Below are 57,671 nucleotides of genomic sequence, written 5' to 3' on the forward strand. Positions count from 1 at the left end.
CCGATGGATCGGCCGCGGCCCGTGGTCGCCTCGCACGACGGAGCGTCGGTCAGCGTCCCGCTGGATGCGACGGTCGGCGCGCGAGTGGAAGATCTTGCGCGTGAGCAGGGGGTGACCCCGTTCATGGTGGTGCACGCGGCGTTGGCGGTGCTGCTGTCCAGACTCTCTGCGAATGACGACGTCGCAGTGGCGACGCCCATTGCAGGTCGTGGACAGCAGGCGATCGAGCCGCTGGTCGGCATGTTCGTCAACACGCTCGTGCTGCGGACCGAAATCTCGCCCCGAATGACGTTCACGAACCTGCTCGATTCGGTTCGGGACACAGATCTGGAGGCGTTCGCCCACGCTGACGTGCCGTTCGAAGCGGTCGTTGAGCGGGTGCAACCGGTGCGTTCGCAGTCGTTCTCACCGCTGGCACAGGTGATCATCACGTTGGTTGACGAGTCTTCAGCCGACACCGAGATCCCGGTCGGTCCGCTTCGTGTCGTGCCGATCGAACCGCTCGTGCTGCCTGCGCAGTACGACCTTTCGCTGACTGTCGCGTCGGATCGGAACGGCGACTGGGCACTGCGCCTGATATACGCGACCGAACTGTTCGACGCCGGCACCGCGCAAGGCATCGTGGCGAGGTTCGCCCGACTGGTCGACGCACTGGTCCTGCGGCCATACGAACCGGTGAGTGAAGCTCCCCTGGTCGACGCCTTGGAACTGACTCAGCTACTCGAGTGGTCGCGCGGCAATAGCGAGGGAGCCGCAGCTTCGACTATCACGCAGCTCCTTGACGGTGGAGAACGAGGCAGTCGCCATGAATGAACCGACAAGAAGCGAGGCATTTCAGATCGTGCAGCACCACGGCGATTCGGCTACGACATCGGACAAGCCAGTAATCGTCTTCGAGAACCGCGCGGTCGGCCGTGACGAATTCACCTCAAGGGTCGCTCGCTTGAGCCGCGAGTTGATTGCTCTCGGAGTCGGCCCTGAAGTAGGTGTCGGTATCGAGATGGATCGTTCGGTCGAGCTCGTTGTCGCTGTGCACGCGGTGATCAACGCGGGCGGGCATTTCGTACCGTTGGACCCGGCTCTTCCGGTCGATCGCTCCCGGTACATGGTGGAGACCGCGGGCACACGGCTGGTTCTGGTCGGTGGCGACCCAACTGCCGCAGAGTCAAAGTATTCGCCTAGCGCGAAGGTCGTGTCGGTGGAGTGCTCCGATGATCTTGGGGACCACCCCGTGGTCACCGATGCGGAGCGTTTGTCACCGATTCGGTCCGAGCACGCTGCCTTCACTCTCTTCACCTCGGGCTCGACTGGTCGGCCGAAAGCAGTAGTCGTGACGCATGGCGGCGTCGCCAATCGCCTGGACACAGATCGCGGTCAATACGGAATCTCGAGCGACGACGTCCTTCTGTACAAGTCGCCGATCACCTTCGACGTGGCAGTTCGGGAGATCTTCCTGCCAATCTTGGTCGGCGCCACGATGGTGGTCGCGGCACCGGGTAGGCATGGCGACCCGACCCACATTGAGGAGCTCATCCGCCGGCATTCGGTGACGATGCTCCATTTCGTCCCCCCGATGTTGGCGGCGTTCAGCGAGATTCTGGGCGAGCGGCTCGCTGAGCTGACCTCGCTGCGCTTGGTGGTCACCGGCGGTGACGTGCTGACTCCTGCAGCTGCGCGGCCATTGCTCGACAAGTTGCCCTTCGTCCGACTCCTGAACCAATACGGTCCTGCCGAGGCGTCGATCGATGTCACCGTGCATCAAGCCGGTCCCGATCACGATGTCATTCCGATCGGGACGCCCACCCGAAGCGTCACGGCTTATGTCCTGGACCCGGCACTGAAGATTGTTCCCATCGGCGTTCCCGGAGAGTTGTATCTCGGTGGCGTCCACCTCGCGCGTGGTTACGCGTCCCGCAGCGATCTCACTGCCGAACGATTCGTCGCTGACCCGTTAGGCGATCCGGGAAACCGCCTCTACCGAACTGGCGATCTCGTGCGGTGGAACAAGGCAGGGGAGATCGAGTACCTGGGTCGTACAGACTTTCAGGTGAAGCTCCGCGGGCAGCGCATCGAACTCGGTGAAGTCGAAGCGGCGATCGCCGCTGTTCCCGGGGTAGTGCATTCTGCAGCAACCGTTGTGACCTCGCCGGGCGGCGACCAACTCGTCGGGTACGTTGCGCCGGACCGTATCGATACGCAAGTGCTCGCGGAGAGCGTCGCTCAGCGTCTCCCCGAATACATGCGTCCGACTACCTGGGTGCGGCTCGCCGAGATGCCTCTCGGTACTGCAGGGAAGGTCGACCGCCGGGCGTTGCCTGCCCCCGAGTTCGGGACCGTCGAATACGTCGCACCGGAGACCTCGGACGAGCATGCCGTCGCCAAGCTGTTCGTCGACCTCCTCGGTCTCGACCGCGCCAGTGTGACCGAGTCGTTCTTCGACCTCGGCGGCAACTCGTTGGCCGCGACCCGAATCGCTGCGCGAGTGTCCGATGAACTCGGCGTGGACGTCAAGGTGAGGGACGTCTTCGATGCCCCAAGCGTCCGTGAGCTCGTGGCGACAGTGTCGGGGCGCGCGCCAGCACTGCCCCCAGTGAGGCGAACGGAGAACCGGCCGACGATGATTCCGCTGTCGTTCGCGCAGCGGCGGATGTGGTTCATCAACCGATTCGATCCGTCGACCGGCATGTACAACATTCCCGTCGTCCTGCGAATCACCGGTGCCCTGGACGTGGTGGCACTTCGTTCGGCGGTCGGCGATGTAGTGGCCCGCCATGAGACGCTGCGGACCACCTTCCCCGACCTGGACGGTCAACCGTTCCAGATGATCAACCCCGTCGAGGCCATCGAACAACACCTCGACTGGCGGCATGTGGGTTCGGTGGACGCCATCGAAGACGCGGTGGCCCACGGGTTCGAACTGTCCCGGGAGTGGCCGATCCGAGTGCGGATCTGGGAAGCCGCGCCGGGCGAATACGTGCTCGCCGTCGTGATGCACCACATCGCCTCCGATGGGCAGTCGTTCGCTCCACTCGTCGGCGACCTGATCACCGCATACGTGGCACGCGCAGCAGGAGAAGCACCCCTCTTCGTTCCGCTCGAGGTGCAGTTCGCGGACTTCGCGATCTGGCAACACGAGGTGCTCGGCTCGCCGGATGACCTGGAATCGGTCGTGGGACAACAGCTCACGTACTGGCGAGGACAACTCGCCGGGCTTCCCGACGTGCTCGACCTCCCCTCGGACCGGCCGCGACCTCAGACCGCGACCGGTCGTGGAGCTCAGACCGGCTTCACTATTCCGGCCGATGTCGCCGATGGGATCACCCGGTTGGCGGCTCGCCACGGTGTGACTCCGTACATGGTGGTCCACGCAGCACTCGCTGTGGTTCTCGGCAGACTGTCCGGGAGTGATGATCTCGCTATCGGCGCGCCCTTCGCAGGGCGTGGTCAACGCGCGCTCGACCCGCTCGTGGGCATGTTCGTCAATACCGTTGTCTTGCGGTCGCAAGTGGATACGACTGATTCGTTCGCTGATCACCTTGCGGCGATTCGGAACACCGATCTCGCAGCGTTCGCGCATGCAGACGCGCCGTTCGAGGCGGTCGTCGACGCAGTCGATCCGGTGCGTAGCGAGGCCTTCGCGCCGCTGGCCCAGGTGTGGCTGTCCGTCGAGGACGGGGCTACCGGCGACACCGCCGTCGACCTGCAGGACCAACTGACCGTAGAGCCATTCGACAGCGGTCCGGTGATCGCCAAAGTGGACTTGTTGTTCGGTGTCAACACTGCTCAGGCGGGAGAGCCGTGGAGCGGTTCAGTGGTCTACGCAACCGATCTGTTCGACGAGACGACCGTCGACGCGACCGCTGCGCGACTCACTCGTGTCCTCGCCGCAGTCGTCCGCGACCCGGACGTTCTCGTCGGCGACATCGAGATGTTGAGCGAGTCCGAGCACGCTCAGATCGAGGAATGGGCGGGCATCCACACGTTCCGTATCCGTCCGGACGGAACTGGAACTCTGGCCGACCTGCTCGAACACTTCGAGTTCGGGTCTATGCACCGTACCGCGGTGATCGACGGCGATCGCACGATCGATTACCGAGAGCTCGCCGATCGGACCAACGTGTTGGCTCGACACCTCATCGAGCTCGGTGTGGGACCGGATGTCGCCGTGGCTGTATCGGTTCCGCGCTCGCTGGAGATGGTGATCATCGCGCACGCGGTGATCACCGCGGGCGGACATTACGTACCCGTCGCGATCGATGCACCAGCCGAACGTGCCCGCTACATCGTCGACACCGCCGGTGCGCAACTGGTCCTCGTGTCCGCGTACGCGCCTGACGTCGCCGACTGGGCGGATCCGGCGACACGAGTCCTCGAGATCGATGCATCCGCGCCGATCGTCGGCGACACGTCTGGAATCACCGATGCCGACCGGATCGCACCGCTGCACGTCGACGACGCGATGTACACGATCTTCACGTCCGGTTCCACCGGGCGCCCCAAGGGTGTGACTGTCTCGCACAGCGCTGCGATGGCGATGCTGCACGCCGATCACCACGACCACTCGTTCACTGCAGACGATGTGGTCCTCGCCGTCCTCGACTTCACCTTCGATCCGTCAGTTCTCGATCTGTTCCGCCCGGCGATCAGCGCCGGGACGCTCGTGATCGTCGGGCAAGGCGAGCAACGCGATCCGTGGGCGATGCGTGCCTACGTGGAGCGGCATCAGGTGACATCGATCATGGTGGTCCCGTCGATGCTGGCGCTGATGCTGACCGAGTTGTCGGATGACGAACTGGCGACCATGCGGTCGATTCGCACCGTGCAATTGGGCGGCGAAGCGCTCTCGCCGACAGTCGCCGACGCCATGCACCGTGCGTGGCCACAGTCGCAGCTACACAACCAGTACGGGCCCACCGAGACCATCGTCTATTCGACGATCGCCGAAATCGGTCCGGGTGCGCAGACCGTGCCGATCGGCCGCCCGACGCTGCACTCCACCGCCCAGATTCTCGATGCCCGGCTGCGGCCCGTCCCAGTCGGGGTTCCGGGCGAGTTGTACCTCGGTGGAAGTCAGATCGCGCGGGGATACACCGGACGGTCGGGACTGACCGCCGAACGCTTCGTAGCAGACCCCGCTGGCCTGCCCGGGTACCGGATGTACCGGACAGGTGACGTGGTTCGCTGGGCCGCCGACGGACAGATCGAGTACCTGGGTCGCATCGACTTCCAGGTGAAGCTGCGTGGACAGCGCATAGAGCTCGGCGAGATCGAATCGGTGATTGCAGCGGCTCCCGGCATCCGCGAGGTGGCTGCCGAAGTGGTGGATATGGCGCCCGGTGGCCAGAGTCTGGTCGCATACGTGACGGCACGACCCGACACCACCGAGGCCGACCTCCGCGACTTCGCATCCGAGCACCTGCTCCAGTTCATGCGCCCGGCGATCTGGATGCTGCTCGACGACATGCCGGTGAACGCGGCGGGCAAGGTAGACCGGAGGCGGTTGCCCGAACCCGTCGTCACCGAGTTCGAGTACGTCGGTCCCGCGAACCGCGACGAGGAACTCGTCGCCGCGGTGTTCGGCGACATCCTCGGGCTGGACCGGGTCAGCGTCACCGAATCGTTCTTCGATCTGGGTGGCACGTCGCTCAACGCCGCCCGGCTCGCCTCCCGAACGTCTGCGGCCCTCGGTGCGGAGATCCGCATCCGCGACGTGTTCGACGCGACGACCGTCCGTGAACTCGTGGCGGTGTCGGCGGGTCGTACTCCTGCGCTCCCCCCGGTCACGCCGGTCGTGCCGCGTCCGGATCACATCCCGCTCTCGTTCGCGCAGCAGCGCATGTGGTTCATCAATCGCTTCGAGCAGGAGAACAGCACCTACAACCTGCCGAACGTCCTGCGTCTGACCGGACCGCTGGATCTGGACGCCCTTCGGGCGGCGTTCACCGATCTGGTGACTCGTCACGAAGTCCTGCGCACCAGTTTCCCGGCCATCGACGGCGTGCCCGGTCAGGTCATCGGAGCTACGGACACGGTGGCCGAGCGTCTCGACTGGGGGCTCGCCGGATCGATGGCCGACATCGAAGCCGCAGTGACCACCGGGTTCGATCTGTCACGCGAGTGGCCGATCCGTGTTCGGATCTGGCCGGTCAGCGTCGACGAACACGTGCTCGCAATCGTCGTCCACCACATCGGAGCCGACGGCGAGTCGTTGCGACCGCTGATCGGTGATCTTGTGGCCGCGTACATCGCGCGACGCGGGGGACTGGCTCCGGAATTCGTTCCGCTCGAAGTCCAGTTCGCCGATTACGCCATCTGGCAGCATCAGGTCCTCGGGTCGCCCGACGACCCGGGCTCCGTGGCCGGCCGTCAGCTCGACTACTGGCGTGACGCACTCGCCGGCATTCCCGATCTTTTGGAACTGCCGTACGACCGTTCGCGCCCGAAGGTGGCGACCGGGCAGGGTGCGGCAACCGGATTCGACATTCCGGCAGACGTCGCACGGCGCATCGAAGCCGTGGCGGGACAGACCGGAGCGACACCGTTCATGGTGTTGAACGCCGCACTCGCGACGCTGCTCGCACGCATGTCGGCAACAGACGACGTCACTATCGCGACGCCGGTCGCCGGCCGGGGCGGTCAGGAACTGGACGCCGTCGTCGGCATGTTCGTGAACACGCTCGTGCTGCGGAGTCGGGTGGATCTCGGCGAGACGTTCGCTGAACTCGTCGTACGCACTCGGTCGAATGCGCTAGCCGCGTTTGAGAACGCCGACGTGCCGTTCGAGACTGTCGTCGACGCGGTGAATCCGGTGCGCAGCGAGGCGTTCGCGCCCCTCGCCCAGGTGATGCTGACGCTCGATCCGGGAGCCGCGGCGCAGTCTGTGGAGATTCCCGTCGGCGACCTCGTGTTCTCCGGTGTCGAGACGGACACCTCGCCGGCTCAGGTGGATCTGACGTTCATGGTGAACTCAGGTCAGACCGGTGAATGGCACGGCGCAGTGGTCTTCGCGACTGACCTGTTCGATGAGTCGACCGCACAGACCTTTGCCGAACGTTTCGTCGCGTTGCTCGACGGGCTGACTGCAGACGTCGATGTGGCCGTCGGGGACGTCCCGATGCTCGACGCAGGCGAGATCTCGGCGCTACGGGCAGTGGAGGCCGGCGAGGATCGGCACGTGCGTGCTGAAGACCTCGCTTCGGCTCTTGCCGACAGTGTGGCCGCGCACGCCGACAGCGACGCCCTTGTGTTCCGAGAGCGGACCGTGACGTACGGCGAGTTCGGTGCACGCGTGAATGTTCTTGCCCGAGAGCTGATCCGCGCAGGTGTGGGCCCCGACGTGGCAGTGGTGGTGTGCATTCCGCGTTCGGTGGAGTTGATGGTCGCCGTGCACGCGGTGGTGGCCGCAGGCGGTCAGTACGTCCCCGTCGACACCGCTGCTCCTGCCGACCGTGTCGAGTACATGATGTCGACTGCGGGCGCGAACGTCGCGCTCGTGCACGCAGGTGCGTCGGTGCCGGGCCCGATAGCTGGTCTGGGCGAGTCGATCACGGTGATGACGGTCGACGCGGGATCGCCCGTAGATCTCTCGGTCGGCCCGGTGACCGACGCTGAGCGGATCGGAGCATTGCGTCCCGCGCATGCCGCGTACACGATCTTCACGTCCGGTTCCACAGGTCGGCCGAAGGGCGTCACGCTGCCGCACGAGGCCGTGGTTAACCGGCTCCGGTGGGGGTTGGACGAGTTGCCGATCGACGGCGACGACCTGGTGGTCCTGAAGACCCCGTATACCTTCGACTGCTCGGTGGCCGAGTTGTTCGCACCACTCATGCAGGGTTCGCGGCTGTTGATCGCGGAGCCGGACGGGCATCTCGATCCGGTGTATATGGCGGACCTGATCGCCGACTCCGGTGCGACGATGGTGCACTTCGTGCCGTCGATGCTCTCGGTGTTCCTGGAGTTGGCCGGGCCGGAGCGATTGGCGCGCCTGGACCGGGTTCGGATCATCTCGACCACAGGTGAGGCTCTGCCTCCCGCGGTGGCGGCGGAGACACGTGCTGCTGTCCCGGGCGCGATGCTCTACAACCTGTACGGGCCGACCGAGGCGGCTGTCGAGATCACCTATCAACGGCTCGACGAGGTCGGCGACACCGTGCCGATCGGTATGCCGGTGTGGAATTCTACGGCGTACGTCCTCGATGGCCGACTCAATCCGGTGGCTGCAGGCGTCCCGGGAGAGTTGTATGTGGGTGGCGTGCAGCTGGCGCGCGGCTACGCGGACCGTCCGGACCTGACGTCCGATCGATTCCTCGCCGACCCGTTCGGCCCCGCGGGGACGCGGATGTACCGCACAGGCGACCTGGTGCGTCGCAATCAGGCCGGTGAACTGGAATACCTGGGTCGCACCGACTTCCAGGTGAAGCTGCGGGGGCAGCGCATCGAGCTCGGCGAGATCGAGGCCGCGATCGCACAGGCGCCCGGTGTGGTGCACACGTCGGTGACCGTCGCGCAGGCACCGGACGGCGGTGAGCACTTGGTCGCCTACGTCGCCGGGGCTCCGGGAGAGCTCCTCGATCTGGATACGATTCGGTCGGCCATCGCGACGCCGTTGCCGGAGTACATGCGTCCGACGGTGTGGATGCCCCTTGATGAGATTCCGCTCAACAGCGCGGGCAAGATCGATCGCAAGTCGTTGCCCGCGCCGGAGTTCTCAGCCGGGGAGTATGTGGCGCCGGAGACCGCGGACGAGGAGGCCGTCGCAGGCGCGTTCGCGGACGTTCTCGGTGTGGACCGAATCGGTGTCACGGACAGTTTCTTCGATCTGGGCGGCAACTCGTTGTCGGCGATGCGTCTGGCCGCGCGGGCCGGTGACGCGCTCGGCGTCCAGGTCTCGGTTCGGGACGTGTTCGAGGCGCCGAGCGTCCGCGAACTCGTCGCAGCGACGGCCGGTCGTATGAGTGGTCTACCGCCGGTGACCAGGGTGCAACCTCGGCCCGAGCTGATCCCGTTGTCGTTCGCCCAGCAGCGGATGTGGGTCATCAACCAACTCGACGCCGGATCCGGGATGTACAACATCCCCGCGGTTCTGCGGCTCACCGGCAGCCTGGACGTTCCGGCACTCCGCGCTGCGATCGGCGACCTGGTGGTGCGGCACGAGGTGCTGCGCACCACCTTCCCGCAGCGCGACGGGTCGCCCTATCAGCGCATCGCCCCCGAAGTCGATGCAGTGCAGCAGGTCGACTGGGCCGTCGTCGACGGTCAGTCCGGAATCGAACGCGCCGTCGGCACCGGGTTCGATCTGGAGAACGCGTACCCGTTGCGCGTCCGTCTGTGGGAGGTCGCCGACGGCGAGCACGTGCTTGCCGTGGTCGCCCATCACATCGCTGCGGACGGCGAATCGACAGCACCGCTCGTCGGAGACCTGATCGCCGCCTACTTCGCGCGGACCGCAGGCCATGAACCCGCGTTTGCTCCGCTCGAGGTCCAGATCGCCGACTTCGCGATCTGGCAGCGCACGGTGCTCGGTGACTCCGACGACGAAGACTCCGTCGTCAGCCGGCAGCTTGCGTACTGGAAGGAACGACTGGCGGGACTCCCTTCGGTCATCGATCTCCCGACAGACCGACCGCGACCGGCGATCGCGAGCGGGCGGGGATCGTCCGTCGAGTTCGAGATCCCGGGTGACGTGGTGGACGGTGTCACCGATCTCGCCAACAATGCGCGGACCACGTCGTTCATCGCCGTGCACAGCGCGCTCGCCGTGTTGCTGTCGAGGTTCAGCGGTCAGGACGAGGTCGCGATCGGATCGCCGATCGCGGGTAGAGGCGACCCGATCCTCGATCCTCTCGTGGGAATGTTCGTCAACATGTTGACGCTGCGGACCGACATCGATCCCGCAGCGCGATTCCGAGACGTCCTGGCTGCGACTCACGCCGGCGACGTTGAAGCGTTCGCGAACGCCGACATCCCGTTCGAGGAGATCGTCGACGCCCTCGACGTGGAGCGCTCACAGGCGTTCGCACCGTTGAGTCAGGTGTGGCTCACCGTCGCAGACGAAGGTGTGGACTCGGAGGCATCGATCACCGGGCCGCTTACGGTGGAGCCGGTCGGCACCGAGAACACGCCTGCGAAGGTCGACCTGCACGTGCATATCGCCACTTCGCCGACCGGTCGGTGGCGGGGAAGCATCCTGTATGCCACCGATCTGTATGACGCGACGACTGTGCGCGACCTCGCGGACCGGTTCGTAGAGATGCTCCGCACGGTGGCTGACGACCCGACGGTGGCCGTTCGCGACATCGATCTCGGTGGTACCGAGGGCCTCACTCCGGTATCGGTTGGCGATCCGACGCCGCCGGTGCTGTTGGGCGACCTGTTCCGGGCTGCCGCTCGGCGTGCTCCGGAACGGACAGCTGTCGTCGACGGCTTCGGCGCCGCGTTGTCGTATGCCGAACTGGATGCTCGTTCGAACCGTCTGGCGCGTTGGCTGATCGGCCACGGCGTCGGCCCGGAACGTCCGGTGGCGTTGGCCATCGTCCGATCCGTCGAATTGTTGACGGCGATCTGGGCCGTGGCGAAGACCGGTGGCTGCTATGTGCCGATCGATCCGGAGTATCCGGCCGATCGAGTCGCGGGGATGATCGAGGACTCCGGCGCCGTGATCGGTCTGACCACGGCTACGGCAGGAGACCTCCCGTCTGACGGATTCGACTGGATTCGACTCGACGACAGCGATCTCCGGTCAGCGGTGGACGCGGTGTCGGCGGCAGCTGTGACGCCGAGCGAACTCGTCGCGCCGACGCGGCCCGAGAATCTCGCTTACGTCATCTACACGTCGGGGTCGACGGGGCGGCCCAAGGGCGTCGCCGTCACGCATTCTGGTCTGGCGAACTTCGCGGAGCAGGAGTCGCAGCGACTGGACGCGGGCGACGGATCCGTCGTGCTGGGCTTCGCCTCCCCGAGTTTCGATGCGTCGGTTCTCGAATACCTGTTGGCGACGGTCAACGCGGGGACTCTCGTGTACCGGACCGCGGACGCTGTCGGCGGAGCCGAACTGGAGACCCTGATCGCGGACAACGGTGTGACTCACACCTTCCTGACTCCGTCCGTGCTCGCGACCCTCGACCCGCACCGCGTGCCCGGTCTGCGGTCGATCGCAGCGGGCGGCGAAGCGGTGCCGCAGAGCATCGTCGACCGGTGGGCGCCGGTGACGACGATCCGGAACCTCTACGGACCCACCGAGACGACGATCGGCATCACCATCAGCACCGCGCTGGCTGTCGATGTGCCCGTACGCCTGGGTGGCCCGATCGGCGGAGTCGGTCTTACCGTTCTCGACGGACAACTGCGCCCGACGCCTGTCGGCGTTCCCGGCGAGCTGTACGTCTCGGGCCCTGCGCTCTCCCGCGGGTATCTAGACCGTCCGGGCTTGACCGCCGATCGTTTCGTGGCCGACCCGTATGGTCAGCCGGGCGACCGGATGTACCGGACCGGCGACGTGGTGCGGTGGCAGCGGACCGCCGTCGGGTCGCTCACGCTTGAGTACACCGGACGGTCGGACGATCAGGTCAAGCTGCGCGGCCTGCGCATCGAACTCGGCGAGATCGAATCGGCGCTGACCGATCATCCGGCCGTGCGGTCGGCCGTCGTCGTCGGAGTCGGCGGCTCGGTCGCCACCGAGCTCGCCGCCTACGTGGTTCCGGCCGACGGCACTGAGGTCGATGTCGACGACCTGAAGGAGTTCGTCGGCACGAGCCTCCCCGCCCACATGGTGCCGTCGTCGGTCGCAGTACTCGACGCCTTCCCCCTGACCCCAGTGGGCAAGCTCGACAAGCGTGCGCTTCCCGAACCGGTGATCGAGCGGGTCGAGTTCGTGGCACCCGCGACGGAGACCGAGCGAGCGGTGGCACAGGTGTTCGCCGACGTCCTCGACGTATCTGTCGACGAGGTCTCCGCAGCCGCGGGGTTCTTCGATCTCGGCGGCAACTCTCTCGCCGCGGCGCGGGTGGTCTCCCGGCTTCGTGAGGCGGTGGGTGCGGACGTCCAACTCGCTTGGCTGTTCGACGATGCGACAGTGCGTGGTCTTGCTCGGCGGATCGTCGGGGGAGACGCCGGACTGAGCTCGGTCCTGATCGGACTGCGGACCGAGGGCGCGCAGGCTCCATTGTTCTGCGTGCACCCGGCAGGTGGCCTCGCCTGGTTCTTCGGCGGTCTCGTGCCGTATCTGACCGATCGTCCTGTGTACGGGCTGCAAGACCCGCATGTCGTCGCGGGCGAGGCGTCCGTCATCGACGTCCCGACGCTGGCGGCACGGTACGTCGACGAGATTCGCACAGTGCAGCCAGAGGGCCCCTACCACCTGCTCGGCTGGTCGATCGGCGGCACACTCGCCTACGAGATGGCCAGACAGCTACGCGAGGCCGGACAGCGGGTCGGCTACCTCGGCGTCATGGACGCGTCCCTGACCGTCGAAGCGTCGGCAGAACCGAGAGAGGAGATGGCGGCCTCGGATGCGGTCGGCGACCTCCTGGGTAGCTGGCGCGACCTGTTCGATCTCGGCGACGACGTACGCGCGTCCAGTCCGGAGGAGGTCGCGGCGGTGGTCCGTGACCAGATCGCCGGCATGGGCTTGCTCGGCGCAGATCAAGTGGAGCGGGTCATGACCAGCTTCGCGACGTCCGGCCAGATGTTGGAGGGTTTCCGGCCCGAGCGGTATCGCGGCGACGTCCACTACTTCACTGCGACTGCCGATAAGACGGACCCGGACGGGTTCCGCGGTGAATGGTCGACGTACGTCGACGGAAGGATCGAGAACGTCGACGTCCCGACCCACCACCTCGGTATGGCCGACGCCGAAGCGCTGGCGATCGTCGGGCCTGCCGTCGACCATGCCTTGCGGCGGCCAGTTGGTCCCGCACACGATTGACCTGAGATGATGTACTGATACCCGTCGACCTCACCCGTTCGGGGGAGTGCACGCAGATCGACGCGCGGTGTTTGCGCGTTGCTAGGAAGGACTGAGATGACCAACCCGTTCGACGACGAAGACGGCCGCTTCTACGTTCTGGTGAACGAGGAGAATCAGCACTCGCTGTGGCCGACGTTCGCCGAGATCCCGGCAGGCTGGACGAAGGTGTTCGGCGAGGATTCGCGCGCTGCCTGCCTGGAGTACGTGGAGAAGAACTGGACCGACCTGCGCCCTCAGAGCCTCATCGACGCGATGGAAGCGGACAAGTCGGAGTAGCTTCCTGAGAAGAACGGACCGTTTTGAGGTCACGATTCCGTAACGAATCTGCACATTTGAACGACGTGTATCGGAATAGTCGCAGGTCGTGGTATCTGAAAATTCCGAGAGTCAGTTGATCAAATGAACAACACTCTGAGAGTCCGTTGTATGTCCTAGCGGGGTTGCCTTCCCCTAAGTTACGCTGACGTAGGGTAAACAATCACGGCGTCATACCCAGTAACTGCGACGTTTGGGGACGTCGTGAGACGGGAGGATCGGGCGATGAGCACGACCACGCAAAGCATCCGCGAGCAGTGGATCTCAGACTTGTGCGCACATATTGCCGACCGGTCCGAGACCGGTAGCTGGATGGTTGCCGTCCGGTACGGGCGAGACGCCGTCACGTTCGGAGCTCTCACGTCCGCCGTCAACGACTACCGACGCATCGTCGGCGAGCAGGGCATGTCCCTGGAGAGCGCACTCACTGCTGCACTGCTGCACAGCGCGCCGAGCCTCGTCGAACTCGACTCCGTCGACCGCGGCCGCACCCTCAACCAGATGATCCATTGGCTCGGACGAGACGTTGTGGCGACGCCCATCAGCACGACTACGACTCTGCGTTCGGTCGGCTGACCTCCGCACCACGCCTATTTCGGTCCTTCGGTCTGATTCAGACCGGGGGACCGAGTCGTTTCTAGGACATAGTCTCTGCGGACCCCCGCTCATGCGATTATGAGATGTCCCAAACGAGGGGAGTGCGCCGACCGTGTTCACCGACCCGACTCGTGCTCCTCGGGCCTCGTCCTTTCCGCCAGGCCAGACGCCTGAGGCATCTGTCCGAGACCGGCTGATCACACTTCTGAACGGCGGTGAGGACGGCCGCTCGTCCCTGCGCACGTTCCAAGCAGTCGGCTCGGCGATCGTCGGTGGGTCCTACCTCGTCTACCTCGTGGCAGCCAGCGGTTCGTTCGCCAGATTCGGCGATCTCGCCGCACCGTGGTGGCTGCCGATGAGCATCGCCGTCGTGATCGCCAGCGGACTCGGCCTCGCGTGGGTGGGAGTCAGCGGCCGACTCGACTGGCTCCTGCCCGTCGCTGTCTCAGCCGCGATTGCGTACCTCGTCGTCATGACGCTGTGGTTCGTGGCGTGGGGTGGAGTCCCTACGGGGATCGACGAAGGTAGCCCCACGATCGTCGTCTGGTTCACGATGCTCCCCGAACTGGCGTGTGTGGCCCTCGTCCTTGCCGAGCGGCCGGTGCTGGCGTTCGCGAACTTGATCGTCGCGGGAGCGTTGAGCGAAGCCGTCGGATCGTTCGCATGGACCGGCGTGTACGGCTGGGACTCCATACTGCGCACGTTCTGGTCCACAGCGTGGGGAGCGGTTTTCCTGGCAGTGGGCATCGCGGCCGTCTCCTTTGCGTGGCGACTCGACCAGACCCGGTCGGCGACCATCGAGACGGCCCGGGACCTGGTTCGCGAAGACACCCTCGACGTCGATCGACGTCGCGCCGACGCGCTCGTCCACGACCGGATCATCGCGTTCCTACTCGCGCTGCATCCAGGCAGGCCCAGCGCGGCAACGCAGTCGGCCGCGAATGGAGTGCTCCACGAGCTCGACCACTGGTGGGACGCCCCAGACCAGACGGACGTGCGGCTCGACGCCCGCGAATTCGTCGGACGTCTGCGCGCCACCGTCATGCAATTCGGGGACGCGGTCGGTGTCCGCGCCGACATCGACGCCTCCGCGGCCGCCGACTACGACGGCGGCACGACTTCGGCGCTCCTGGACGCGACCGCCGAAGCGGTCCGCAACTTCTACCGGCACGCGGGACGCGACGCGTCATGCGTGGTGCTCGGGCAGATCGGCGACGACGCGATCACCGTGACCGTCGCTGACGATGGAGCGGGATTCGACCCCGAGGGGACTCCGCCGGGCAGAGTCGGTGTCTCCTTCGGTATCACGGGCCGGATGGCGGTGATCCCTGGAGGATCGAGCAGCGTGCTCAGCGCGCCAGGCCACGGCACCCGTGTCCGCGTGCGGTGGGAGCGCCCGTGATCGCCGCGGTCGAAACCCGGGTGGAACGGGCGAGTCTCACGCGAATTCTCATCGTCGGCGTCCTCGCCGTCTACTTCGGGGCACTGGGCGGCTACACGGTCTTCAGTGGAATCGGTGTCGGATTCGACGCCCTGTGCTGGATCGGCATGGGGATCGCCTACCTCCTCTTCGTCGCCGCGACGATCGTCATCAGTGTGTCCGCGGCGGACGATCTGACCGACCGGCGAGCGCGATTGACAGCCGTGTTGATCGTCGCGGCTGTGGCCGCGACGTGGGCGTCGGCAGCCCATGCCCACGCCTCGAGTCTCGGCGACTATCAACCGATGCTGTCGACTGCCACGGTCGTCGCCGTGATCTTGATGTTGCGAGGACGAGTGCTGCTCGTCTGGGCGGTGGTCGGAGCGGATGTGGCGATCGGCCTGATCCTAGGATCGTTCACCGGATCACCCGCGTGGTTCAACGCAGTCCTGCCGCGGGCCAGTCTCACGGTCCTGTTCCTCGCCACCTGCACAGCGGTCCTTCTCGGCCCGCAGATCGCCGAGATGCGCGCTCTCGCCGTGCGGCTGCGTGCGGACGACAAAGACGCACGACACCGCCGTGAGGGTGTCGCCGACCGGGACGATCGGATCCGAAGGATCGACACACGCGTCCGGCCACTCTTGAGCCGCGTGGCGGACGGGCACACGCTGACCGACGACGACATCACCGAGGCGCGACTGATCGAGGCCAAACTGCGTGACGGCATCCGCGGCCGTGCGCTCGACGTGCCTCGGGTGCGGACCGCGGTTTGGGAGGCGCGGCGCCGCGGCGTCTCGGTCTCGGTCCTCGACGACGGCGGTCTCGCAGACCTCGATCCGGACCAGTCGGCGACCGTCATCGACGCAGCGGCCGAAGTCCTCGAAACCGAATTGTCCGACCTGTCCAGCGGCGACGTCGTTGCCCGCATCGCGCCGGCCGGTCGGGAACCGGTCGCCACCATCGTTGTCGCCGCCGGGGCGCTTCGCCGTCGCATCGAACTAGGGGCCGACGGCTTCGTGATGCGCACAGTCGAATCGTGAACGAATACCGGATGCGGCGAGCCGCTGCCTTGACGGTCGCGGTCTGCACGATCGCAGTGTCGGGCGCATCGGTGATCCCGATGATCAAAGGCGCTCAGGTGACAGCGCCCTGGTGGACGCCGATGTCCGTAGTGGCCGTCGTCGGTGCGGCACTCGTGCTGCTCGGCATCGTCGCGTCCGGTGCAGGAGGCCGAGTGGACACCCTCAGGGCGGGAGTCCTCGGTCTCGCAGCCACCGACCTGGCGGTCCTCGCGCTCTGGTTCCCCGCCTGGTCCGGGACAGCGTCGGACGTCGGCGGAACGCCGCCGATCTGGATGGCCAACAACATCGCCCTGCCCGCCGTCGCGCTCGCCACGCTCTTCCCGGCGCGATGGTCGCTCGTATATGCCGTGATCGGTCTCGGACTCCTCGCCGCCGTCCAGCAACGTGTCGGGTTCGGCGGTCAGGGGTGGGAGGCCTACCTCAACCAGGTGATGACGGTGGGCCTGCTCGCCGTGTTTCTCACCATGCTCGGCACTGCGATGCGAATGGCGAGGAATGTGGACGATAGGAGGTCGATGGTGCTCGCCGCAGCCGTAGAGTCGGCGACCTCCGCAGCCCGGACCGCCGAGCGGGCACGTCTGGACGCGGTGGTCCGCGACCGCGTGATCGGAGTGCTCCGCGGCATCGCAATCGGGCGGCCGGATGGTCGCCACCGTGCTCAGGCGATGACCGCACTCGCCGAACTCGATGGGAGCGTCGCAGTGGCCCCGGCGACGGTCGGCCGGATCAGTGCGACAGAGGCCGTCATCCAACTCCGCGAGTCGGTTATCGCCTATGGCGACGATCTGCTCGTCGCCATCGACGCGGACGACGACGTGGCCGATCTGCCCGATGACGTCGTCGACACCCTCAGCGACGCCCTGAGCGAAGCCGTCGGCAACGCCGTCGCCCACGCAGGCCCGCACGCCAGCACGGTTGTCGTCGGACACATCGCAGGAGGCGGCGTGCGACTGCGCGTGGTCGACGACGGCTGCGGCTTCGACCTTGCCGCAGTGGCTCCGGATCGGTCCGGTATCGCCGTCGGCATCACCGGGCGCCTCGCCGCATTAGCGGGTGGACGGGCGGAGATCCGGACCGCGCCGGCCGATGGGACCATGATCTCTCTCGAATGGGTGCGACTGTGACGGTCGACGTCGGAATGCCGGTGATGCTCGGGCTGCGGACCCGGCGGCTCCAGGTGGCGGTCAGGTTCCTGCTCCTGGCCTACGTGGCAGTGCGGGCCACCGCGTTCATCGAGCCGCGAACGGCCACACAATGGATCTTGGAAGGTCTCGGGGCCCTCGGCCTCGGGATGGTGGCCAAGCGGATCCTGATCGGCGACGAGGACCCGCTACCGCATCGACCCACGATTGTCGTAATGGTCTTAGGAGTGGCAGCAGTGACCGCGGCGTGGTGGGCGATACCGTCGACCGCGGACGAGTGGGTGCAGGTCGGCGCACCGCTCGTCGTATTCGCCGTCGTGGCCGGGCTGCTGACGTTGCGCGGCAGATCGGTCGCGGCATGGGCCGCCTGCGCCGTGGTCCTCGCGTCGGCAGTGTGGTGGTCGGTGCGGCACGGCGGGACCGCCGTTGCGGGCGGCCAGCTCACGGTCCGCATGGTGATGGCGCTGCTCCCTGCAACTCTGATGGCGCTGTTAGTCCGTCCGATGGTTCGGCTGACCGGTGCGTTGGAGGTACGACGTGTCGCGGCCGCCCGGTCGGCGGCAGCAACAGAGGCGACGGCCGTCGAACGAACCGAGCGGCTCCGCCGCTTTGACGCGGGTGTGCGCCCCTATTTGCAGAGAGTGGCTGACGGAGTCGAGTTCGACCACGAAGACGTGACCCTGGCTCAACTGTTGGAGCACGACCTTCGGGACTCGATTCGCGGCGCAGGCTGGTGCTCGCCCGAGACGAGAGCGAGTCTGGCAGAGGCCCGCGCTCGGGGTATCGCGGTGCGGGTGCTCGATGACAGCAGTACGAAGCAGTCGACGGACGATGCCGCCGTCCTACACAACGAACTCGCCGCGACCTTGGCCGCGGCGAGTTCGGGGGTGGTGACCGCACGGATCCTGCCCGACGGTCGCGAGGACGTCGCCGTTGTGACGGTGGTGGCCGTCGACGGGGTGACCCGCCGGGTGGCCGCGCGTCGCGGCGACGTCCTCGCCTGGAGCACCGACAGGCCAGTCGACGGGTCGGCTCCAGTGGTTCCGTGATGCTGTCAGATCAGTGACCGTGACTGGTCATCTGTGACGCGAGATCCTCCACAGCCTTCGCGGACAACTTCCAGGTGCCGTCGACGTTGACGTAGGCGAAGTCCATGTCGACGGGTGCAGGTGCGTGCGGCGATTTGACTGCGACGGTGGCGGTGGCCTTCTCGCCGTCGACCTTCACCGACTTCACGGTGTAGATGTCCGGTGTGTAGCCGGCCTTCGACGAGCCCTTCGCGTAGCCGACGAGCGCGGCCTTCACGCCGGGGTTGGTGATCTCGACGATGCCGTCCAGATCGGCTTCGGGGGTCGCCGGATCGACAGCCTTGCGCAGGATGTCCTGTGCCTGAGCGTTGCTCAGCTCGGCCGACTCGCCTGCGGACTCGCCGGTCGACTGGTCGGCAGACGCCGAGGTCGCTTCGGCGGAGGTCGACGCCGAAGCGGTCGAGTCGGCGGAGGTGTCGTCGTCGGACGAGCAGCCGGTCAGGGCGATGGCCGCGCCTGCGGCCAGAGCGACGACACCGACGAGTGGGCGACGCCAAGCGGGGGAGACAGTCATGAGATTCCTTTCCTCGTGTGAGGGAAACCTAACACAACCGAGAATGCGGGGCGTTAGCGCTCCCACCTGCGAAGCATTGCGTACCAGGCCGTTAGTTACTGGCCGACGACGACCGCGTCCTCGAAGGTCATCGCCAGATCTGAGACGGAACTGGTCATGAGTGCGTGCCGGGACAGTTTGAGACGACGCAATTCGTCGGCGATCGGATGGTCGCCTAACCGGAGACTGGCCCCGCCGATCCGGGCGCGCGTGCCGCTCGTGGAGGTGAGCCGCCACGGCGTGCGACGGGTGACGCCGTCGAGCTGCGAATACGACTGCAGTACGGCATCGGAGGCGTTGTCGGGTACGCCGATCCCACGCCGTACCTCGAGGTCGGCGATGAGCTTGCCGTCCTGGCTCACCCGACCGGTCTTGGTCGCCGAATCGTGGTCGACGTCGAAGTCGGCGAGCACCTTGGGGAAACCCCAGATCCCGCGGCCCGCAGCCAGCGTGAACTCGCCGTCGACCGGCAAATGATGGATGAGTGCGTGCGCGTCGCCCTTGATCAACGAACCGAGGGCGGCGAGCGGCGACGGCGTCGCGCGCTCCGGATCCTGCACGAGAAAGCAGACGCCGAACTCGTTGTACGGCCCGAGGTCGCCGTCGACGTAGTCGACGAACACCAGCATGCACATGGTGCGGCCCGGCCGGATTCGGAGCGGGGCGAGTTCGACGTCGCCGCGCGCCGAGATCGCCGAACGGACCGCGGATTCGGCGGCGGAGAAGCCTGCGACGAAGCATCGGGCAGTGCGGATCTGGACGGGCATCGACACGCGAGTGCCGAGAACCTGATGGCTCGAATCGGGCATGACGTCGACGCTAGGCGAACGGGATGCGTCGTGGGGCGCAATGACGCGACTCGCTTCCGCACCGGGCAGAAAGTCCGGCCAAGACGCGACTGGTGCACGAATTGTCGTATGCATCCACTACGTTGAATGGAGGACTTCGACGACATCGTCGGAGTAGGGGAGAACTGTGTGGAGAAGGACGTCGTCATGACGGAGTCGCAAGTGGCAGTGCGCGTGGGGATGGTAGACGACCACCCGTCGCCGGTGTGGGGGATCGACCGAATCCTCGAGCCGCAGCCGGATCTCGAATTCGTCTGTGCCGCAGCGACTGTGTCCGAACTCCTTGCGACCCCCGGCGACCTCGACGTGGTCATTCTCGACCTCAGACTGAACGACGGCACCACTCCGCGGGAGAACGTCGAGCGACTCGCGGAACGAGGCATCGGCACCGTCGTCTACACCTCAGGCGAGCATCCGGACCTGCTGCGTTCGGCTGCGCGCGCAGGCACACTGGCCGTGGTTCTCAAGTCGGCGTCCGAGGAGGAGATTCTGCACGCGGTGCGTTCGGCGGCGGCAGGCGAAGGTGTCATCACCACCGAGTGGGCCGCTGCCGTCGACGGCGACCCCAACCTCGACGCGGTCGACCTCAGCCCGCAACTGCAGCGAGTCCTGACTCTCTATGCATCCGGCGGGACGTCGGCGAGCGTCGGCCGCGAACTCGGCGTCGCACCCGACACCGTCAACGAGTACCTCAAGCGGATCCGACAGAAGTATGCCGACGCCGGTCGGCCCACGCATACCAAACTCGACCTGTTCAAGCGTGCGGTCGAGGACGGGTGGCTGCCGATGCCGCACCGATCGCGCATGGAATGACTCGACTCCCGGTGATCTGACAATTTGGTGTCACTAGATCTGGGTCTACCGGACGGTGTCGTGTGTTCGTACGGTTGTATACGAGCCTGACGCGGTCTGCCCCAATCAGGCGTTTCGCACTTTTTGGTCGGGTTTTCATAGGAGGACTGACGCATGACCGTCGCAGACATCAGGCCGATGGCCGCATCGATTGATGCGTCCCTCGCCGTTGTGGGTCCCGCCACGAAGGCGCCGCTCGGCGCACCCGCGTACTTCGCCGTCGCCGACACCGCTACGGTGCGGCCCTCGCTGTCGCGCCGTGAAGTAGAGGTGCTGCTCGCGTGGCTCGTCGCCGACTCGAAAGAAGACGCGGCAGCCCGCCTGTTCATCTCGGCGTCGACGGTGAGCACGCACATCTCGCGGATCCGCGCCAAGTACGGGGCCATCGGGCGTCCCGCTCCGACCAAAGCGCACCTGCTGGCCCGCGCACTGCAGGACGGTTTCACCACGCTCGACGTCTGGTGACGCTCCTTCCGGTGGCGCCGCCGACGACGATCGCCTAAAGGCACTGCGTGGCGAATGTCTCTGCACTCCGACGACTGGCCTCGAAGTCTTCCCCGGAAGACTTCGAGGCCAGCGCTCGTCGTGTGCCCGCATCGGCCGAGCACGACCGGATCCTCGTGGTCATATCCACGATCAACGCGGTTGCCTACCTCGTTTACGCCTTCGTGACGCTGCCGGTCATGGTGACCGAGGCCGATGGCGTCGTCGCACGTTGGTATCCCGTCGTCGGAACGGTCCTTGCATTCGGACCCGGCCTCGCGTTGATCGGTGTCCGGTGGGCGTCCGATCCGCAACGTCGCGCGCTCCTGGCCGGCATCGCCTGCCCGCTGGGCGCCGTCGCGGGCGCCGCAGTATGGGCGACGGCCGGTGTGGCCGACGCTGCCGATCCCGCAGTGTGGATGCTCGACTTCGCGGGTCTACCGGCGGTGGCGGTCGCGGCCGTGCGACCGATGTGCGAGGCACTCGCGGTGCTCGTCGTGTGCAAGGGGTCGGCCGCCTATGTGGCGGTGGCCCACTGTCCCGGAGCCGACGTGGGAGCGATGGCTGGCGAGGCCGTGTTCGGGGTCCTCTTCACGTCGCTGTTCGTGTATGTGACGGCGATGGTGGTGCGGGCGGGCGCCTCGCTGGACGAGTCCCGCTCGGAGACCGCCGATCTGGTGGCTGCGAGCGTCCGCAACGCGGAGCTCGCCAGGTTCGACGGGCTGATTCACGATCACGTCATCTCCACCCTGGTGGCCGTGGCCGCCGACCCGCACGATCCGCGGATCGTCGACCTCGCGACCTCGGCGCTCACCCGCCTTGACGCACTGGCCGATGCAGGCGATGCAGCTGACGAACAGATCTCCGCCGTAGAACTGGTGGGCCGTGTCCGCGCCGCGATCGTCCCAGCCGTCGAGGCCGCCGTCCGGATGGATCCGGACAGCGCACGGGAGTTTCCGTCGTCGATGGTGCGCGCGGTGTCCGAGGCGGTCGCGGAGGCAGTGCGGAATGCGCGACTGCATGCGGGGACCGGCGCCGACATCGTCATCGCCATCGAGGTGAGCGACCACCGCGTGTCGGTGGTGGTCGCCGACGACGGCGTCGGATTCGATCCCGACGCCGTCGCCAACGATCGGCTCGGATTGCGGTTGAGCGTCCGACAACGGATGGTCTCGGTGGACGGCGGGCGATCGCGGATCCGCAGTGCACCGGGCGAGGGAACCACCGTGGAGGTCGAATGGACCCGGCCGTGATCGCCGCCGATGCCGAGGCGGCCCGCACGTGGTGGCGCGGCCAACCGCGGGAGGACACATCCGCGATCGTCGGGCTGCTGAGCCCTCGCGTACTGGTCGCGGCCGTCGTCGTCTGGACCGGATTCCTCGCTCTCGGCGTGAGCAGCGGCGACCTGGACCGGCCTGCCGTCTACATCGGTGCGTTCGTCGCGTTGGGGGCGGCGTGGGTCATTGCGCTGCGGGCACCGGGCAGCCCGATCGGCTGGACTTCCGCCGCGGGCGTCGTAATCCTCGAAGCCGCGGCCGCCGTCGGCGTGATCGCGGCCGTGGAACCCGTGATGCGAAGTGGGCTCCTGCCCTGCGCGGGTGCGAGTGCGATAGTCGGCGCGCTGCTGTGCCTGCGCGGCCGGGTGGCGGCCGCTTGGATCTCGTTCGTCGTACTGACCGTCGCGATCGGCGTGACCGGCACAGTCCGCGCAGACTCTTTCGAGTACGTCGAGATCATGGTGCCCGGAAACCTGGGGGTCCTTCTCGTGATGACGGCGTTCGCGGCTGTCGTCGGTCCGCGTGCCGAACAGATCTTCGCGTTGCGCAGGCAGTCGCGCAGGGAGAGCGCGTCGATCACCGCGCGTGCGGTCCGCGATCAGCAGTTGGCTCGTCTGGACGGCCGCGTGCGACCACTGCTGCAGCAGATTGCGGCGGGCGAGACCCTCGACGGCCAGAGCCTCGAGCACTGCAGGCTGATAGAAGCACAGTTGCGCGACCGGATCCGCGCGCCCGGTCTCGATGTGCCAGAGCTCGCGGACGCCGCCTGGGCTGCCCGCCGTCGCGGTGTTCGGGTCCTGTTCCTCGACGACTACACGGCGGCATCGGATCACGACCACGCACGCCGCGCCGACACCGTCCGATCCGCGGCTGTCGCCGCGCTCCGCCAGGCTCCACCGGACGCCGACGTCACGATCCGGCTCCTGCCGTCCGGCCGTGCCGTCGCGGCGACGATCTCCGTCGCCGTCGACGGCACGGTCGACCTGCAGGAATTCTCGTAAGGCCTACCGGTCGGTGATCGCGGCGAGCTTCGGAGTCACGTCGCCGACGGCAATCGCGATCGACTGCGGTGTTCCCGCTGCCAGGCCCTGGTTGATCGGGTCGTTCTCATCGAGGAGTAGCGCACGCTTATCGCGCACCACCGGCAGTGAGTTGATCAGTCGGTCGGATGTGAGGTCGGACAACGGCTTCGAGATCGTCGTGAGCACGGCGGCCTGACTGTCGAGCGCGGTGACCTTCTCGGCCGGAACGTTCACGAAGAAGCCGCTGGTCTTGAGATCCTCGACCGGCTTGTACGGAGCGAATCCCAGCTCGCTGAACACGTCGAAACGTGCGTCTCCCGGGATGTACGCGCCATAGGCGTCACCGAACTTGGCCCCGTAGACGAATGTCTTTCCTGCGAAGCTCGGGTTGGCGTTCTTGGCCTCGGTGATCTTGCTGTCGGTGTCTGCGACAGCGGTCTTCGCCTCTTCGGTCTTGCCGAGGGCTTTGCCGATCACCTCGGTCTGCTTACGCCAGTTGACGGCGAAGTCCGGAGTGCCCTCCGGTGCTGACGCCACCGGAGCGATCTGACTCAGCCTGTCGAAGACCTTGCTGTCGCCGGAGGCCCGGACGTTGAGAATGAGGTCGGGTTCGAGCAGTTCGATCTGCTCGTAATTGTAAGTGGTTCCGGCGTTCTTGATGACGGTCGGAGAGTCGTCGCCGAACTTGTCGGCAGCCCACGACCCGACGCCCTTGTTCTCCTCGCCGAAGCCCATCCAGTCGTAGATTGCGACAGGTTTGACACCGAGGGACAGCGCGATCTCGCCATCGGACCAACCGAGAGCGACGACCCGAAGACCGTCGCCGGATTCGCGAACCTCGGTGGTCGGCCCGCGGTCGACGGAGCCGACGACCTCACCGTCGGACTTCTCCGATGATGACGAGCACCCTGCGGCCACCATCACCACCGCTGCGAGTGCTGCGCACACCGCCAACAGCCTCGTTCGTGATCTCACCATGATTGTCGCCTTTCCTATGGGCCTTCAGACTTTGAATGTGACTCTGCTGCACGGTAGTTCGCGGTGTCGCCGGGGATCGAAGCTGATCTGACCGCCCCGGCGGCCAGCGGCACCACCATCGGTGTTCCCGTTTCGGGGTCGGCGATGATCCGGCTCGACACGCCGAACACGTTCTCCACGTTCTCCACGGTCACGACGTCTGCGGGCGGGCCCTCGGCCACGACCGAACCACTGCGCATCGCGATGAGATGCGTCGCGTACCGGGCCGCCTGATTCAGGTCGTGCAGGACGGCAATCAGCGTGACGCCTCTCTTATTGAGGTCCGAACACAGTTCGAGGATCTCGAGTTGATGCGCTAGGTCCAGGAAGGTGGTCGGCTCGTCGAGAAGCAGCAGCGGGGTGTCCTGGGCGAGTGCCATCGCGATCCACACGCGCTGACGTTGTCCGCCGGAGAGGGCGGCGACCGGACGCGTGGACAGTTCGGTCAGTCGTGTTGCCTCGAGCGCACGCCTGACCGCTTCCTCGTCCTTGTCCGTCCATTGCGCGAACATCGACTGATACGGGAAGCGCCCACGCGACACCAAGTCGACGATGGTGATTCCCTCCGGAGCGATCGACTGCTGGGGGAGTAGGCCGACTTCGCGGGCGAACGCTTTGCCGTTCCACTGTTGGACGCTCTTACCGTCGAGCAGTGCGTTGCCGTGCGATGGCTTGAGCAGGCGCGACAGTGCGCGCAGGAGCGTCGACTTTCCGCATGCGTTCGGTCCGACGATGACGGTGAACGATCCGTCGGGGATGCTCACGCTCAGACCGTCGATGATCGTCGCGTTGTCGTATCCGACGGTGATCGTGTCGGTGCCGAGCCGACCTGTGGTCTCCCGATCGCTTGCGGTCCTGGTCACGAGGCTGCCTTTCGGGATTGTGCGATGAGGAGTCCGACGAGGTACACGCCGCCCAACGCGGTCGTGACGACGCCGACCGGCAGCTGAGTCGGAGCGAGCAGGGTGCGCGCGATCGCGTCGCTCAGAACGAGGAGCGTGGCCCCGACTGCAGCCGAAGTGATGAGCGGGATGCCCGGGCCTCGCGTGATGCGTGCTGCCACCTGCGGAGCGATCAACGCGATGAACGCGATCGGACCGGCGACGGCGGTGACCACCGCGACCAGGCAGACCGCGATGCCGAGTAGCAAGAGCTGGGTCTTCTCGGTGTCGACCCCTTTGCTCTCCGCGGAGTCCGTGCCGAGTTCGAACATCCGCATGCTCGGTGCGAGCAGGGTCAGGGCGGGGACCAGGACGACCAGTGCAACGGCCACCGGAATGATGTCCGCCATGGTGAGCTGGTCGAAGATGCCCTGCCCCCAGGCGGCGGCGACCGCGGCGTTCTCGACGCTGGAGTTCACCAGCAGGAAGCTGTTGAAGGCGACGAGCATCGCGCTGATGCCGATACCGATGACGACGAGGCGATTGCCTTGCATCCCCTGGTTTCTGGTGAGCAGGTAGATCACCAGTCCGGTGCCGAGTCCGCCGATCACCGCCCCGATCGTCGCACCTGAATATCCGAGACCGAACGTCAGCATCGCCAACAGCGCACCCGTGTTCGCGCCGTTGGTGAAGCCGATGATGTCGGGGCTTCCCAGGGGGTTGCGGGTGAGGGTCTGGAACACCGCGCCGGACAACGCCAGCGCCATGCCCGCCACGATCGCGACGAGGACGCGTGGGAGACGTCCTTCCACGACGATCCGATTGATGGAGGCCGTCTCGTTTCCGAGGATCGCGCCTGCGACGCGGTCGAGCGGCAAGTCGGCGCCTTCGACCGAACCGAGGGTGAGCGACCACAGTGAGACGGCGATGATGGCGATCGCGAGCAAGGCCGTAACGGCCACCGCCCACAGGTCGACCTTGATCTTGTGCGTGCCGATCGAGACGAACTTGATGCGCCGAGGCCAGATCTGGGGTGCAGTGGCGGTCACAGCGCGACTCCCTTCCTACGCACCAGGATGATGAGCGCGGGCGCGCCGATGAACGCGGTGACCATTCCGACGGGGAGTTCGGTCGGGGTGACGACTCGTCCGACGACATCGGCGGCCACAAAGATGATCGGCGCACACAGCGCGCTGGCGGGGATGATCCACCTCTGGTCGGGGCCGACGAACATGCGCACCAGTTGAGGCACCATCAGCCCGAGGAACGTGACCGGGCCGATGGCAGCGGTGGCTGCGCCGCACAGCAGCGTCATGGACACGAATCCGAACGCGCGGACCGTGGTGACCGGGACGCCGAGGGAACGCGCGCGGTCGTCGCCTAAACCGATTGCGTTGAGGTAACCGGTGAGCGCGATCGCGATGATGATACCGACCGCGATATACGGCCAGACCGTCCCGAGGATCTCCGACGAGTGGTCCTTCTGGAGCGACCCGACCTGCCAGGCGCGGATGGAGTCGAACGCCTTCGGGTCGACCATCGTCATTCCGAAGGCGACGCCGGTGAAGACGCAGCCGACCGCGACGCCGGTGAGGACGAGTTTGGCCGGTGCCGCGCCGCCTCGCCCGCGTGACCCGACGAAGTACACGAGAATCGCTGCGAGGAAGGAGCCGATGAGGGCGAACAGGATGTTCTCCGACGTCGATGTGGCACCCAGGATGGAGAAGCCGACCACCATGAAGAAGTAGGCACCCGCATTGACGCCCAGAATCCCGGGGTCCGCGAGCGGGTTACGTGTCATGGCCTGGATGACTGCGCCTGCGACACCGAGTGCGGCACCCACGACAATGCCGAGGATCGTGCGCGGAACACGGTTTGCCCAGATGATCTCGCCGATGGTCGAACCGTCGTTTCCGTTCCACAGGGCGCTCCACGACTGCGCTGCAGTGATGTCGCCGCTGCCGAACAGAAGGCTGAGCACTGATACGGCGACGACGAGCACCGCCAGCCCGAGCAGGATGAGCGTTCGAGTGGAGAGTCTCCGTGTGACGGTTCGGGCCGCGCCAGCGTCGTCGTCCGGAGTCCCGTCCGATTCACGGCCCGGTGCCATCGTGGGTGGGGCCGAATCCATCGAACCTCAGCTTTCGACGCCAGATCTTCTGACTTTGCGTTTGGCTACCCTAACACCTGACGGTTCCGGCTGCGATATGTCCTGAAAGATATACGCACCACGTGCCGGGCGTGCCCCGCGAATTTGTACCTGACCGGCGGATTCGCCTACACTAGAGCGGTTGCCTGCGGTGCGAGCACCGCGAGCCGACTTGCGAACCCACTGGAGCCACGCCGTTCATGCGGTGAAACCCCAGGCAGGCGCATGATCCGGTGGCGACAGACCGTGTGCGTCGGGTCGGAAATCCGGCGGACATAGAAATCCAGGTCAAGGAGACAAGCAGTGATTCAGCAGGAATCCCGCGTGCGCGTCGCCGACAACACTGGTGCCAAGGAAGTCCTTTGCATCCGTGTGCTCGGTGGTTCGTCGCGTCGTTACGCCGGCGTGGGCGACGTCATCGTCGCAACCGTCAAGGACGCCATCCCCGGCGGAAACATCAAGAAGGGTGAGGTCGTCAAGGCCGTCATCGTTCGCACCACCAAGGAGCGTCGCCGCGCCGACGGCTCGTACATCAAGTTCGACGAGAACGCCGCTGTGCTTCTCAAGAACGAGAGCGACCCGCGCGGTACCCGCATCTTCGGCCCGGTCGGCCGTGAACTTCGCGACAAGCGCTTCATGAAGATCGTGTCGCTCGCACCGGAGGTGATCTGACCTTATGAAGATCCACAAGGGTGACACAGTCATCATCGTCTCAGGCAAGGACAAGGGCGCGAAGGGCAAGGTCATCGAGTCCTACCCGAAGCGTGAGCGGGTCCTCGTCGAAGGCGTCAACCGCATCAAGAAGCACGTCGCAGATTCGGCTAACGAGCGCGGTGCAAGCTCCGGCGGCATCGTGACCCAGGAAGCTCCGATCCACGTCTCGAACGTGATGATCGTCGACTCCGAGGGCAACCCGACCCGCGTCGGTTACCGCATCGATGACGAGACCGGCAAGAAGGTCCGCATCTCGCGCAAGACCGGGAAGGACATCTGATCATGACCGCAACCGAAAAAGTTCAGCCGCGGCTGAAGCAGCGTTACCGTGACGAGATCAGGGAATCGCTCAACACCGAGTTCAACTACGCCAACGTGATGCAGATCCCGGGCGTCGTGAAGGTCGTCGTGAACATGGGTGTCGGTGACGCTGCCCGTGACGCGAAGCTGATCAACGGCGCCGTGACCGATCTGGCTCTGATCACCGGCCAGCAGCCGGAGATCCGTCGCGCTCGCAAGTCCATCGCACAGTTCAAGCTCCGTGAGGGCATGCCGATCGGCGCCCGCACCACGCTGCGCGGCGACCGTATGTGGGAGTTCCTCGACCGTCTCGTGTCGATCGCCCTCCCGCGTATCCGCGACTTCCGTGGCCTGAGCGACCGTCAGTTCGATGGCAATGGCAACTACACGTTCGGTCTGACCGAGCAGTCGATGTTCCACGAGATCAACATCGACAACATCGACCGGCCGCGCGGCATGGACATCACAGTCGTCACCTCGGCCACCACGGACGAGGAAGGCCGTGCGCTTCTCCGCGCGCTGGGCTTCCCGTTCAAGGACAACAACGCTAAGGACAACTGACATGGCAAAGAAGGCTCTGGTCAACAAGGCCAACAAGAAGCCGAAGTTCGCCGTGCGTGCCTACACGCGCTGCAACAAGTGCGGACGTCCGCACTCGGTCTACCGCAAGTTCGGCCTGTGCCGCATCTGCCTGCGCGACATGGCTCACGCAGGCGAGCTGCCGGGCGTGCAGAAGTCGAGCTGGTGACTTCTTCTCGGATCCTCTCTCTGCGCTGATCCGAGAACAATTGCGATAACACCGTCGGCCCCGTCTCTCTTGTTAGGAGGCGGGGCCGATGCGTGTTTTGCGTATCGGTGGCCGTGTCAGCGACGCCGATCGGACAAGTAGTCGCCGATGGTGGTGACTGCGCGCCCGAGTACCTGTTCGTCGGGGAGGCACACGATCCGGAAATGGTCCGGTTCGTGCCAGTTGAATCCGGTGCCGTGCGTGACCAGGATGTGCTTGGTGCGGAGCAGGTCGAGGACGAATTCCTCGTCGTCGTTGATGCCGAACATGTCTTGGTCGATGCGCGGAAAGCAGTACAACGCTCCGCGCGGTGGGACGCAGCTGACGCCGGGGATCGCGTTGAGCGCTTCCGCTGTCCGCGCGAGTTGATTCTCCAGTCTGCCGTCGGGATCGATGATGTCGGCGGGCAGCGGCGAACCGGGTGTGCCCGCGCCGAGTGCGACCGGAATGGCGTATTGGCCGGGCACATTGGGACAGACACGCATGTTGGACAGCAGCGTGATGCCTTCGAGGAGATCGGTCGCGAGGTGGAGTGGCCCGGTCGCCACAACCCAGCCTGCGCGGTAGCCGCACACACGGTAGGCCTTCGACAAGCCACCGAACGTCAGGCACAAGACGTCGTCGCCCGCCGCGCGCGCGGCGAAGTGATGGCGAGCGTCGCCGAAGATCAGTTCGTCGTAGATCTCGTCACTGAGCAAGATCAGCCCGTGGCGGCGTGCGACGTCTGCCATCCCGCGGACGGTCTCTTCGCTGTACACGGCGCCCGTCGGATTGTTGGGGTTGATCATGACGAGCGCGGTGGTCCGCGAAGTCACCTTGGACTCGATGTCCTCGATGGACGGATTCCACCCGTTCGACTCGTCGGCCAGGTAGTGCACCGGCACCCCGCCGGTCAGGTTCACCGCGCCGGTCCATGTCGGATAGTCGGGTGCAGGCACCAGGATCTCGTCGCCGGGATTCACGAGAGCCTGGAGGGTGAGCGTGATGAGCTCGCTGACCCCGTTGCCCAGGAACACGTCGTCGGCGGACACCCCGTCGACGCCGCACCGCAGGTAGTGATCGGCGACGGCCTCCCGCGCGGGCCGAATCCCGCGAGAGTCCGAATATGCCTGCGCGGGAGCGAGGCTCGCGGCGACGGCGTCCACGATCTCGAGGCGTGCCTCGAGCCCGAACGGGTGCATGTTGCCGAGGTTGAGACGAAGGACGTCGTGGCCCTCGGCCTCCAGGCGCATGGCCTCGGTGAGGATCGGGCCACGGACGTCGTAGCGGACGTTGCGGAGACGGTCGGACTGTCGGAAGGCTGTCATACCGCCATCCCATCGTCTAAGTGGTGGTGACGGTAGATCCACTTCTGCCAATTTCGCAGGACCACTATGCTTGTGTCATGCCCCGCGGTCCTCGTCCTGGTTCCCTCGTCCTCGGCGACGTGGCGGGTGCTGCGGATTTGGTGAACGCGATCGTCGACCGGATCGCCGACGGTGCTCTCGCCGACGGCGACCGGATCCCGTCGAGTAGGGCGCTCGCCGAGCAGACCGGACTCTCCCGAGGCACTGTGGTCCGCGCGTTCGACGAACTCGTCGCCGCGGGGTTCGTCGTCTCGGAGCACGGCTCGGGCACATGCGTCAGCGCCGGAGCGGTGCAGGCCGCGCAAGCCGGCGCGCGCACTCGCGGGCGGGACGACGGCCGCCCCGGACCCGACGTCGAACGGCGACGAGGGCGATCTCGTCGAGACCTTCGTCCCGGAATCCCCGACGCGGCGCTGGTCGCCGGACGAGCCTGGCGCAGTGCCATGCGGGCTGCCGCGGCCGCGGGACTGTCCGGACTGAATCCGTGGGAGGAGCCGAGCCCCACGCTGCGCGCGGCACTGTCCGGGCATCTGCGGCGGCATCGCGGCATCGCCGAGGCGGACCCGATCCTGTTCGACAGTTCGCGGTCGGTGGTCGCCGCGCTGTGCGCTGCGTTCGCGGCTGAGCAGCCGGTCGTGTTTCATGTCGAGGACCCCGGATATCGCGGCGCCGTGCTCATGGCCCGTGAACAGGGACTCCAGGTTCGGTTCCACCCCGCCGATCCCGACGGACTCGACGTCGCCCGCCTTGGCGACGAGCCCGCCATCGTGTTCACCACGCCTGCACACCAGTATCCGCTCGGGTACCGGGCGAGCGTGGACCGTCGAGTGGCGCTGGTCGAATGGGCGCGGCGGACCGGATCTCTGGTGATCGAGGACGACTACGACGGAGAGTTCCGCTACGGCGTCGCTCCGCTGCCCGCGCTCGTGACCCTGCCGGGCGGGGATGAGAGCGTGGCGTACGTCGGCACGTCGTCTAAGTCGGTGTCACCGGATCTGCGCGTCGCCTGGTGTCTGCCGCCGACTGCACTGCGCCGCGACGTCGAGCGGTGGCTCGCGGTGCACCGTCGAGGGCCGTCGTCAGTGCCCGCCGATGCTCTGGCGGAGTTCATCGGATCGGGTGCGATGGATCGTCACCTTGCGCGGGCAGCCCGCGTGTACAGCGATCGGCGGTCGCGGCTGGTCGCGGCGCTAGACCGGGAGTGTCCCGACCTTTCGGTGACGGGGGTCGAAGCAGGCCTGCACCTGTGCGTGCTGCTGCCGGGTTGTGACGACGACGAGGTGGTCCATGTGCTCGAGACTGCGGGGTGGCGGACGAGATCACTGAGCAGTCAGTCGTCGCAGCACGTGGTATCGGGGCTCGTGCTGAACTACGCGCGTCTCGGCGCGCGGGATGCCGACGAGTTCGCGTCGGCGTTGCGTGCGACGCTGTCGTCCTGACGAGTAGTCGTCAGCGTCCGAGGAAACCGCCCAACGCTCCACCGACTCCCGCGTCCTTACCTTGTCCCGTGCCGCCGATGAAACCGCCGGGCGGCTGCTCGGACGGTTGGACGACGACGAACCCCTGTCCGCCGAACGCGAGGGTGAATCGCTCGCCGGTGCTGCGCCCCAGGAGCGTGTTGAGACCGAAGCTGTCGTTGGTCTTGATCGAGGTCCGCAGACTCGACGACCACGCGACCGCGGCCTGTGGGTCGGCGTAGGTGTCTCCTGCGACGTTCAGTACAACGGGGGAGCCGTTGGTGGTGATGGCGATCCGGCCGCGTCCGGTGAACACGCAGTTGAACATGCCCGCGTTGCTCATCGCGCCGGCGCCGTGCATGCGTTCGACGTTGTATTGGAGGGTGGGCTCGAAGGCCAGGACGTTGGTGCCGTTGATGGTGAGGCCGTCCGACCCGTCGAGGTCGATCACGTGCACTTCGGAGGCGTTATCGGCGAGGAACAGGTCGCCGCGCCCGGAGACCTTCATGAGGGGGACGCCCTCACCGGTCATCGCCTGGCGCATCATGCGCCCGAAGCCGCCCGCGCCGATTCCTTCGAAGTGAAGGTCGCCCTGGTAGGCGACCATCGATCCCTGCCGGGCCATGACCTCGCCGTTGAGCCCGACACGGCACATCTTGCTGCCCTGCTTGGTGATGCCCTGGGCCTGGACTTCGGCGTGGTCGGGGGCGAAGAGTTCGCTCTGCATGGACCCTCCTGGGGTACGGCCCGCGGCGATAGGTGCCGCGGCTGGATTGGGGACCGGCGAAGGTGTCGGTCGCTGCTGTGTCTGTGATTGGGGAGCCTGGCCTGCGGTTGGCGGCCACGGCTGCGGATCGGTCATGCGCGGTGCGTTCTGCGGTGCGGGGTCGTCGTCGACGCTGATGCCGAACGCTGTCGCCAGCCCGGACAGCCCGTTGTCGTAGCCCTGTCCGACGGCGCGGACCTTCCACTGGTCGCCGCGTCGATACACCTCAAGGCATACGACGGCGGTCTCGCTCGTCAGCCCGGGAACGGTGAAGTCGGCGGACACGGTGCCCGCGGCGTCGAACACCGTCGCCTGCAGCGCTCCGGCGGTCGCGAACGAACTGGGGCCGGTTCCGTCGAGGCTCGCGGTGACCGCGATCGTCGTGATCTCGCGATCGACGGCGGTGGTGTTGACGGTGACCGTGTCGACGGACCCCTCGTCGCGGTACTGCACACCGCGTGCAGACGGCTGGTTGTAGAAGACGAAGTCGGCATCCGAGCGGACGCGCCCGTTGTCGGCCACGAGAATCGCCGACGTGTTCACCGGGGAGGCCGAGCGGACCTGCACGCGGATCGTCGACGACGGGAGCGGCTGATTCTCGCCGGGGGACAACTGCCTCACAGGTTAACTGTACCGAGATGCGCGCCCGTCATGTCGGGGCGACCGTGCCGCGATGACTAGGCTCCTCATGAAGGACAAGCCAGTCGGTGAGGAGACGTCGATGAGCGTTGCGCAGGCGGTGTTGGCTGCCGACATCGACCACGCGGCATCGGTCGTCCAGGAGATCGGCGAGATGATCGGCACCATTGCGTTCGCGGCGTCCGGTGCGCTCCTGGCCGTGCGACGGAACCTCGACATCGTCGGCATCGTGTTCTTGGCTGTCAGCACAGCACTCGGCGGTGGCATCATTCGCGACATCATGGTCGGCAACACGCCGCCGACCGCGTTCACCGACCTCAAGTTCCTCGCGGCTGCGGCGGCTACCGGCCTCGTTATCTTCTTCTGGCATCCGCCGCCCCGACTGACCCGGTGGCCGCTGGACGTGACCGACGCGATCGGTCTCGGGATGTTCGTCGTCGTCGGCGCCACCGTGGGCCACGCGTGGGGCGCGTCGCCGACAGTGGCCGCTCTGCTCGGATTCACCACGGGCGTCGGCGGTGGCATCATCCGCGATGTCCTGTCTGGGAAAGTGCCCGCGATCCTGCGCACCGACGAGCCGCTCTACGCGATCCCCGCGTTCGCCGGAGCCGTCGTGGCGTCCACGCTCATGGCTTTCGACTGGTATCGCGGATGGATGGGGCTGATCTGCGCGCTGCTCGTGATCGTGGCGCGGCTGGCCTCCCTGAAGTACGGGTGGCGCGGCCCGCGTCCGTACTACGTGTCGCGCGGGGAGTGAGAGTCAGGCGGAGCGCCCGTATGAGGAGATCACTTCCTCAAGGTTCGCTCGGAGAGTGGCGACGTAGCCGTCGAGGTCATGCAGCTGCGCGGGATCGGCCATGATCCCGATCGCCAGGTTGTCGCCGAAGGTCGAGACGGTGTGGTTGACACCGAGTCCGTCGGAGACCGGTGTGACGCCGAAACAGGCCACTCCGGGTTGGCCCGCGAGGGTCCACGAGTGCGACGGCCCCTTCGGGATCGTGCTGATGCGCAGCTGCGTGGGACCGGGCTTGGGGCCTCGTGCTTCACGGGCTTGCCCACGGCGGTACAGGAGGCGATAGGCGAATCCCGGCAGGCGCGGAAGAATCGAATACATAGCCGCGAAAGTCGGGAGATTGAGTCGAGTGCGCTCGGACCGAACCCGATGGTGAACGGCTCGGACCTGCTCGTCGAGCGGAAGCTCCGGGCTCAATTCGACGGTCCCGAATCCCAGCGCGTTCCGCATGTCGGGATCGACCAAGTCTCTGACGGAGATGGGGACACTTGCAGCGAGTGGCTTCTCAGGCTCGCCGAGGTGCGCTGCCATCGAGCGTCCGATGACGCTCAGTACCACGTCATTCACCGAGGCCGACCCGATGGCGTGGGCGACGCGACGCACCCGGCTGACGGACTCGAAGACGATCGCCGAGTCCCGATCGGGACCGCACGGCTGGTTCACAGCGGTGACACGCGGCTGTGCGTCGGGCATCGTCCACACACCCGCCTTACGATCCTTCGCGGCTCGGCGACTCACCATGACGAGCCGCCAGAGGTCGGCGAGGATCATGAAAGGCCGGATGAATCCCCGAACGATCTCGATGGCGGTGACCTTGCCGCGAGTGGTAGACGCACGACCGGTAGAAGGCGGCGGCGGTTCCGACTGCTCTTCGAATAGCGATCGAGCGATCTCTGCCACGCCCATTCCGTCGGCCATCGAATGGTGGAAGCGCAGCACGACTACAGTGCACGGTCCGCTCGTCGACTCGATTCCGCTGACGTCTCGCACGATGTAGATCTGCCAGAGAGGCCGTTCGTGGTCGAAATCGAGTTCGTGAAGGTCTGTCATGAAACGTACGAGCGTGTCCCATCCCATCGCAGGGCGGGTTTCGATATGTTTACGCGCGTCGAAGTCCGGAACCTCGGTCCAGTACGCGTCTCCGATGTCGAGGTGAGCCCGGACCATTCGTTGGCGGAGGCGCAACACGGCATCGGCGCGCCGTGCGACCTGATCGACGAGTTCTGCCGAGTCGACGCTGCTCTCAGTGAACGCGTACGCAGTCACGATTGATGATCGGACCCGCTCGGACTCTGCATAGGTGAAAGTGGCGTCGTACGGTGTCACCCGGGAAGTTGTCACACCTACCGAGTGTAGTTCGTTCGGATGACAACTTCGTCCGTTTCGACTACTTCGCTCAGACTACAAGCACGTCAATTTCGATCAAGGTCAGGCACCAGAAGACCCCAGCGCGACCGTCAACAACACCGCCGCGTCCTCGTCCGCCGTCAATCCGTGCCGGACGTTCGGAATGTCGACGAGATCGCCTGCGGTGCCACGCCATTCGCCGTCGGGTGCGGTGAGCCGGACCGTCCCGCGGAGTACCTGGAGGGTGGCCTCACCGGGACTCTCGTGGTCGGCGAGCCCTTTCCCAGCGGCCAACGCGATGACTGTGTGCCGCAAATTGTGTTCGACGTGACCGCGGATGGTGCGCGCCGCCCGCCCGGATCTCGCGGTGCGAGCCTCCGACAGCAGTTCGTCGACGACGGTGGGAAGCGATACCGAATTCATGATGTCTCCTGTGTCTCGTCCCACTTCGTGAAGAATCTGCCAACGTCCAGTAGCGCTTGAGCTGCCGGTCCTTGCACGCTGTGGGATTCACGCATGACCCGAACTGTAGACCTGACATGCCCAGACTTCTGTGCTTCGCCAGACTTCGGGGACTTATGGCCGTACTCATGCCCGGCGTTGGTCAGACCCGTGCCCGGACGGTCACACTCGGCGCCTGCACCTTGACTCAATCGTGTTGTTTGTTACCCGAATCGGGTAACAAACAACACGATTAAGTCATCTGCCGACGATCTGCGGATACCGAGAAGTACCGCGAGCGTTTCTGGGCCGTTGCGCGTCTATGACGTTCGTGTGACGCGGCAGGCTCATGGTCGCTCGCGCGAGTACGCGGTGGCACTATCTTTCGTATGCGCTTCACGCCGGGAGACACCGAGAAACTGCTGCTGTCGGTGGCCGGGATGGTGGCACGCGATCGTCGTGCGCGTGGAGTGCGACTCAACCATCCCGAGACCGTCGCCCTGCTGTCGACGTGGGTCATCGAGCGGGCGCGCGACGGTGTCGGCGTCGCCGAACTCATGGAACAAGGACGGCGCGTCCTGACGCGTGAGGACGTGATGCCCGGCGTCGCCGAGATGCTCGACGACGTACAGGTGGAGGCCACGTTCCCGGACGGCCGCAAGCTCGTCACCATTCACCACCCGATCGACTAGAAGGGCGACACATGTCTTCGGCACCACGTACCGACGGGCCGGGCGCGATCCGCGTCCGACCCGGCGTCATCGCCCTCAACGCCGACCGCGACGACTCCGAGCGGATCGACCTCGTCGTCGTCAACACCGGCGACCGCCCGGTCCAGATCGGCTCGCACCTGCACCTGCCCGACGCCAATGCGGCGCTCGACTTCGACCGGGGGGCCGCCGACGGCTTCCGCCTCGACGTGCCGTCTGGGACGTCGGTTCGATTCGAACCAGGAGCCTCGAAATCTGTTGCGGCGGTTGCCTTGCGTGGACTGCGGATCGTCCCCGGGATCGCACTCGGAAAGCAGGCGCGCTGATGGTCGAGATCGACCGCGGAACCTACGCGTCGCTGTATGGTCCGACTGTCGGCGACCAGATCCGTCTGGCCGACACCGACCTGTGGATCGAGATCGAACGAGACCACACCCTCGGCGGCGACGAGGCGGTGTTCGGCGGTGGCAAGTCGATCCGCGAGTCGATGGGGCAGTCGGCTGTGCCACGCAGCGCGGGCGCCCTCGACACGGTCATCACGAACGTCGTCGTTCTGGACTGGTGGGGGATCGAACGCGCCGACGTCGGCATCCGCGACGGACGGATCGTCGCACTCGGACGCTCCGGCAACCCGGACATCGCCGACGGCGTGCACCCCGACCTCGTCATCGGACCGTCGACCGATGTGATCTCTGGAGAGGGGAAGATCCTCACCGCGGGCGGTATCGACTCCCACGTCCACCTGCTGTCCCCGTCGCAGTGCGACGAAGCACTCGCGACTGGGTTGACGACGCTCATCGGCGGCGGGACGGGGCCGTCCGAGGGGTCCAAGGCGACGACCGTGACGCCCGGCGCGTGGCATCTGCAGCAGATGCACCGCGCCCTCGACGCGATTCCGGTCAACGTTCTACTCCTCGGCAAAGGCAACACGGTGTCGGCGGACGGACTCGCCGAACAGGCGCTCGGCGGCGCCGCGGGGTTCAAAGTCCACGAGGACTGGGGTGCGACCCCCGCCGCGATCGACGCCGCGCTCCGCGCCGCCGATGACTGGGGACTGCAGGTCGCGTTGCACTCGGACTCGTTGAACGAGGCGGGCTTCGTCGACTCGACGGTCGACGCGATCGGCGGCCGCAGCATCCACGCGTTCCACGTCGAGGGTGCGGGCGGTGGCCACGCGCCGGACATCCTGTCGATCGCCGGGCTGCCCAACGTGATCCCCGGATCCACCAACCCGACGCTCCCGCACACCGTCAACACCGTCGCCGAGCACCTCGACATGCTGATGGTCTGCCACCACCTGAATCCGGCGGTCCCGGAGGACCTCGCGTTCGCCGAATCGCGTATCCGTGCGACGACGATCGCCGCTGAGGACATCCTGCACGACCTGGGCGCATTGTCGATCACGTCGTCGGACGCACAGGCGATGGGCCGCATCGGCGAGGTCATCACCCGTACCTGGCAGGTGGCGCACGTGATGAAGGCGCGGCGGGGTCATCTCGGCGGCGGGGCCGCCGACAACCTGGCCGCCAGGAGCGGGGCCGACAACTACCGCGCGCGCCGATACGTCGCCAAATACACGATCAACCCGGCGATCGCGCACGGCATCGACCACGAGATCGGATCGATCGAACCCGGCAAGCTCGCCGACCTGACTCTGTGGGATCCGCGCTTCTTCGGAGTCCGGCCGTCGCTGGTGATCAAGGGCGGGACCATCGCCTGGGCATCGCTCGGCGACCCGAACGCGTCCATCCCCACGCCGCAGCCGGTCCTGCAACGCCCGACGTTCGGCGCGCGCATCGGTGCCGACCTCTCGGTGTCGTTCGTGTCGCCCGCAGCGCTTGACGACGGGCTCGCCGACCGGCTCGGGCTACGACGTCGTCTCGCGCCGGTCCGGCCGACGCGCGCGATCGGCAAGGCGGACATGAAGGTCAACGACGCCCTGCCGAGAATCGACATCCGGCCCGACACTTTCGACATCCGGATCGACGGCGAGCTCGTGACTCCCGCACCCGCAGTGGAGCTGCCGATGGCGCAGCTCTACTCGATGTTCTGATGACGGCACCGACCCAGGTCGCGATGCTCTTGGCCGATGCGCGGCTGCCGACCGGCGGGCACGCGTACTCCGCGGGCATGGAGCCGGCCCTGACCGGTGGCATGCCGCCTGACCACGTGCGGGATCTGCTGTGCGCGCGGGCGCAGACCACCTCACAGGTGGAAGCGGGGACCGCTGTCCTCGCGCGCCACCGTGTGCTTTCCGGCGAATCGCTGCAGGCGGTGCAGGACGCGTGGGCGGCGCGGACGCCGTCGCCCGCAGTGCGTACCGCGTCGATCGCCCACGCGCGCGGATACCTACGACTGGCCCGGCGCATTTGGCCCGCCGTCGACTCCGGCGCCCTTCCCGAGACACCATGCCGCGCAGTGGTTCTCGGAGCCATCGCGGCGACAGCAGCGCTGCCCGCTACTGACCTCGTCCGCCTGGTGATCTACGACGAGGCGGCGACCGCGGCCGCGGCATTGCTCAAGCTCGACCCGCGCGACCCCGCCGAGGCCACCGGGTGGATCCTCGACGCGTGCGCTGCGGCCGAATCGACGGTGGCGCAGATCGCCGCCGTCACCGACCCCGCCGCCGTTCCGGCGTCCGGGGCTCCACACAGCGAGCAGTGGGCGCAGACCCACGCCCGCCTGACCCAGAGGTTGTTCCGTGCCTGACCACACCGCTGCACCAGACCGTGCGCTCCGACTCGGGATCGCCGGCCCCGTCGGTACCGGCAAGTCGTCGTTGATCGCCACCGTCTGCGCCGCCCTCGTCGACGAGCTCGCGATCGGCGTCATCACCAACGACATCTACACCGACGAGGACGCGCGCTTCCTGCGGTCGGCGGGCGTCCTGGACCCGGATCGGATCCGCGCCGTCGAGACTGGAGCCTGCCCGCACACCGCGATCCGCGACGACGTGACCGCTAACCTGCTCGCCGCCGAAGACCTGGAAGCCGACTTCGCGCCACTCGACGTGGTCCTCATCGAATCCGGCGGTGACAACCTGACTGCCACGTTCTCGCCTGCGCTCGTCGACGCGCAGATCTTCGTGCTCGACGTCGCAGGCGGCGGCGACGTCGCACGCAAGGGCGGTCCGGGCATCGGTCGCGCGGACCTCCTCGTCGTCAACAAGACCGACCTCGCGCCGTACGTCGGCGTCGACGTTCCGACGATGGTGGCCGACGCGTCTGAGGCGAGGGAGGGACGGCCCGTCCTCGCCTTGTCTCGGACCGATGCGGAATCGGTTGCTGCCCTGCGTGAATGGGTCCTTCGTGTGCTTGCGGCGCATCGCAGCGGATCGCACGAGCCAGTGGACCCGGGCCCGATGGCCCCTCACTTCCATGCCGACGACGCGCACCCGGACGGCGGGTACGTGCACTCGCACCAGCATTGAGGACCGCTCGGATCGCCGTCGACGCCGCGCCGGGACGGGCGCTCGTCGACCTGTCGGCGGAAGCCGGCACGACGTTGGTCCCGAGGCTGCTGGACCGGACCGCGTCGTCGGCGCGGATCGCGCTGGTGGCGGGTGGGGCGATGCTCCTGGGCGGCGACGCGATCGGTCTCGACATCCGCGTCGGGGCGGGATGCACGCTCGACCTCACCGAAGTCGGCGGGACCGTCGCCTACGACGCGGACGGCGAAGCGTCGGGGTGGTCGACGCACGTCATCGTCGAACCCGGGGCGACGCTGATCTGGCGTGGTCTGGAGACTGTCGTCGCCGACGGCGCGAACCTGCATCGTCGGACCGAGATCGCTCTCGCCGACGGCGCACGCGCACTGGTCCGCGACATCTGTGTGCTCGGACGCTCCGGCGAGCGAGGCGGACGTCTGTGCGCCGAGACGACGGTGACGGTCGACGACGTCCCGCTGCTCGTCGAGTCGATCGACGTGCACGGCGACCAGCCGATGCCCGGAGTGCTCGGATCGAACCGCGTCATCGAATCGATCGTGCTGGCAGGGATTCGACCCGGCGAGAGTGACGCGCACACGATGGAGACTGCCGGACCGGGCGCATTGGCCCGATACCTCGGGCACTCTGTTCACGAGAGTCCGCTCGCACACACGTGGGACACCTTCCGACGACTGATAGAGGGCGACGACTGATGGAGGCGGATCTGTGACGGCCGAAGACCAAGCTGTGCTCGCCGAGGACCGATCAGTTCGCGATCCCGGCAGCCGATGGGCCGTCGCCGTCATCGTTGTATTGCACCTGCTCGGGTGGGGTCTCCTGCTGACGGTGGTGGTTCCGTCGGGGATCACGTACGACTCGGCCGGACCCGCTGCGCTCGCCGTCGGACTGGGCGCGTACGCACTCGGCCTGCGGCACGCGTTCGACGCCGACCACATCGCTGCCATCGACAACACGACGCGCCGCTTCGTCGACCGGGGCAGACCAGCGTCGACGGTTGGCCTCTGGTTCTCGCTCGGCCACTCGAGCGTCGTGTTCGGGCTGTGCCTGGCGCTCGTCGTCGGGCTCGGCGCGCTCGGCCGTGCCGTCACCGACGACGACTCGACCCTGCACGAGGTGACTGGCGTCTGGGGGCCGCTCGTCTCGTCGCTGTTCCTCCTGGCGATCGCGGCAGTCAACGTCCGATCGCTCGGCACGTCCGACGGCGCGTCCGCCGGCGGTCTCGTGTGGCCGGTGGTGCGCCGGTTCGAGCGCGTCGTCGACCGCCCTACCCGGATGTTCGCGGTCGGCTTCGCCTTCGGTTTCGGGTTCGACACCGCGACCGAGATCGGCCTGCTGGCGCTCGCCGGATCGGCGAGCCTGGGGGCCGTGCCGTGGTGGGCCGTCCTCACCCTGCCCGTCCTGTTCGCGGCAGGCATGTCGTTGCTCGACACGGTGCAGGGCGCGGTGATGCGCCGCGCGTACGTGTGGTCGCCCGGCGCCACGCGGTCGCGAGCGATCTCGTACCGGTCGGTGATGACGGGCATCTCGGCGGCGGTCGCGGCGTTCATCGCGGTGGTTCAACTGTCTTCCCTCGCGTATGAGCAGTGGGGCTGGACCGGACCGTTCGAGTGGCTCGGCGGAGCCGACCTGGAGACGCTCGGTATCTGGCTGACCGGGGTCCTGCTGGCCGTCTGGGCCGCGGTCTTCGTCGCGACGCGGCGCCGAGCGACGACGTAACACGTTCGACACCAACGGTTTCGGCGACGCAACATAACCGCCCCGCGGTGGTGACATCGCCTGCATACATTCAATTCACCGATCGAAGAGGGTGAGTGGAGGACGAATGACAGACCAGTTGACGCGCGTTCCAGACGGTCCGGTCGCAGGTGGGCGGGAGGGGGATGCGCTCACCGAGACGCTCGAGGATTACACACTCCGGTTCGCGCCGCGCAGTTACCGCAAGTGGAGTACAGCGGTGGTCGCCACGTCGGCGCTCGGCGGTATCGCGTACCTCGCCGACTTCTCGATCGGCGCCAACATCGGGATTGCGCACGGTACGGGCAATGCGCTGTGGGGAATCGCGCTGTTCGCGGCGGTCATCATCGCGACGGGCATCCCGCTCGCGGTCTACGCCGCCCGCTACAACCTCGACCTGGATCTGATCACCCGGGGCAGCGGCTTCGGGTACTACGGCAGCGTCGTCACCAACTTGATCTTCGCGTCGTTCACGTTCATCTTCTTCGCCCTTGAGGGTTCGATCATGGCGCAGGGCCTGGAACTCGGTCTCGGGATACCGCTGCCGGTCGGCTATCTGGCGTCGACGCTGATCGTCCTGCCGCTGGTGATCTACGGGATGAAGGCTCTCGCGAAACTACAGGTGTGGACGACGCCGCTGTGGCTGGTGATGATGGTCGGTCCGCTCGTCTACCTGCTCGTCGCGCACCCGAGCGCGGTGAGCGACTTCCTCGCGTTCGGCGGCATCGACGAGAACGGTGCGCCGCGCGGTGAGGGCGTGAGTTGGGCCGGGATCATGTTGTGCGCAGGCGTCTGTCTGTCGCTGATTGCGCAGATCGCCGAGCAGATCGACTACCTGCGGTTCATGCCGCCGAAGACTCCGGAGAACACGCGACGCTGGTGGACGGCCGTCCTCGTCGCAGGCCCGGGATGGGTGCTGTTCGGCGCGGCGAAACAGATCGTCGGTCTGTTCCTGGCCGTCTATCTGATCGGCCACGTCGCCGACAGCGCGGGCGTCGCGAACCAGCCGGTCCACCAGTTCGTGATGGTCTACGAAGAGATGATGCCGCCGTGGCTGGCGATGACCCTGGCCCTGATCCTCGTGGTGATCTCGCAGATCAAGATCAACGTGACGAACGCGTACTCGGGGTCGCTCGCATGGACCAACTCGTTCACCCGTGTCACCAAGACGTATCCGGGTCGGCTCGTGTTCGTCGTCGTCAACCTGCTGATCGCGCTGGTACTGATGGAAGCCAACATGTTCAGTTTCCTGAACGAGCTGCTGAACTTCTATGCGAACTGTGCCATCGCCTGGATCGTCGTCGTCGCCACCGACATCGTCGTCAACAAGTGGCTGCTGAAGATCAGCCCAATGGCTCCGGAGTTCCGTCGCGGAATGCTGTACGCGGTGAACCCGGTCGGCTTCGTGTCGGTTGCCGTCGCCGCGGGCGCGTCGATCGCCGTGTTCTTCGGAGCATTCGGCGACGGCATCGCACCCTATTCGCCGCTCGTCGCCGCTGTCCTGGCGTTCGTGCTCCCGCCGATCCTCGCCGTCGCGACTCGCGGCCGGTACTACCTGCGTCGTACCGACGACGGCATCGACCTGCCCATGTACGACGAGTACGGGAACCCGAGCGACGCCACCCTGCGGTGCTGCGTGACCGGCGCCGAGTTCGAGCGTCCCGACATGCTCGCCTCCGCAGTCCCCGCTCCTGACGGCTCGACGCAGTACATCTCGTCGCTCGCCCTGGCCTGCGACAAGACCGGAGTGCACATCCTGCCGCCGCAGTCGTAGAGGCGTCTGACTCAATCGTGTTGTTTGTTACCCGAATCGGGTAACAAACAACACGATTAAGTCATCTGCCGGGCTGTGGATAACGACCTTGGCCGATGTACGGTCGTCAGCGAGAATTCGGAGATGGGGGATATCGAGGCCATTGCCCGTCTCGTGCAACTGATCAAAGACCAGGACGGCGTCGTCGCGCGACGACAGGCGCTGGCTTGCGGCGTCGACTCCGCGTATGTCCGTCGGCAGCTCCGAAGCGGTGCGTGGTTGAGCGTTCAGCCGGGGGTCTACATCACGCACAACGGACCGTTGTCCTGGCGGCAACGTGCGTGGTGCGCCGTGCTCGACGCGGCTCCCGCAGCATTGAGTCACGCGTCCTCGGTGCGCGCGACGATGCGTCTCCAGGAGGAGGGACGTCGTGCGGAGCCGATCCACATCGCGGTGGCCGACGGACGGCACGTCACCTCGCGAGACGGCGTCGTCGTCCACCACCGGGCGACGTTCGAGGCCGACGTCCAGGCCAATCTGTCGCCGCCGCGGATCCGACTCGAGGAAGCTGTCCTCGACGTCGCCGCGGGTGCACGCAACGACATCGAGGTCGTCGCGGTGTTGTCCGAAGCGGTCGGCGGACGTCGGACGACCGCCGCCCGACTCCTCGACGCGGCGCAACGGCGGACGCGGCTGCGTCGTCGAGCGCTGATCGCCGCGATCCTCGCCGACATCCGCGACGGCACCTGCTCGGCGCTCGAGTACGCGTACCTCACGAAAGTCGAGCGGCCGCACGGCCTCCCGAAGCCGGTACGACAGTCCGAGATCCGCGTCGGACGACGCGGATTTCGCGACATGGAGCACCCGGACTTCGGCCTCGTCGTCGAACTCGACGGCCGTGCGTTTCACGACAGCGTCGCCGATCGGGACCGGGATATGGAGCGAGACCTGGACGCCGCCGTCGAATCGGACCTGGACACGAGGCGGCTCGGCTGGGGCCAGGCGTCGGTCCGGCCATGCGTCACCGCCGCCAAGCTGGCTCGGATATTCGCGCGTCGGGGATGGACGGGCACACCGACCGCCTGCTCGTCGCCGAAATGTGCCGTCGGCAATCAATCGTGTTGATCGTTACCCGAATCGGGTAACAAACAACACGTGGAGAAGCGCAACCTGTGACGACCACCGATTTGGTTCAGACCGCGGGGTTCTCTACACTAGACCAGTTGCCTGGGTGAAGTGTGCCCCCAGGAGCCACAACTTCATAGCTCGCGGGTGCCGGTGAAAAGCCAATGGCATCGGCGGGGGAGAAAATGCACAACTATCCACTTCGTGGAAGGCCCACCGGCGCATCGCATGCGAGAAATCGCCGATCACCGCTGTATGGGAACCGCTACGAGAAAGGTTGACGGTCAACCATGACCATGACTGACCCGATCGCAGACTTCCTGACGCGTCTGCGCAACGCCAACTCGGCGTTTCACGACGAGGTGACCCTCCCGTCGTCGAAGATCAAGGTGAACATCGCCGAGATCCTCAAGCGCGAGGGCTACATCACCGACTTCAGCGTCGCAGACGCAGAGGTCGGCAAGAAGCTCGTCGTCACCCTGAAGTACGGCCCGAGCCGGGAGCGCAGCATCGCTGGTCTCCGCCGCGTCTCGAAGCCGGGACTCCGGGTGTACGCGAAGTCCACCAACCTGCCCAAGGTCCTGGGCGGCCTCGGCGTGGCCATCATCTCCACGTCGTCCGGCCTGCTCACCGACCGCCAGGCAGCCAACCAGGGCGTGGGCGGCGAAGTCCTCGCATACGTCTGGTAGGGGAGCGTAAAAATGTCGCGTATTGGTAAGAATCCCATCGAAATCCCGGCAGGCGTCGACGTGACCGTCGACGGCCAGGACGTGAAGGTCAAGGGCCCGAAGGGCGAACTGAGCCTCACCGTCTCCGAGCCGATCGTGGTGACGAAGGAAGAGAACTCCCTCGTCGTCGCTCGCCCGAACGACGAGCGTCGCAGCCGTTCACTGCACGGCCTGAGCCGCACCCTCGTCAACAACCTGGTCGTCGGCGTGACCACCGGCTACACCACGAAGATGGAAATCTTCGGTGTCGGTTACCGCGTCCAGGCCAAGGGCAAGGACCTCGAGTTCGCCCTGGGCTACAGCCACCCCGTGCTGATCGAGGCACCGGAAGGCATCACCTTCGCAGTCGAGTCGCCCACCAAGTTCTCGATCGCGGGCATCGACAAGCAGCAAGTCGGCCAGATCTCGGCGAACATCCGCCGCCTGCGTCGCCCCGACCCCTACAAGGGCAAGGGCGTGCGTTACGAGGGTGAGCAGATCCGCCGCAAGGTCGGAAAGACGGGTAAGTAAGACATGGCTGAAACAACTCAAACCACCGCACAGGCGCGCAAGCCCCTCGGCAAGGACGTGTCGACTCGTCGTCGTACCTCGACCAAGCGTCGTCACTTCCGTCTGCGCAAGAACGTCTCCGGCACGGCAGAGCGTCCGCGTCTGGCCGTCAAGCGCAGCAGCCGCCACATCCACGTGCAGGTCATCGACGATCTGACCGGTCGCACCCTGGCAGCAGCCAGCACCATCGAGGCGGACGTTCGCTCCGCCGGTGGCGACAAGTCGGCACAGGCGAAGAAGGTCGGCGAGCTCGTCGCCGCCCGCGCCACGGCAGCAGGAGTCGACGCGGTCGTCTTCGACCGCGGCGGCAAGGCGTACCACGGTCGCATCGCGGCCCTGGCCGACGCTGCCCGCGAGGGAGGCCTGAAGTTCTGATGACGACTAACACGATCAACACTGGAGGGGACATCTGATGCCCGGACGTCAGCGTGATGGCGGCAACGGACCCGCCGGAAACAACACCAACAGCAACAACAGCAGCGATCGCGGCCGCGGCCGCGGCGACCGTCGCGACAACCGTGGAGGCCGTGACCGCGAAGAGCGCAACCAGCTCGAGCGCGTCGTCACGATCAACCGCGTCTCGAAGGTCGTCAAGGGTGGTCGACGCTTCAGCTTCACCGCCCTCGTCGTCGTCGGTGACGGCAACGGCATGGTCGGCGTCGGCTACGGCAAGGCCAAGGAAGTTCCCGCAGCGATCCAGAAGGGTGTCGAAGAGGCTCGCAAGAACTTCTTCCGCGTCCCGCTGATCGCCGGCACGGTGACCCACCCGGTTCAGGGTGAGGCAGCGGCCGGTGTCGTCATGCTGCGCCCCGCCAGCTCGGGTACCGGTGTGATCGCCGGTGGCGCCGTCCGCGCCGTCCTCGAGTGCGCAGGCGTCAGCGACGTTCTGGCGAAGAGCCTCGGCTCGGACAACGCGATCAACGTCGTTCACGCGACGGTCGCCGCCCTGAAGATGCTGCAGCAGCCCGAAGAGGTCGCTGCTCGTCGCGGGCTGACCGTCGAAGAGGTCACCCCCGCCGGCATGCTGCGTGCACGCGCAGCGGCCGCAGCGAACAAGGGAGCATAAGCCATGGCTGAGCTGAAGATCACCCAGATCAAGGGCACCATCGGTACCAAGAAGAACCAGCGTGACAGCCTGCGCACCCTTGGCCTCAAGGGTATCCGCAAGACCGTCACCCGCGAGGACACGCCGATCAACCGCGGTCTCATCAATGTGGTGCGGCACCTCGTGACAGTCGAAGAGGTTTAAGTCATGACCATCAAGCTGCACCACCTTCGTCCCGCACCGGGATCGAAGACCGAGAAGACCCGTGTGGGTCGCGGTGAGGGCTCGAAGGGTAAGACCGCGGGTCGCGGCACCAAGGGCACCAAGGCTCGCAAGAATGTGCCTGCCGGCTTCGAAGGCGGCCAGATGCCCATTCACATGCGTCTGCCGAAGCTCAAGGGCTTCACCAACCGCAACCGCGTGGAGTACCAGGTCGTCAACGTCGGCGACATCGCCAAGCTGTTCCCGGAGGGTGGCGCCATCGGCGTCGCCGAGCTCGTGGCAGCAGGCGCCGTCCGCAAGAACCGTCTCGTCAAGGTTCTTGGCAACGGAGAACTGAACGTGAAGGTCGACGTCACCGCCGACAAGTTCACCGGTTCCGCCAAAGAGAAGATTGCCGCCGCAGGCGGCAGTGTCACCGAGCAGTAAGAGCTTGGTGCACATCTGATCACCCGGTCAGGCGAGCGGAAAACGGACAGTCGTGTCCGTGCCCTGCTCGCCTGACCGGTTGTGGTCAGACGACTGTTAGAGTTCGTAGGGGCGCCCTGACGACAGGGTGCCCGGAATCTTTCGAGCGTGAACGCCGAGAATGCTGGCCAGCGGTCCGCAGACTCAGGTGCTTATAGGAGGACTTGGTGCTTTCCCCCCTCGTGGCGACCTTCCGGACGCCCGACTTGAGGAAGAAGATCTTCTACGTCCTCGGCATCCTCGTGCTGTACCGCCTCGGCGCGACGATGCCGTCGCCGGGCGTGAATTTCAAAGAGATCGACCGATGCGTCGAAGCCGCCAGCCAGGGCGACTCCGGACAGATCTACTCGCTGATCAACATGTTCTCCGGCGGCGCATTGCTGCAGCTGTCGGTTTTCGCGATCGGCATCATGCCGTACATCACGGCCAGCATCATCGTTCAGCTGCTCACCGTGGTCATCCCGCGGTTCGAGCAACTGCGTAAGGAAGGCCAGTCCGGCCAGACGAAGATGACGCAGTACACGCGCTACCTGACGTTGGCGCTGGCACTGCTGCAGTCCACGGGTATCGTCGCGCTTGCCGCCAGCGGTAATCTGCTGCCGACGACCGGGGGCGACTGCAACTCTCAGGAGATCATCTCCGACCGGTCGATCTTCGGCCTCATCATCATCGTGCTCGTCATGACGGCAGGTGCTCTGCTGGTCATGTGGTTCGGCGAGATCATCACCGAACGCGGCGTCGGCAACGGCATGTCGATCCTGATCTTCGCGGGTATCGCGGCACGTCTGCCGTCCGAGGGCCGCAACATCCTGCAGTCCCGCGGCGGCCTCGCCTTCGGCCTCGTATGTGTGGCCGTGTTGATCATCCTGATCGCCGTCGTGTTCATCGAGCAGGGCATGAGACGGATACCCGTCCAGTACGCCAAACGCATGGTCGGACGAAAGATGTACGGCGGATCGTCGACGTACATGCCGATCAAGGTGAACACCGCAGGTGTCATCCCGGTGATCTTCGCGTCGTCGCTGCTGTACATCCCGCAGTTGATCCTGCAGATCACCAACCAGAACAACACCGAGGTGTCGGGCTGGCAGGTCTGGATGCAGGACAACCTGATCAACCCGTCCAGCTGGTTCCACATCGTGCTCTACTTCCTGCTGATCATGTTCTTCACGTTCTTCTACGTGGCGGTCACGTTCAACCCGGAAGAGCGAGCCGACGACATGAAGCGTTACGGCGGCTTCATCCCGGGCATCCGACCGGGTAGGCCGACCGCCGAATACCTGGGCTATGTGCTCAACCGAATCACGCTGCCGGGATCGCTGTACCTCGGCATCATCTCGATCCTCCCGAACCTGTTCATGGACCTTGGTGGAAGCAGCGCGCAGAACATTCCGTTCGGCGGTACGGCGCTGCTGATCATCGTGGCTGTCGGCCTCGACACCATCAAGCAGGTGAACAGCCAGTTGATGCAACGCAAGTACGAAGGGTTCCTGAAATGAGACTCGTCATCCTCGGTCCTCCCGGAGCAGGTAAGGGCACGCAGGCAGAGCTGTTGTCGGAAGCGCTCGGCATTCCGCACATCTCGACCGGAGACCTCTTCCGGGCGAACATCTCGCAGGGCACCCCGATCGGGCTCGAGGCGAAGAAGTTTCTCGACGCGGGAAACCTCGTCCCGCCGGAGATCACCATCAACATGGTCCGTGAGCGTCTCGCCGAGCCGGACGCCGCCAAGGGCTTCATCCTCGACGGCTTCCCCCGCTCCACGGAGCAGGCCGTCGCACTCGAAGGCATCCTCGACGACCTGGGCACGCAGCTCGACGGCGTCCTGTCGTTCGAGGTCGATGCCGACGTGGTCGTCGAGCGCATGCTGGCTCGTGGTCGCGCCGACGACACCGAAGACGTGATCCGCAACCGGATGTCGGTGTACGAGGCCGAGACGGCTCCGTTGCTGACGCATTACGCGGGCACCGTCAAGACCATCGACGCCGTCGGCGAGCTGCCGGAGGTCCACCAGCGCGTCATGTCGGCCGTCGGCAAGGCCTGACGAGCACTGTGGGATTCCGTAAACCCAAAGCCGTTCCGTTTCGGACGGCAGGCGAACTCGACGTCATGGCCGCCGCAGGCGAGATCGTCGGGGCGGCGCTCGTCGCCGTCCGGGCGGCCGCCGTCGTCGGCGCCAGCACCCTTGATCTCGACGAGGTCGCCGAGACGGTAATCCGGGAGGCCGGAGCGGTTCCGTCCTTCAAGGGCTACCACGGTTTCACCGGGTCGATCTGCGCTTCCGTGAACGACGTCGTGGTGCACGGGATTCCGTCCAAGGACGTCGTTCTGGCCGAACACGACCTCGTGTCCATCGACTGCGGAGCCATCTTCGACGGCTGGCACGGCGACTCGGCGTGGACGTTCGGCGTCGGAGACCTCTCGGCAGACGATCGTGACCTCAACGAGGCCACCCGCCTGTCGATGGAGGCGGGAATCTCCGCGATGATCGACGGCGGACGTCTGACCGACGTGTCCGCGGCCATCGAAGCCCGAACCCGTGCGGCCGAAACAGAATTCGGCCGCACGTTCGGGATCGTCGCAGGTTACGGCGGACACGGTATCGGCCGCGAGATGCACATGGAACCCTTCCTCCCGAACGAGGGCAAAGCCAACCGCGGCCCCCGTCTGGTGGTCGGGTCGACGCTCGCCATCGAACCGATGCTGACGCTCGGCACGCGGGACACCACCGAGCTCGACGACGGCTGGACCGTCGTGACCGACGACGGCACGCGCGCCTCGCACTGGGAGCACACCGTCGCCGTGACCGAGGACGGTCCGCGGATCCTCACTGTCCGACCCTGATTTCGCGCTGTCCCTGATTCGCAATCGTCGCGATCGTGGCGGAGTACGATTCTGTCCACTATGGCGACGCAATCGAACGCACCCGACACCGGGCGGTCTGCTCCAGACCGACGGCGACGGCTCGCTGCCCTCGGGATCGCGGCCCTCTGCGTGCTCGCGGTGATCGTCGGCGGCTATGCGATCTACCGCGCGGCGACCTCTGGCGACGGACCGAAGTCGGACACCGAACAAGTCGAAGCCCAGGCGCGCGGATATCTCGGCGACATGTCGCGCGGTGACCTGCGGGGAGCGAGCGAACGCATGTGCCAAGCGCTCGGCCCCGTCGTCAGCGGCGGGGGCGGAGTCCCGGACCTGCCGACAGGCGGCAACGAGACGCGCAAGGCCGAGATCGTCGTCGACGACGTCACCATCACCGGTGACAGTGCGAGCGTCGCCGGAGTGCTGCGCTACGGCTCCACCACGACCGATATTCCGATGACCCTGCGCCGCGAGAGCGACGGCTGGTGCATCACCGACGTGCAGTGATTCGAGTGGCGTCGCGCGCTGGCCACGCACCGATGGCGAGCACTCCGACCGTGAAGATCACGTACGACGCCCCGATGATCTGCTGCCACCATGTCCACGTCAGTTCCAGATCGTCACGCGCGGGCAACAACCAGTGCGGTCCCAGGTAGAACAGGACGAGGGCCGCCCCGATCGCGGCGGTGAGCCAGCGGTCGCGGCGTCCATCCGCCCTGTTCACGAGGGCAGCGTCCACCGCGACGGCGAGGGCGGGAACCACCCATACCCAGTGGTGCGACCAGCTGATCGGCGACACCAGAAGGATCACGCCCGCGTTGACCAGCAGCGCCGTGGTCAGCTTGCCGTCGGCGATCAATCGGCGCATCCACACCGCCGCGAAGATCACGGCGATCGCCGACAGTCCCAGCCACAGCAGCGTCGACGTCGACTCGCCGAGACCCAAGCGGAAGACCAGGCCCTTCAGCGACTGGTTGCCTGCGAAGTGCGGGGCGCCGATGCGGCCGGTCTCGCTGAGTTTGTGGAACCAGTACTCGCGGGAGTCGTCCGGCATCACGAGCCAGGCGACGCCGACTGCCGCGATCGTGGAGACGATGGTCGTCGCGAACGCCCGCCAGTCCCGGCGCAACAGGAACAGCAGGAGGAACCCTGCCGGAGTCAGCTTGATCGAGATCGCGATCCCGATGAGGATCCCGCGTGGCCACTTGTCCGATCTCGTGAGGACGTCGAAGGCGACGGCGGCCATGAGAAGCGCGTTGACCTGACCGAATCCGAGTGTCTCCCGAACCGGCTCGATGTACTCGGCCGCAGCGACGGTCGCGAGGACAACTGCCAACCGGACGCCACGATCGGTCGACGGCCGGATCCGATCGAGGACGAGCCACACGGTGAGAGCGATAGCGGCCAGGCTCAACGCGAACATGACGGCGCTCGCCGCAGCTTCGGGGAGCGCGGCCAGTGGAGCGAAGGCGATGGCGGCGAGCGGGGGATAGGTGAACGGGAGATGGACCTCGCCGTTGCCCAGCGCAGGGAGGGGACCGTAGACGCCGTCGCCGTCGAGCCAGGCCTGTGCGCCGAGTCGGTACACCATCAGGTCCAAGTACCCGTGCCAGGCGCCGAGGGCCAGACCGATCACGGTGGTGAGCGCCAACAGCAGTGCGGCCGCCCCGATGAGCACTGCGGGCGAGCGAGCACTCACAGATCGGACACGGGCGGTGGACGGCGATGGCACCGCGCAAGAATACCAGTGCTGCCTGCGCAAACACCGGACCGGATAGGTGTGGCGATCAGACGTCGAGGATGATCGTCACGGGCCCGTCGTTCACGAGGTCGACGTTCATATGGGCGCCGAATCGGCCGGTCGCCACAGTGGAGCCCGCCTCGCGCAGCGCGGTGACGACGGCGTCGACCAACGGCTCGGCGACCGGGCCGGGAGCCGCCGCGTTCCACGACGGGCGGCGGCCCTTCGCGGTGTCGGCGTAGAGGGTGAACTGGCTGATCACCAGGATGGGCGCATCGAGGTCCGCGGCCGAGGCCTGTGGCCGCACGCCGTCCCCGTCGAGGATCCGCAGACCGCGGATCTTGTCGGCGAGGGTGCGGGCCTTCGCTTCGTCGTCGTCGTGGGTGACCCCGACGAGCGCGACGAGCCCCTGCGCGCCGTCGGGCAGATCGAGCGACCCGACCACCTCGCCGCCGACGGTGACCGCCGCTGCACTGACTCGCTGAAGGACTGCGCGCATGTCTGCGAGGTTAGTCGACGGCGCTACTGTGTGACCGGCCCGCCGGTCTCGGCGCCCGGGCGCCCGGCTCGTCGTCCCGCAAGATCGGGCGGTACTGGTCGGAGTCGGCCGCCTGGTACATCGGTTCGCCGATGCGTCCCTGCAGACCGAGCCAGTACTCCGAGTTGGCTTGGACTTGTCGGGGTTGGCCCACGCGCAGCTCGGGCAGTCGACACCCTTCTTGTGGTTGATCGAGAACGCGACCCCGGCCGACCGAGCGGCCGAGCAGAGATAACGGACATTCGTGCCGGGGTCGACGACGGATCCGTGCCACCACCCTCAGGCGGCCGCAGGGATCACAGGTTCTCCACCCTGTCCTTCATCATCAGCGCTGCCAACCAGCCGACGATCGAGATGACGATGGCGCCGAAGATCGCCGACCAGAAGATGTCGTCCACCTCGAGGCCGACGTGGAAGACATTGTCGGTGAGCCAGGCGGTCAGCTTGAGCATCAAGGCGTTGATGATGATGTGGATCAGGCCGAGGGTCACGATGTACAGCGGGATCGCGAGGATCTGGATGATCGGCTTGATGATTCCGTTCACGAGACCGAAGACGACGGCGACGAGCAGTACGACTCCGAGCTTGTTCCACCAGGACGTCAGATCCCCGAAGTCGAACTCGACGCCGGGGACGATGAGAGTCGCGATCCACAATGCGAGGCCGGAAAGGGCGCTTCGGATCAGAAATGCACGCATGGAGTCCATATTGTCACGGGGCCGGAACGAATCACGCGAAGTGCGGATTTAGCCGATCTGGATCGGGAAGAACACCGTGTAGACGAGCGTGATGATGAAGTTGACGCCGATGATGGCGACCGTCGAGATGACGACGGTGGCGTTGACACCGTTCGCGACGCCCTGTGGGCCGCCGCGCGCCTCGAGGCCCCGCTGGCAGCCGACGACGCCGATGATGATGCCGAAGACGATCGCTTTGATCACGCCGAGGAGCAGGTCGCGGCCCGACGCGAACGCGCCGAACGACTGCCAGTAGCTGCCTGGCCCGACGCCCTGGATCGTCACCGCGAGGTAGAACGCGGCGACCACTCCGACCAGGATGATGAACAACGCGAGTAGCGGAGCGACGATCGCAGCTGCGAGCACCCGTGGGACGACGAGACGTTGGATCGGGTCGACGCCCATCGTGCGCATCGCGTCGATCTCCTCACGCACGGTTCGTGCACCCAGATCGGCGGCGATGGCCGACGCTCCCGCCCCGCCGAGGAGGATCCCGGACGCCAACGGAGCCGCCTGCTGGATCACCGCGAAACCGCTCGCGGCGCCCAGTAACGACTGTGCGCCGAGCTGGTTGATGATGTTGCCGATCTGGATGGTGACGATGACACCGAAGGGGATCGCCATCAGGAACGCGGGCACCGCGGTGACGCTCACGAGATACCAGCCCATGACGACGGTCTCGCGGATCTTCAACTCGCCGCGGACGATGTCCAGGAACATCTGGATGATCGAGACGATTGCCAGGCGGAACGTGCGCCCCAGCGTTCGGATCGGGCCGAGCGCGTTGTCGTTGACGTTGTCGGCGAAGCCGCTCAACGCGGACGGCCGCGGCCGGTCATCGATACGCATGTCAGTTACCGGGCGCCCCGTCGGCGGGCGGGGCGCCGGGGGCTGCGGGCGCGGGCGCGGCCGGTGCCGGTGCTGCAGGCGCCGGTGCATCGGGTGTAGATCCGAGGTTCCCTGCGACGGTGTTCGTCGGGTCGCCGACCTCGGTGATGAGCCAGTCCTTCGACCGGTCGAGTGTCAGTTTGTAGACAGCGACGGCATTGGAGCCGTTCGGATTCTGCACGGTCGAGGTGTTGACGTTGACGACGGCGTCTACCCGATACAGGTCGCCCTCGGAGTCGGAGACCGACGTCGTCACCAATTCGGCGCTCGTCTTCATGCGCAACGGGGTGATGATCTGTTCCATCGTCTGACCAACCGCGTCGTAGCGCTTGGACAGTTCCGGGCTCACGCCCTTCTTCATCGCCGTGATCCACGGCGTCAGATCCTGGTAGTCGAGCGTCGCCGCTGACACCGCGTACTTGCCTGCCACCTCTTGCGCACCCGCGTCGTCGGCGGCGCTCGCCCGCATCGCGTCGAGGTCGCTGCGGGCGGACGAGTCCCGGAGCACGAACAAAACCGTCGTCGCAGCCAGTACGACGATCAACAACCCGGCGAGCAGTGAGGCGATCAGGGCCGGAATCGACATCGTCACCTGACCCCGTCCGCCCGACCCCCTGGCGTTCTTCTGGGTCAACGTCTCGTCGGCGGTCGTCTCGTCGACCGCGTCGTCGACGGTGTCGACCGTGGCCACGTCGCTCTTGTCGGTGTCGTTCTCAGACATCGGATACTCCTGTTCGATACGAAAATGCAGTCGGGTGGGTGAGTCAGTTCGGCTGGGTGATGACGAGGGTGACGCCGTCGCCGCCGCCGAGCAGTTTCAACGCTTGGGCGAGGACGGCGCTCATGTCGATCTGCGGAACGGTGTCGTCGACCGCGACAGCGATCGGCATGAGCGGACCGACGGCGTCCATCACCGGCGGGACGATGTCCGCGAGGTATGGGTTGAGCTTCGCGAGGAAGGGCGCGAGCGAGTCGCGCGCCGCCGAGTTCAGATGCCCCTTGTCGACGACGTCGCCGGTCGCCTCCAACGCGGCCAGGAACTTGACGACGATGTCGCGCAGACCGCCCGAGAACTGGGGCAGTGCCTTGATGACCCAGTCCAGGTCGGACGTGTAGACCTGCGTGTTGGCGAACATCCTCCGCATCTGCGGTGAGTGCGTCATCAACATCGTCGCCACCAGGCGGGTCCCGTCGCTGATCCGATCGAGCGATCCCTCGGTGCCGTCGAGGGCCTGTGCCACGGACTCCAAGATCCCCGACATCGGCCCGGCGTCGAACACCGACGACATCGTGGAGATCTTGTCGAAGATCCCGGGGATCGATTCGGGTTCGTCCAGGTTCTTCGCGGCGATCGTCGCACCGTTCTCCAACGCGGGCCCGCCGCGGGAGCCGGGCGCGAAGTTCAGGTAGGGCTCGCCGAGCGCGGACTGCAGACCGACCGACAGAACGGAGTCGGCGGGCAGCGAATTGGCGGCGTCGTATCGGAGCACCAGAGTGGCGCCGTCCGGTTGGATCCTGACGTCGGAGACCTTCCCGATCCGGACGCCGCTGACGAACACACCGGTGTCCTCGAGGACCAGGTTGGTGTCGGTGACGCCGACGTAGGCGGTCTTCGTGTCCTGGAGGGGTCTCCAGTGGTAGGCCTGGGTCGCGAGGTAGGCCCCGCAGACGATGATCACCGTCGCGAACGCGATGACGTTCAGCGCCAACTCGATCCGGCTGCTCCGGTTCATCGGATCATCCCCAACATGCGGAAGACGCGGACCATCTCGCGGGAGAGGTCACGATCGGACACGCCATTCTCGACCGTCACCGACCGCAGATTCACCCCTGGCGCGTTCTTGAGCCATGGCAGGACTTTGTCGTCGATCACATCGGTGAGCAGTTCGGCGTTCGAGACGTCGTTGCCGGGGAAACCGGGGATCAGGAGCGGGGTGACGACGTCTCGGACCACTCGGGTCAGGCTCGAGAGGACTGGCACCAGCGGCATCGCCGGACCGAGGGCGTCGGAGAGTCGGGCGAGGATGGCGACCATGTAGGTGGTGCTGCTGATGGCTCGGAACTGGTTGACGCCAGCCGGGCTCAAGGCGAATTCGAGGGTGCCCTTCGACGCCGCGAGTTTCCGGGACAGACCTGCGACATCGTCGAGGACGGATCCGAGGTCTGCGGTGTTCGACGCCCAGGTGTCGAGAGTGTCGGCGAGGACCGACCGGATCTCGACGATGTCCTTCCGATCCTCGGGGAACTGGCCGTTGAGTCGACTGAAGGTGGCGCCCAACTGCACCAGACTTCCGCTGCCGAGGAAGTTCGCGAGGCTCGAGAGGAGCTGCTCGATCTCGACCGGTTCGGCGGCCTGCTCGATGCGCAGCGTCCCGCCCTCAGGCAACGCGTCGGCAGTCGGGTCGGACGGGTTGGTGATCGCCACGTAGGTGTCGCCGAGCAAGGTGTCCTGTTTGATCTCCAACCGGGCCCTCGCCGAGACGACGGTCGACTCATCGATCCGCATCGTGACTCTGGTGGCGCCGTCGGCCGGCTCGATCGCCGACACACCCCCTGCGTCGATGCCGTTGACGAGCACTGTCGAATCGCGCGGGAGGTTCACCGCCGTAGGGACCAGCGCACTGATCGCACGACCGTCCCGAAGGCCTTGGGGTGTCGGCAGGTTCTCGGGTGCGAACTCGGCGTACGTCGAGCAGCCCGTGACAGCGAGGGCAGCGACCAGTGCGATCACGATCATGCGGGCGACGGGACCTGGTGCCGTGTGAAGCGAGGCGGTCATCGGGCCGCTCCCGTCAAGGTTAAGGCCAGCGTCAACGCGTCGATGTCCATCCCGGAGGGATCGGTGA

56 protein-coding genes (2 of these 56 cut by a window edge) are annotated in these 57,671 nt (G+C 66.3%); 37 read left to right on the top strand and 19 right to left on the bottom strand.

Annotated elements, in window-relative coordinates; all coding sequences use genetic code 11:
- The 8 genes from ACTIMF_RS07140 to ACTIMF_RS07175 all read left to right on the top strand — a co-directional run.
- Nucleotides 1–813, top strand: partial view of a non-ribosomal peptide synthase/polyketide synthase gene (locus tag ACTIMF_RS07140; protein WP_442349587.1) — the 3' end only. The gene continues 23,421 nt to the left of window position 1, outside the view; 813 of the gene's 24,234 nt are visible here — the last part of the coding sequence; its start codon lies beyond the left edge, outside the window; its stop codon occupies nt 811–813.
- The gene (locus ACTIMF_RS07145; protein WP_442349588.1) at nt 806–12,922 is read left to right on the top strand and encodes an amino acid adenylation domain-containing protein; all 12,117 of its coding nucleotides are present in this window, start codon (nt 806–808) and stop codon (nt 12,920–12,922) included. Before ACTIMF_RS07140 ends, ACTIMF_RS07145 begins: the two co-directional genes overlap by 8 nt.
- Before the next feature lie 96 nt (nt 12,923–13,018).
- Nucleotides 13,019–13,240, top strand: coding sequence for an MbtH family protein (locus tag ACTIMF_RS07150; RefSeq protein WP_442349589.1), 222 nt, complete (start codon nt 13,019–13,021; stop codon nt 13,238–13,240).
- Nucleotides 13,241–13,504: 264 nt separating this feature from the next.
- Nucleotides 13,505–13,855, top strand: a complete 351-nt coding sequence (locus tag ACTIMF_RS07155; protein WP_442349590.1) for a hypothetical protein — start codon at nt 13,505–13,507, stop codon at nt 13,853–13,855.
- Nucleotides 13,856–13,988: 133 nt separating this feature from the next.
- Complete coding sequence (locus ACTIMF_RS07160) at nt 13,989–15,278, top strand: sensor histidine kinase (protein ID WP_442349591.1); 1,290 nt, start codon at nt 13,989–13,991, stop codon at nt 15,276–15,278.
- Entirely contained in the window at nt 15,275–16,336 is a 1,062-nt protein-coding gene (locus ACTIMF_RS07165; RefSeq protein ID WP_442349592.1) for a hypothetical protein, read from the top strand. The genes ACTIMF_RS07160 and ACTIMF_RS07165 overlap by 4 nt, the downstream gene beginning before the upstream one ends.
- Complete coding sequence (locus ACTIMF_RS07170; RefSeq protein WP_442349593.1) at nt 16,333–17,502, top strand: ATP-binding protein; 1,170 nt, start codon at nt 16,333–16,335, stop codon at nt 17,500–17,502. Before ACTIMF_RS07165 ends, ACTIMF_RS07170 begins: the two co-directional genes overlap by 4 nt.
- Nucleotides 17,487–18,569, top strand: coding sequence for a hypothetical protein (locus tag ACTIMF_RS07175; RefSeq protein WP_442349594.1), 1,083 nt, complete (start codon nt 17,487–17,489; stop codon nt 18,567–18,569). The genes ACTIMF_RS07170 and ACTIMF_RS07175 overlap by 16 nt, the downstream gene beginning before the upstream one ends.
- 10 nt (nt 18,570–18,579) lie before the next feature.
- Here ACTIMF_RS07175 and ACTIMF_RS07180 read toward each other — a convergent pair whose 3' ends face one another.
- Together ACTIMF_RS07180 and ACTIMF_RS07185 are read right to left on the bottom strand one after the other, a co-directional pair.
- Nucleotides 18,580–19,122 carry a DUF4878 domain-containing protein gene (locus ACTIMF_RS07180; RefSeq protein WP_442349595.1) on the bottom strand — a complete coding sequence of 181 codons (543 nt, stop codon included), beginning with the start codon at nt 19,120–19,122 and terminating at the stop codon, nt 18,580–18,582.
- A gap of 95 nt (nt 19,123–19,217) precedes the next feature.
- Complete coding sequence (locus ACTIMF_RS07185) at nt 19,218–19,970, bottom strand: acetoacetate decarboxylase family protein (RefSeq protein WP_442349596.1); 753 nt, start codon at nt 19,968–19,970, stop codon at nt 19,218–19,220.
- Between the two features lie 186 nt (nt 19,971–20,156).
- Between ACTIMF_RS07185 and ACTIMF_RS07190 the strand changes: the two genes are divergently transcribed.
- From ACTIMF_RS07190 to ACTIMF_RS07205, 4 genes are all read left to right on the top strand, one after another.
- On the top strand, nt 20,157–20,822 hold the full coding sequence (locus ACTIMF_RS07190) for a LuxR C-terminal-related transcriptional regulator (protein ID WP_442349645.1): 666 nt from the start codon (nt 20,157–20,159) through the stop codon (nt 20,820–20,822).
- A 153-nt stretch (nt 20,823–20,975) separates the two neighbouring features.
- Complete coding sequence (locus tag ACTIMF_RS07195; protein WP_442349597.1) at nt 20,976–21,326, top strand: LuxR C-terminal-related transcriptional regulator; 351 nt, start codon at nt 20,976–20,978, stop codon at nt 21,324–21,326.
- A gap of 47 nt (nt 21,327–21,373) precedes the next feature.
- The gene (locus ACTIMF_RS07200; protein ID WP_442349598.1) at nt 21,374–22,597 is read left to right on the top strand and encodes a sensor histidine kinase; all 1,224 of its coding nucleotides are present in this window, start codon (nt 21,374–21,376) and stop codon (nt 22,595–22,597) included.
- Complete coding sequence (locus ACTIMF_RS07205) at nt 22,582–23,622, top strand: hypothetical protein (protein ID WP_442349599.1); 1,041 nt, start codon at nt 22,582–22,584, stop codon at nt 23,620–23,622. The genes ACTIMF_RS07200 and ACTIMF_RS07205 overlap by 16 nt, the downstream gene beginning before the upstream one ends.
- Nucleotides 23,623–23,625: 3 nt before the next feature.
- On the opposite strand, the gene ACTIMF_RS07210 is transcribed toward ACTIMF_RS07205, so the two are convergent.
- From ACTIMF_RS07210 to ACTIMF_RS07225, 4 genes are read right to left on the bottom strand one after another with little or no spacing between them, the layout of a single operon-like run.
- Nucleotides 23,626–24,621, bottom strand: coding sequence for an ABC transporter substrate-binding protein (locus ACTIMF_RS07210; RefSeq protein WP_442349600.1), 996 nt, complete (start codon nt 24,619–24,621; stop codon nt 23,626–23,628).
- A gap of 14 nt (nt 24,622–24,635) precedes the next feature.
- Nucleotides 24,636–25,523 carry an ABC transporter ATP-binding protein gene (locus tag ACTIMF_RS07215; RefSeq protein WP_442349601.1) on the bottom strand — a complete coding sequence of 296 codons (888 nt, stop codon included), beginning with the start codon at nt 25,521–25,523 and terminating at the stop codon, nt 24,636–24,638.
- Entirely contained in the window at nt 25,520–26,590 is a 1,071-nt protein-coding gene (locus ACTIMF_RS07220; RefSeq protein ID WP_442349602.1) for a FecCD family ABC transporter permease, read from the bottom strand. Before ACTIMF_RS07220 ends, ACTIMF_RS07215 begins: the two co-directional genes overlap by 4 nt.
- Nucleotides 26,587–27,651, bottom strand: coding sequence for a FecCD family ABC transporter permease (locus ACTIMF_RS07225; protein WP_442349646.1), 1,065 nt, complete (start codon nt 27,649–27,651; stop codon nt 26,587–26,589). Before ACTIMF_RS07225 ends, ACTIMF_RS07220 begins: the two co-directional genes overlap by 4 nt.
- Before the next feature lie 342 nt (nt 27,652–27,993).
- On the opposite strand from ACTIMF_RS07225, the gene rplN reads away from it, so the two are divergent.
- From rplN to ACTIMF_RS07245, 4 genes are read left to right on the top strand one after another with little or no spacing between them, the layout of a single operon-like run.
- Entirely contained in the window at nt 27,994–28,362 is a 369-nt protein-coding gene (gene rplN / locus ACTIMF_RS07230) for a 50S ribosomal protein L14 (protein ID WP_442349603.1), read from the top strand.
- 4 nt (nt 28,363–28,366) lie between these two features.
- Entirely contained in the window at nt 28,367–28,684 is a 318-nt protein-coding gene (gene rplX / locus ACTIMF_RS07235) for a 50S ribosomal protein L24 (RefSeq protein WP_442349604.1), read from the top strand.
- Between the two features lie 2 nt (nt 28,685–28,686).
- Nucleotides 28,687–29,265, top strand: a complete 579-nt coding sequence (gene rplE / locus ACTIMF_RS07240) for a 50S ribosomal protein L5 (protein WP_442349605.1) — start codon at nt 28,687–28,689, stop codon at nt 29,263–29,265.
- Between the two features lies 1 nt (nt 29,266).
- Nucleotides 29,267–29,452, top strand: coding sequence for a type Z 30S ribosomal protein S14 (locus tag ACTIMF_RS07245; protein WP_132992042.1), 186 nt, complete (start codon nt 29,267–29,269; stop codon nt 29,450–29,452).
- 116 nt (nt 29,453–29,568) lie between these two features.
- Here the strand turns inward: ACTIMF_RS07245 and ACTIMF_RS07250 are convergent, their stop codons facing one another.
- Complete coding sequence (locus ACTIMF_RS07250) at nt 29,569–30,798, bottom strand: pyridoxal phosphate-dependent aminotransferase (RefSeq protein WP_442349606.1); 1,230 nt, start codon at nt 30,796–30,798, stop codon at nt 29,569–29,571.
- A 77-nt stretch (nt 30,799–30,875) separates the two neighbouring features.
- Between ACTIMF_RS07250 and ACTIMF_RS07255 the strand changes: the two genes are divergently transcribed.
- Complete coding sequence (locus ACTIMF_RS07255; protein WP_442349607.1) at nt 30,876–32,276, top strand: aminotransferase-like domain-containing protein; 1,401 nt, start codon at nt 30,876–30,878, stop codon at nt 32,274–32,276.
- 10 nt (nt 32,277–32,286) lie between these two features.
- Here ACTIMF_RS07255 and ACTIMF_RS07260 read toward each other — a convergent pair whose 3' ends face one another.
- Nucleotides 32,287–33,681 (bottom strand): AIM24 family protein, encoded by a 1,395-nt coding sequence (locus tag ACTIMF_RS07260; RefSeq protein ID WP_442349608.1) that lies wholly within the window; start codon nt 33,679–33,681, stop codon nt 32,287–32,289.
- A gap of 52 nt (nt 33,682–33,733) precedes the next feature.
- Between ACTIMF_RS07260 and ACTIMF_RS07265 the strand changes: the two genes are divergently transcribed.
- The gene (locus ACTIMF_RS07265; protein WP_442349609.1) at nt 33,734–34,456 is read left to right on the top strand and encodes a trimeric intracellular cation channel family protein; all 723 of its coding nucleotides are present in this window, start codon (nt 33,734–33,736) and stop codon (nt 34,454–34,456) included.
- A gap of 3 nt (nt 34,457–34,459) precedes the next feature.
- Here ACTIMF_RS07265 and ACTIMF_RS07270 read toward each other — a convergent pair whose 3' ends face one another.
- On the bottom strand, nt 34,460–35,833 hold the full coding sequence (locus ACTIMF_RS07270; RefSeq protein ID WP_442349610.1) for a wax ester/triacylglycerol synthase domain-containing protein: 1,374 nt from the start codon (nt 35,831–35,833) through the stop codon (nt 34,460–34,462).
- Between the two features lie 87 nt (nt 35,834–35,920).
- A complete protein-coding gene (locus ACTIMF_RS07275) occupies nt 35,921–36,262 on the bottom strand; it encodes a cupin domain-containing protein (RefSeq protein ID WP_442349611.1) in 342 nt (113 codons plus the stop codon).
- Between the two features lie 407 nt (nt 36,263–36,669).
- On the opposite strand from ACTIMF_RS07275, the gene ACTIMF_RS07280 reads away from it, so the two are divergent.
- The 19 genes from ACTIMF_RS07280 to ACTIMF_RS07370 all read left to right on the top strand — a co-directional run bounded on the left by ACTIMF_RS07280 (nt 36,670) and on the right by ACTIMF_RS07370 (nt 51,428).
- The gene (locus tag ACTIMF_RS07280) at nt 36,670–36,972 is read left to right on the top strand and encodes an urease subunit gamma (protein ID WP_442349612.1); all 303 of its coding nucleotides are present in this window, start codon (nt 36,670–36,672) and stop codon (nt 36,970–36,972) included.
- A gap of 11 nt (nt 36,973–36,983) precedes the next feature.
- Nucleotides 36,984–37,316: an urease subunit beta gene (gene ureB / locus ACTIMF_RS07285; RefSeq protein ID WP_442349613.1), complete on the top strand. Its 333-nt coding sequence runs from the start codon at nt 36,984–36,986 to the stop codon at nt 37,314–37,316.
- Nucleotides 37,316–39,043, top strand: a complete 1,728-nt coding sequence (locus tag ACTIMF_RS07290; RefSeq protein WP_442349614.1) for an urease subunit alpha — start codon at nt 37,316–37,318, stop codon at nt 39,041–39,043. Before ureB ends, ACTIMF_RS07290 begins: the two co-directional genes overlap by 1 nt.
- Nucleotides 39,043–39,699: an urease accessory protein UreF gene (locus ACTIMF_RS07295; protein ID WP_442349615.1), complete on the top strand. Its 657-nt coding sequence runs from the start codon at nt 39,043–39,045 to the stop codon at nt 39,697–39,699. Before ACTIMF_RS07290 ends, ACTIMF_RS07295 begins: the two co-directional genes overlap by 1 nt.
- Nucleotides 39,692–40,420, top strand: coding sequence for an urease accessory protein UreG (gene ureG, locus ACTIMF_RS07300; RefSeq protein ID WP_442349616.1), 729 nt, complete (start codon nt 39,692–39,694; stop codon nt 40,418–40,420). Before ACTIMF_RS07295 ends, ureG begins: the two co-directional genes overlap by 8 nt.
- Nucleotides 40,417–41,130 (top strand): urease accessory protein UreD, encoded by a 714-nt coding sequence (locus tag ACTIMF_RS07305; RefSeq protein WP_442349617.1) that lies wholly within the window; start codon nt 40,417–40,419, stop codon nt 41,128–41,130. The genes ureG and ACTIMF_RS07305 overlap by 4 nt, the downstream gene beginning before the upstream one ends.
- A gap of 13 nt (nt 41,131–41,143) precedes the next feature.
- On the top strand, nt 41,144–42,154 hold the full coding sequence (locus ACTIMF_RS07310; RefSeq protein ID WP_442349618.1) for a HoxN/HupN/NixA family nickel/cobalt transporter: 1,011 nt from the start codon (nt 41,144–41,146) through the stop codon (nt 42,152–42,154).
- Nucleotides 42,155–42,260: 106 nt separating this feature from the next.
- On the top strand, nt 42,261–43,946 hold the full coding sequence (locus tag ACTIMF_RS07315; protein ID WP_442349619.1) for a purine-cytosine permease family protein: 1,686 nt from the start codon (nt 42,261–42,263) through the stop codon (nt 43,944–43,946).
- A 123-nt stretch (nt 43,947–44,069) separates the two neighbouring features.
- A complete protein-coding gene (locus ACTIMF_RS07320) occupies nt 44,070–45,050 on the top strand; it encodes a type IV toxin-antitoxin system AbiEi family antitoxin domain-containing protein (protein ID WP_442349620.1) in 981 nt (326 codons plus the stop codon).
- A 290-nt stretch (nt 45,051–45,340) separates the two neighbouring features.
- Nucleotides 45,341–45,739, top strand: a complete 399-nt coding sequence (gene rpsH, locus ACTIMF_RS07325) for a 30S ribosomal protein S8 (protein WP_442349621.1) — start codon at nt 45,341–45,343, stop codon at nt 45,737–45,739.
- Between the two features lie 12 nt (nt 45,740–45,751).
- Nucleotides 45,752–46,288 (top strand): 50S ribosomal protein L6, encoded by a 537-nt coding sequence (gene rplF / locus ACTIMF_RS07330; protein WP_442349622.1) that lies wholly within the window; start codon nt 45,752–45,754, stop codon nt 46,286–46,288.
- Between the two features lie 3 nt (nt 46,289–46,291).
- Nucleotides 46,292–46,702 (top strand): 50S ribosomal protein L18, encoded by a 411-nt coding sequence (rplR, locus tag ACTIMF_RS07335; protein WP_442349623.1) that lies wholly within the window; start codon nt 46,292–46,294, stop codon nt 46,700–46,702.
- Nucleotides 46,703–46,739: 37 nt separating this feature from the next.
- A complete protein-coding gene (gene rpsE / locus ACTIMF_RS07340; protein ID WP_442349624.1) occupies nt 46,740–47,393 on the top strand; it encodes a 30S ribosomal protein S5 in 654 nt (217 codons plus the stop codon).
- 3 nt (nt 47,394–47,396) lie between these two features.
- Nucleotides 47,397–47,576, top strand: coding sequence for a 50S ribosomal protein L30 (rpmD, locus tag ACTIMF_RS07345; protein ID WP_161897451.1), 180 nt, complete (start codon nt 47,397–47,399; stop codon nt 47,574–47,576).
- Between the two features lie 3 nt (nt 47,577–47,579).
- A complete protein-coding gene (rplO, locus tag ACTIMF_RS07350) occupies nt 47,580–48,020 on the top strand; it encodes a 50S ribosomal protein L15 (protein WP_442349625.1) in 441 nt (146 codons plus the stop codon).
- Between the two features lie 206 nt (nt 48,021–48,226).
- A complete protein-coding gene (gene secY / locus ACTIMF_RS07355; protein WP_442349626.1) occupies nt 48,227–49,558 on the top strand; it encodes a preprotein translocase subunit SecY in 1,332 nt (443 codons plus the stop codon).
- On the top strand, nt 49,555–50,103 hold the full coding sequence (locus ACTIMF_RS07360; RefSeq protein ID WP_442349627.1) for an adenylate kinase: 549 nt from the start codon (nt 49,555–49,557) through the stop codon (nt 50,101–50,103). The genes secY and ACTIMF_RS07360 overlap by 4 nt, the downstream gene beginning before the upstream one ends.
- Before the next feature lie 8 nt (nt 50,104–50,111).
- Nucleotides 50,112–50,903 carry a type I methionyl aminopeptidase gene (map, locus tag ACTIMF_RS07365; protein ID WP_442349628.1) on the top strand — a complete coding sequence of 264 codons (792 nt, stop codon included), beginning with the start codon at nt 50,112–50,114 and terminating at the stop codon, nt 50,901–50,903.
- 60 nt (nt 50,904–50,963) lie between these two features.
- On the top strand, nt 50,964–51,428 hold the full coding sequence (locus ACTIMF_RS07370; RefSeq protein ID WP_442349629.1) for an Rv0361 family membrane protein: 465 nt from the start codon (nt 50,964–50,966) through the stop codon (nt 51,426–51,428).
- Here ACTIMF_RS07370 and ACTIMF_RS07375 read toward each other — a convergent pair.
- The 9 genes from ACTIMF_RS07375 to ACTIMF_RS07415 all read right to left on the bottom strand — a co-directional run.
- On the bottom strand, nt 51,412–52,653 hold the full coding sequence (locus ACTIMF_RS07375; protein WP_442349630.1) for a glycosyltransferase 87 family protein: 1,242 nt from the start codon (nt 52,651–52,653) through the stop codon (nt 51,412–51,414). The two genes, ACTIMF_RS07370 and ACTIMF_RS07375, sit on opposite strands and share 17 nt — an antisense overlap.
- A gap of 55 nt (nt 52,654–52,708) precedes the next feature.
- Nucleotides 52,709–53,161, bottom strand: coding sequence for a D-aminoacyl-tRNA deacylase (gene dtd / locus ACTIMF_RS07380; protein ID WP_442349631.1), 453 nt, complete (start codon nt 53,159–53,161; stop codon nt 52,709–52,711).
- Between the two features lie 10 nt (nt 53,162–53,171).
- Nucleotides 53,172–53,354: a hypothetical protein gene (locus ACTIMF_RS07385; RefSeq protein WP_442349632.1), complete on the bottom strand. Its 183-nt coding sequence runs from the start codon at nt 53,352–53,354 to the stop codon at nt 53,172–53,174.
- A gap of 142 nt (nt 53,355–53,496) precedes the next feature.
- Entirely contained in the window at nt 53,497–53,898 is a 402-nt protein-coding gene (locus ACTIMF_RS07390; RefSeq protein ID WP_442349633.1) for a phage holin family protein, read from the bottom strand.
- Nucleotides 53,899–53,946: 48 nt separating this feature from the next.
- Nucleotides 53,947–54,786, bottom strand: a complete 840-nt coding sequence (locus ACTIMF_RS07395; RefSeq protein WP_442349634.1) for an MlaE family ABC transporter permease — start codon at nt 54,784–54,786, stop codon at nt 53,947–53,949.
- 1 nt (nt 54,787) lies between these two features.
- Nucleotides 54,788–55,546, bottom strand: a complete 759-nt coding sequence (locus tag ACTIMF_RS07400; RefSeq protein WP_442349635.1) for a hypothetical protein — start codon at nt 55,544–55,546, stop codon at nt 54,788–54,790.
- A gap of 43 nt (nt 55,547–55,589) precedes the next feature.
- Nucleotides 55,590–56,558, bottom strand: coding sequence for an MlaD family protein (locus ACTIMF_RS07405; RefSeq protein WP_442349636.1), 969 nt, complete (start codon nt 56,556–56,558; stop codon nt 55,590–55,592).
- Entirely contained in the window at nt 56,555–57,562 is a 1,008-nt protein-coding gene (locus ACTIMF_RS07410; protein ID WP_442349637.1) for an MlaD family protein, read from the bottom strand. The genes ACTIMF_RS07405 and ACTIMF_RS07410 overlap by 4 nt, the downstream gene beginning before the upstream one ends.
- 38 nt (nt 57,563–57,600) lie before the next feature.
- Nucleotides 57,601–57,671 carry the 3' end of an MlaD family protein gene (locus tag ACTIMF_RS07415; RefSeq protein WP_442349638.1) on the bottom strand. 1,045 nt of this gene lie beyond the right edge of the window, so the window shows 71 of its 1,116 coding nt (coding positions 1,046–1,116); its start codon lies off the right edge, out of view; its stop codon occupies nt 57,601–57,603.

This window comes from Gordonia sp. (in: high G+C Gram-positive bacteria) (genome assembly GCF_052106715.1).
In the GTDB taxonomy this organism is placed as follows: domain Bacteria; phylum Actinomycetota; class Actinomycetes; order Mycobacteriales; family Mycobacteriaceae; genus Gordonia.

Coding starts and splice junctions, on each gene's coding strand:
- ACTIMF_RS07145 (WP_442349588.1), top strand. CDS start 806: ATGAATGAACCGACAAGAAGCGAGGCATTTCAGATCGTGCAGCACCAC.
- ACTIMF_RS07150 (WP_442349589.1), top strand. CDS start 13,019: ATGACCAACCCGTTCGACGACGAAGACGGCCGCTTCTACGTTCTGGTG.
- ACTIMF_RS07155 (WP_442349590.1), top strand. CDS start 13,505: ATGAGCACGACCACGCAAAGCATCCGCGAGCAGTGGATCTCAGACTTG.
- ACTIMF_RS07175 (WP_442349594.1), top strand. CDS start 17,487: ATGGGTGCGACTGTGACGGTCGACGTCGGAATGCCGGTGATGCTCGGG.
- ACTIMF_RS07180 (WP_442349595.1), bottom strand. CDS start 19,122: ATGACTGTCTCCCCCGCTTGGCGTCGCCCACTCGTCGGTGTCGTCGCT.
- ACTIMF_RS07185 (WP_442349596.1), bottom strand. CDS start 19,970: ATGCCCGATTCGAGCCATCAGGTTCTCGGCACTCGCGTGTCGATGCCC.
- ACTIMF_RS07190 (WP_442349645.1), top strand. CDS start 20,157: ATGACGGAGTCGCAAGTGGCAGTGCGCGTGGGGATGGTAGACGACCAC.
- ACTIMF_RS07195 (WP_442349597.1), top strand. CDS start 20,976: ATGACCGTCGCAGACATCAGGCCGATGGCCGCATCGATTGATGCGTCC.
- ACTIMF_RS07205 (WP_442349599.1), top strand. CDS start 22,582: ATGGACCCGGCCGTGATCGCCGCCGATGCCGAGGCGGCCCGCACGTGG.
- ACTIMF_RS07210 (WP_442349600.1), bottom strand. CDS start 24,621: ATGGTGAGATCACGAACGAGGCTGTTGGCGGTGTGCGCAGCACTCGCA.
- ACTIMF_RS07225 (WP_442349646.1), bottom strand. CDS start 27,651: ATGGCACCGGGCCGTGAATCGGACGGGACTCCGGACGACGACGCTGGC.
- rplX (WP_442349604.1), top strand. CDS start 28,367: ATGAAGATCCACAAGGGTGACACAGTCATCATCGTCTCAGGCAAGGAC.
- rplE (WP_442349605.1), top strand. CDS start 28,687: ATGACCGCAACCGAAAAAGTTCAGCCGCGGCTGAAGCAGCGTTACCGT.
- ACTIMF_RS07245 (WP_132992042.1), top strand. CDS start 29,267: ATGGCAAAGAAGGCTCTGGTCAACAAGGCCAACAAGAAGCCGAAGTTC.
- ACTIMF_RS07250 (WP_442349606.1), bottom strand. CDS start 30,798: ATGACAGCCTTCCGACAGTCCGACCGTCTCCGCAACGTCCGCTACGAC.
- ACTIMF_RS07255 (WP_442349607.1), top strand. CDS start 30,876: ATGCCCCGCGGTCCTCGTCCTGGTTCCCTCGTCCTCGGCGACGTGGCG.
- ACTIMF_RS07265 (WP_442349609.1), top strand. CDS start 33,734: ATGACTAGGCTCCTCATGAAGGACAAGCCAGTCGGTGAGGAGACGTCG.
- ACTIMF_RS07275 (WP_442349611.1), bottom strand. CDS start 36,262: ATGAATTCGGTATCGCTTCCCACCGTCGTCGACGAACTGCTGTCGGAG.
- ACTIMF_RS07280 (WP_442349612.1), top strand. CDS start 36,670: ATGCGCTTCACGCCGGGAGACACCGAGAAACTGCTGCTGTCGGTGGCC.
- ureB (WP_442349613.1), top strand. CDS start 36,984: ATGTCTTCGGCACCACGTACCGACGGGCCGGGCGCGATCCGCGTCCGA.
- ACTIMF_RS07290 (WP_442349614.1), top strand. CDS start 37,316: ATGGTCGAGATCGACCGCGGAACCTACGCGTCGCTGTATGGTCCGACT.
- ACTIMF_RS07295 (WP_442349615.1), top strand. CDS start 39,043: ATGACGGCACCGACCCAGGTCGCGATGCTCTTGGCCGATGCGCGGCTG.
- ACTIMF_RS07315 (WP_442349619.1), top strand. CDS start 42,261: ATGACAGACCAGTTGACGCGCGTTCCAGACGGTCCGGTCGCAGGTGGG.
- ACTIMF_RS07320 (WP_442349620.1), top strand. CDS start 44,070: ATGGGGGATATCGAGGCCATTGCCCGTCTCGTGCAACTGATCAAAGAC.
- rpsH (WP_442349621.1), top strand. CDS start 45,341: ATGACCATGACTGACCCGATCGCAGACTTCCTGACGCGTCTGCGCAAC.
- rplF (WP_442349622.1), top strand. CDS start 45,752: ATGTCGCGTATTGGTAAGAATCCCATCGAAATCCCGGCAGGCGTCGAC.
- rplR (WP_442349623.1), top strand. CDS start 46,292: ATGGCTGAAACAACTCAAACCACCGCACAGGCGCGCAAGCCCCTCGGC.
- rpsE (WP_442349624.1), top strand. CDS start 46,740: ATGCCCGGACGTCAGCGTGATGGCGGCAACGGACCCGCCGGAAACAAC.
- rpmD (WP_161897451.1), top strand. CDS start 47,397: ATGGCTGAGCTGAAGATCACCCAGATCAAGGGCACCATCGGTACCAAG.
- rplO (WP_442349625.1), top strand. CDS start 47,580: ATGACCATCAAGCTGCACCACCTTCGTCCCGCACCGGGATCGAAGACC.
- ACTIMF_RS07360 (WP_442349627.1), top strand. CDS start 49,555: ATGAGACTCGTCATCCTCGGTCCTCCCGGAGCAGGTAAGGGCACGCAG.
- ACTIMF_RS07370 (WP_442349629.1), top strand. CDS start 50,964: ATGGCGACGCAATCGAACGCACCCGACACCGGGCGGTCTGCTCCAGAC.
- dtd (WP_442349631.1), bottom strand. CDS start 53,161: ATGCGCGCAGTCCTTCAGCGAGTCAGTGCAGCGGCGGTCACCGTCGGC.
- ACTIMF_RS07390 (WP_442349633.1), bottom strand. CDS start 53,898: ATGCGTGCATTTCTGATCCGAAGCGCCCTTTCCGGCCTCGCATTGTGG.
- ACTIMF_RS07395 (WP_442349634.1), bottom strand. CDS start 54,786: ATGCGTATCGATGACCGGCCGCGGCCGTCCGCGTTGAGCGGCTTCGCC.
- ACTIMF_RS07400 (WP_442349635.1), bottom strand. CDS start 55,546: ATGTCTGAGAACGACACCGACAAGAGCGACGTGGCCACGGTCGACACC.
- ACTIMF_RS07405 (WP_442349636.1), bottom strand. CDS start 56,558: ATGAACCGGAGCAGCCGGATCGAGTTGGCGCTGAACGTCATCGCGTTC.
- ACTIMF_RS07410 (WP_442349637.1), bottom strand. CDS start 57,562: ATGATCGTGATCGCACTGGTCGCTGCCCTCGCTGTCACGGGCTGCTCG.